The 56,131-nt window shown below is 69.7% G+C and carries 53 protein-coding genes and 2 pseudogenes (1 of these 55 cut by a window edge); 33 read left to right on the top strand and 22 right to left on the bottom strand.

Translation table 11 applies throughout. The annotated features are described in order from the left end of the window. From Q0568_RS06030 to Q0568_RS06020, 3 genes are all read right to left on the bottom strand, one after another. Window positions 1-384, bottom strand: partial view of a polymorphic toxin type 15 domain-containing protein gene (locus Q0568_RS06030; RefSeq protein WP_298863793.1) — the 5' portion only. 261 nt of this gene lie to the left of the window's left edge; 384 of the gene's 645 nt are visible here — the first part of the coding sequence; it begins with the start codon at window positions 382-384; the stop codon falls past the left edge of the window. Further along, window positions 384-986, bottom strand: a complete 603-nt coding sequence (locus Q0568_RS06025; RefSeq protein ID WP_298863790.1) for a hypothetical protein — start codon at window positions 984-986, stop codon at window positions 384-386. Before Q0568_RS06025 ends, Q0568_RS06030 begins: the two co-directional genes overlap by 1 nt. A 282-nt stretch (window positions 987-1,268) precedes the next feature. Further along, window positions 1,269-1,967 carry a Pr6Pr family membrane protein gene (locus Q0568_RS06020; protein ID WP_298863787.1) on the bottom strand — a complete coding sequence of 233 codons (699 nt, stop codon included), beginning with the start codon at window positions 1,965-1,967 and terminating at the stop codon, window positions 1,269-1,271. Window positions 1,968-2,090: 123 nt separating this feature from the next. On the opposite strand from Q0568_RS06020, the gene Q0568_RS06015 reads away from it, so the two are divergent. The 8 genes from Q0568_RS06015 (at window position 2,091) to Q0568_RS05980 (ending at window position 10,094) form a co-directional block, all read left to right on the top strand. Beyond that, window positions 2,091-3,377, top strand: a complete 1,287-nt coding sequence (locus Q0568_RS06015) for an adenylosuccinate synthase (RefSeq protein WP_298863784.1) — start codon at window positions 2,091-2,093, stop codon at window positions 3,375-3,377. A gap of 130 nt (window positions 3,378-3,507) precedes the next feature. Continuing rightward, window positions 3,508-4,683, top strand: a complete 1,176-nt coding sequence (locus Q0568_RS06010; protein WP_298863781.1) for a beta-propeller fold lactonase family protein — start codon at window positions 3,508-3,510, stop codon at window positions 4,681-4,683. Window positions 4,684-5,033: 350 nt separating this feature from the next. Further along, the gene (locus Q0568_RS06005) at window positions 5,034-6,431 is read left to right on the top strand and encodes an NAD(P)/FAD-dependent oxidoreductase (RefSeq protein WP_298863778.1); all 1,398 of its coding nucleotides are present in this window, start codon (window positions 5,034-5,036) and stop codon (window positions 6,429-6,431) included. Between the two features lie 76 nt (window positions 6,432-6,507). Continuing rightward, window positions 6,508-6,810, top strand: coding sequence for a DUF427 domain-containing protein (locus tag Q0568_RS06000; protein WP_298863775.1), 303 nt, complete (start codon window positions 6,508-6,510; stop codon window positions 6,808-6,810). A 6-nt stretch (window positions 6,811-6,816) separates the two neighbouring features. Further along, window positions 6,817-7,758 (top strand): ATP-binding cassette domain-containing protein, encoded by a 942-nt coding sequence (locus tag Q0568_RS05995; RefSeq protein WP_298863773.1) that lies wholly within the window; start codon window positions 6,817-6,819, stop codon window positions 7,756-7,758. Between the two features lies 1 nt (window position 7,759). Beyond that, complete coding sequence (locus Q0568_RS05990; RefSeq protein WP_298863771.1) at window positions 7,760-8,431, top strand: ABC transporter permease; 672 nt, start codon at window positions 7,760-7,762, stop codon at window positions 8,429-8,431. Then, a complete protein-coding gene (locus tag Q0568_RS05985; protein WP_298863768.1) occupies window positions 8,428-9,153 on the top strand; it encodes an ABC transporter permease in 726 nt (241 codons plus the stop codon). The genes Q0568_RS05990 and Q0568_RS05985 overlap by 4 nt, the downstream gene beginning before the upstream one ends. A 23-nt stretch (window positions 9,154-9,176) precedes the next feature. Further along, a complete protein-coding gene (locus Q0568_RS05980; RefSeq protein ID WP_298863766.1) occupies window positions 9,177-10,094 on the top strand; it encodes an ABC transporter substrate-binding protein in 918 nt (305 codons plus the stop codon). Between the two features lie 22 nt (window positions 10,095-10,116). Here the strand turns inward: Q0568_RS05980 and Q0568_RS05975 are convergent, their stop codons facing one another. Then, entirely contained in the window at window positions 10,117-11,307 is a 1,191-nt protein-coding gene (locus Q0568_RS05975) for an AI-2E family transporter (protein ID WP_298863763.1), read from the bottom strand. 140 nt (window positions 11,308-11,447) lie between these two features. Between Q0568_RS05975 and Q0568_RS05970 the strand changes: the two genes are divergently transcribed. The 7 genes and pseudogenes from Q0568_RS05970 (at window position 11,448) to Q0568_RS05940 (ending at window position 17,080) form a co-directional block, all read left to right on the top strand. Then, window positions 11,448-11,744: a chorismate mutase gene (locus Q0568_RS05970; protein ID WP_298863760.1), complete on the top strand. Its 297-nt coding sequence runs from the start codon at window positions 11,448-11,450 to the stop codon at window positions 11,742-11,744. 225 nt (window positions 11,745-11,969) lie between these two features. Further along, on the top strand, window positions 11,970-12,869 hold the full coding sequence (locus tag Q0568_RS05965; protein ID WP_298863757.1) for an SIS domain-containing protein: 900 nt from the start codon (window positions 11,970-11,972) through the stop codon (window positions 12,867-12,869). A 27-nt stretch (window positions 12,870-12,896) separates the two neighbouring features. Then, the gene (locus Q0568_RS05960; RefSeq protein ID WP_298863754.1) at window positions 12,897-13,880 is read left to right on the top strand and encodes an ROK family protein; all 984 of its coding nucleotides are present in this window, start codon (window positions 12,897-12,899) and stop codon (window positions 13,878-13,880) included. 118 nt (window positions 13,881-13,998) lie between these two features. Continuing rightward, window positions 13,999-14,865 (top strand): annotated as a pseudogene (locus Q0568_RS05955) (PfkB family carbohydrate kinase); the annotation flags it as partial. 207 nt (window positions 14,866-15,072) lie between these two features. Then, window positions 15,073-15,279 (top strand): annotated as a pseudogene (locus Q0568_RS05950) (1-phosphofructokinase family hexose kinase); the annotation flags it as partial. A 152-nt stretch (window positions 15,280-15,431) separates the two neighbouring features. After that, window positions 15,432-16,307, top strand: a complete 876-nt coding sequence (locus tag Q0568_RS05945; protein WP_298863751.1) for a class II fructose-bisphosphate aldolase — start codon at window positions 15,432-15,434, stop codon at window positions 16,305-16,307. Further along, window positions 16,304-17,080: a DeoR/GlpR family DNA-binding transcription regulator gene (locus Q0568_RS05940; RefSeq protein ID WP_298863748.1), complete on the top strand. Its 777-nt coding sequence runs from the start codon at window positions 16,304-16,306 to the stop codon at window positions 17,078-17,080. Before Q0568_RS05945 ends, Q0568_RS05940 begins: the two co-directional genes overlap by 4 nt. A gap of 135 nt (window positions 17,081-17,215) precedes the next feature. Here Q0568_RS05940 and Q0568_RS05935 read toward each other — a convergent pair whose 3' ends face one another. Beyond that, window positions 17,216-17,716, bottom strand: a complete 501-nt coding sequence (locus tag Q0568_RS05935; protein ID WP_298863745.1) for an Lrp/AsnC family transcriptional regulator — start codon at window positions 17,714-17,716, stop codon at window positions 17,216-17,218. Between the two features lie 150 nt (window positions 17,717-17,866). On the opposite strand from Q0568_RS05935, the gene Q0568_RS05930 reads away from it, so the two are divergent. After that, complete coding sequence (locus Q0568_RS05930) at window positions 17,867-19,090, top strand: FAD-binding oxidoreductase (protein ID WP_298863741.1); 1,224 nt, start codon at window positions 17,867-17,869, stop codon at window positions 19,088-19,090. 158 nt (window positions 19,091-19,248) lie between these two features. Here the strand turns inward: Q0568_RS05930 and Q0568_RS05925 are convergent, their stop codons facing one another. Beyond that, window positions 19,249-20,577, bottom strand: coding sequence for an MFS transporter (locus Q0568_RS05925; RefSeq protein WP_298863739.1), 1,329 nt, complete (start codon window positions 20,575-20,577; stop codon window positions 19,249-19,251). A gap of 73 nt (window positions 20,578-20,650) precedes the next feature. On the opposite strand from Q0568_RS05925, the gene Q0568_RS05920 reads away from it, so the two are divergent. Then, the gene (locus tag Q0568_RS05920) at window positions 20,651-21,265 is read left to right on the top strand and encodes a helix-turn-helix domain-containing protein (RefSeq protein WP_298863736.1); all 615 of its coding nucleotides are present in this window, start codon (window positions 20,651-20,653) and stop codon (window positions 21,263-21,265) included. A gap of 21 nt (window positions 21,266-21,286) precedes the next feature. Here Q0568_RS05920 and Q0568_RS05915 read toward each other — a convergent pair whose 3' ends face one another. Next, a complete protein-coding gene (locus Q0568_RS05915) occupies window positions 21,287-21,748 on the bottom strand; it encodes an SRPBCC domain-containing protein (RefSeq protein ID WP_298863733.1) in 462 nt (153 codons plus the stop codon). Window positions 21,749-21,764: 16 nt separating this feature from the next. Between Q0568_RS05915 and Q0568_RS05910 the strand changes: the two genes are divergently transcribed. From Q0568_RS05910 to Q0568_RS05890, 5 genes are all read left to right on the top strand, one after another. Next, entirely contained in the window at window positions 21,765-22,088 is a 324-nt protein-coding gene (locus tag Q0568_RS05910) for a metalloregulator ArsR/SmtB family transcription factor (RefSeq protein ID WP_298863730.1), read from the top strand. Between the two features lie 49 nt (window positions 22,089-22,137). Then, window positions 22,138-23,430, top strand: a complete 1,293-nt coding sequence (locus tag Q0568_RS05905; protein ID WP_298863728.1) for a methyltransferase — start codon at window positions 22,138-22,140, stop codon at window positions 23,428-23,430. Window positions 23,431-23,756: 326 nt separating this feature from the next. Then, window positions 23,757-25,019: a glycine betaine/L-proline ABC transporter ATP-binding protein gene (locus tag Q0568_RS05900; RefSeq protein ID WP_298863725.1), complete on the top strand. Its 1,263-nt coding sequence runs from the start codon at window positions 23,757-23,759 to the stop codon at window positions 25,017-25,019. Continuing rightward, on the top strand, window positions 25,019-25,969 hold the full coding sequence (locus Q0568_RS05895) for a proline/glycine betaine ABC transporter permease (RefSeq protein ID WP_298863722.1): 951 nt from the start codon (window positions 25,019-25,021) through the stop codon (window positions 25,967-25,969). The genes Q0568_RS05900 and Q0568_RS05895 overlap by 1 nt, the downstream gene beginning before the upstream one ends. A gap of 58 nt (window positions 25,970-26,027) precedes the next feature. After that, window positions 26,028-26,942, top strand: coding sequence for a glycine betaine ABC transporter substrate-binding protein (locus Q0568_RS05890; protein WP_298863719.1), 915 nt, complete (start codon window positions 26,028-26,030; stop codon window positions 26,940-26,942). Between the two features lie 114 nt (window positions 26,943-27,056). Here the strand turns inward: Q0568_RS05890 and Q0568_RS05885 are convergent, their stop codons facing one another. Both Q0568_RS05885 and Q0568_RS05880 read right to left on the bottom strand, forming a co-directional pair. Further along, window positions 27,057-27,464 (bottom strand): rhodanese-like domain-containing protein, encoded by a 408-nt coding sequence (locus Q0568_RS05885; RefSeq protein ID WP_298863716.1) that lies wholly within the window; start codon window positions 27,462-27,464, stop codon window positions 27,057-27,059. Further along, window positions 27,464-28,183 carry a transcriptional regulator gene (locus Q0568_RS05880; protein WP_298863713.1) on the bottom strand — a complete coding sequence of 240 codons (720 nt, stop codon included), beginning with the start codon at window positions 28,181-28,183 and terminating at the stop codon, window positions 27,464-27,466. The genes Q0568_RS05885 and Q0568_RS05880 overlap by 1 nt, the downstream gene beginning before the upstream one ends. A gap of 128 nt (window positions 28,184-28,311) precedes the next feature. Between Q0568_RS05880 and Q0568_RS05875 the strand changes: the two genes are divergently transcribed. Next, on the top strand, window positions 28,312-29,655 hold the full coding sequence (locus Q0568_RS05875) for an MFS transporter (protein WP_298863710.1): 1,344 nt from the start codon (window positions 28,312-28,314) through the stop codon (window positions 29,653-29,655). Between the two features lie 163 nt (window positions 29,656-29,818). Here the strand turns inward: Q0568_RS05875 and Q0568_RS05870 are convergent, their stop codons facing one another. Together Q0568_RS05870 and Q0568_RS05865 are read right to left on the bottom strand one after the other, a co-directional pair. Then, window positions 29,819-30,421 (bottom strand): bifunctional 4-hydroxy-2-oxoglutarate aldolase/2-dehydro-3-deoxy-phosphogluconate aldolase, encoded by a 603-nt coding sequence (locus Q0568_RS05870; RefSeq protein WP_298863707.1) that lies wholly within the window; start codon window positions 30,419-30,421, stop codon window positions 29,819-29,821. Between the two features lie 13 nt (window positions 30,422-30,434). Next, entirely contained in the window at window positions 30,435-31,343 is a 909-nt protein-coding gene (locus Q0568_RS05865) for a sugar kinase (RefSeq protein WP_298863699.1), read from the bottom strand. Window positions 31,344-31,420: 77 nt separating this feature from the next. Here Q0568_RS05865 and Q0568_RS05860 point away from each other — a divergent pair, with 77 nt between their 5' ends. From Q0568_RS05860 to Q0568_RS05845, 4 genes are read left to right on the top strand one after another with little or no spacing between them, the layout of a single operon-like run. After that, a complete protein-coding gene (locus Q0568_RS05860; RefSeq protein ID WP_298863695.1) occupies window positions 31,421-32,674 on the top strand; it encodes an alanine racemase in 1,254 nt (417 codons plus the stop codon). Between the two features lie 14 nt (window positions 32,675-32,688). Beyond that, entirely contained in the window at window positions 32,689-34,416 is a 1,728-nt protein-coding gene (locus Q0568_RS05855) for an amidohydrolase family protein (protein WP_298863692.1), read from the top strand. Between the two features lie 3 nt (window positions 34,417-34,419). Then, window positions 34,420-35,151 (top strand): IclR family transcriptional regulator, encoded by a 732-nt coding sequence (locus Q0568_RS05850; RefSeq protein WP_298863689.1) that lies wholly within the window; start codon window positions 34,420-34,422, stop codon window positions 35,149-35,151. Then, window positions 35,148-35,567, top strand: coding sequence for a RidA family protein (locus tag Q0568_RS05845; RefSeq protein ID WP_298863686.1), 420 nt, complete (start codon window positions 35,148-35,150; stop codon window positions 35,565-35,567). Before Q0568_RS05850 ends, Q0568_RS05845 begins: the two co-directional genes overlap by 4 nt. A 48-nt stretch (window positions 35,568-35,615) precedes the next feature. Here Q0568_RS05845 and Q0568_RS05840 read toward each other — a convergent pair whose 3' ends face one another. Then, complete coding sequence (locus Q0568_RS05840) at window positions 35,616-36,548, bottom strand: Gfo/Idh/MocA family oxidoreductase (RefSeq protein WP_298863680.1); 933 nt, start codon at window positions 36,546-36,548, stop codon at window positions 35,616-35,618. 169 nt (window positions 36,549-36,717) lie between these two features. Continuing rightward, window positions 36,718-37,458: a hypothetical protein gene (locus Q0568_RS05835; RefSeq protein ID WP_298863676.1), complete on the bottom strand. Its 741-nt coding sequence runs from the start codon at window positions 37,456-37,458 to the stop codon at window positions 36,718-36,720. A gap of 139 nt (window positions 37,459-37,597) precedes the next feature. On the opposite strand from Q0568_RS05835, the gene Q0568_RS05830 reads away from it, so the two are divergent. The 4 genes from Q0568_RS05830 to Q0568_RS05815 are packed head-to-tail and all read left to right on the top strand — an operon-like array spanning window position 37,598 to window position 43,388. Then, a complete protein-coding gene (locus tag Q0568_RS05830) occupies window positions 37,598-39,781 on the top strand; it encodes an MMPL family transporter (protein ID WP_298863673.1) in 2,184 nt (727 codons plus the stop codon). A 24-nt stretch (window positions 39,782-39,805) separates the two neighbouring features. Then, window positions 39,806-41,128: a sensor histidine kinase gene (locus Q0568_RS05825; protein WP_298863670.1), complete on the top strand. Its 1,323-nt coding sequence runs from the start codon at window positions 39,806-39,808 to the stop codon at window positions 41,126-41,128. Beyond that, on the top strand, window positions 41,125-41,742 hold the full coding sequence (locus tag Q0568_RS05820) for a response regulator transcription factor (RefSeq protein WP_298863666.1): 618 nt from the start codon (window positions 41,125-41,127) through the stop codon (window positions 41,740-41,742). The genes Q0568_RS05825 and Q0568_RS05820 overlap by 4 nt, the downstream gene beginning before the upstream one ends. 20 nt (window positions 41,743-41,762) lie before the next feature. Next, a complete protein-coding gene (locus Q0568_RS05815) occupies window positions 41,763-43,388 on the top strand; it encodes an MFS transporter (protein ID WP_298863663.1) in 1,626 nt (541 codons plus the stop codon). Window positions 43,389-43,460: 72 nt separating this feature from the next. On the opposite strand, the gene Q0568_RS05810 is transcribed toward Q0568_RS05815, so the two are convergent. The 4 genes from Q0568_RS05810 to uidB are packed head-to-tail and all read right to left on the bottom strand — an operon-like array spanning window position 43,461 to window position 47,479. Continuing rightward, window positions 43,461-44,165 (bottom strand): SGNH/GDSL hydrolase family protein, encoded by a 705-nt coding sequence (locus Q0568_RS05810; RefSeq protein ID WP_298863660.1) that lies wholly within the window; start codon window positions 44,163-44,165, stop codon window positions 43,461-43,463. Between the two features lie 29 nt (window positions 44,166-44,194). Further along, window positions 44,195-44,731 (bottom strand): gluconokinase, encoded by a 537-nt coding sequence (locus tag Q0568_RS05805; RefSeq protein WP_298863657.1) that lies wholly within the window; start codon window positions 44,729-44,731, stop codon window positions 44,195-44,197. After that, the gene (gene manD, locus Q0568_RS05800) at window positions 44,728-45,966 is read right to left on the bottom strand and encodes a D-mannonate dehydratase ManD (RefSeq protein WP_298863654.1); all 1,239 of its coding nucleotides are present in this window, start codon (window positions 45,964-45,966) and stop codon (window positions 44,728-44,730) included. The genes Q0568_RS05805 and manD overlap by 4 nt, the downstream gene beginning before the upstream one ends. A gap of 49 nt (window positions 45,967-46,015) precedes the next feature. Further along, window positions 46,016-47,479, bottom strand: coding sequence for a glucuronide transporter (gene uidB, locus Q0568_RS05795; protein WP_298863651.1), 1,464 nt, complete (start codon window positions 47,477-47,479; stop codon window positions 46,016-46,018). A gap of 245 nt (window positions 47,480-47,724) precedes the next feature. Here uidB and Q0568_RS05790 point away from each other — a divergent pair, with 245 nt between their 5' ends. Both Q0568_RS05790 and Q0568_RS05785 read left to right on the top strand, forming a co-directional pair. Further along, the gene (locus Q0568_RS05790) at window positions 47,725-48,585 is read left to right on the top strand and encodes a sugar phosphate isomerase/epimerase (RefSeq protein ID WP_298863648.1); all 861 of its coding nucleotides are present in this window, start codon (window positions 47,725-47,727) and stop codon (window positions 48,583-48,585) included. Window positions 48,586-48,639: 54 nt separating this feature from the next. After that, window positions 48,640-49,560 (top strand): AEC family transporter, encoded by a 921-nt coding sequence (locus tag Q0568_RS05785; RefSeq protein WP_298863644.1) that lies wholly within the window; start codon window positions 48,640-48,642, stop codon window positions 49,558-49,560. A 48-nt stretch (window positions 49,561-49,608) separates the two neighbouring features. Here Q0568_RS05785 and Q0568_RS05780 read toward each other — a convergent pair whose 3' ends face one another. From Q0568_RS05780 to Q0568_RS05760, 5 genes are all read right to left on the bottom strand, one after another. After that, the gene (locus Q0568_RS05780) at window positions 49,609-50,574 is read right to left on the bottom strand and encodes a LacI family DNA-binding transcriptional regulator (RefSeq protein WP_298863641.1); all 966 of its coding nucleotides are present in this window, start codon (window positions 50,572-50,574) and stop codon (window positions 49,609-49,611) included. A gap of 149 nt (window positions 50,575-50,723) precedes the next feature. Then, on the bottom strand, window positions 50,724-51,596 hold the full coding sequence (locus tag Q0568_RS05775; protein ID WP_298863638.1) for an ATP-binding cassette domain-containing protein: 873 nt from the start codon (window positions 51,594-51,596) through the stop codon (window positions 50,724-50,726). A 2-nt stretch (window positions 51,597-51,598) separates the two neighbouring features. Further along, window positions 51,599-53,380, bottom strand: a complete 1,782-nt coding sequence (locus Q0568_RS05770; protein WP_298863636.1) for a dipeptide/oligopeptide/nickel ABC transporter permease/ATP-binding protein — start codon at window positions 53,378-53,380, stop codon at window positions 51,599-51,601. Beyond that, the gene (locus Q0568_RS05765; protein WP_298863633.1) at window positions 53,377-54,318 is read right to left on the bottom strand and encodes an ABC transporter permease; all 942 of its coding nucleotides are present in this window, start codon (window positions 54,316-54,318) and stop codon (window positions 53,377-53,379) included. The genes Q0568_RS05770 and Q0568_RS05765 overlap by 4 nt, the downstream gene beginning before the upstream one ends. A gap of 65 nt (window positions 54,319-54,383) precedes the next feature. Then, window positions 54,384-55,916 carry an ABC transporter substrate-binding protein gene (locus Q0568_RS05760; RefSeq protein WP_298863630.1) on the bottom strand — a complete coding sequence of 511 codons (1,533 nt, stop codon included), beginning with the start codon at window positions 55,914-55,916 and terminating at the stop codon, window positions 54,384-54,386. Window positions 55,917-56,131: the final 215 nt, after the last annotated feature.

The raw sequence follows: 56,131 nt of genomic DNA, 5'->3' as shown, positions 1-56,131 counted from the left end.
CTCCAGCAGTTCGGCGAGCTTGTTCTGTTCCGCGATGTCGCGTGCGTCCCGCTGGGCTTTCAACGAGTCCGGCGTGCGACCGTTGTCCAGATACTCGACGCGGTTCTTGAGCCATTCGGACAGCGGCCTCTTCTGCAGCGTGTCCATCTGCTCGGTGTACTGGCGGTTGTACTCGGTGGAGTCGTGGTTCTTGTTCTTCTTGAACTTCTTCAGGCTGACGTCGACCTTGTCGTCGTACTTGTCCTTGTCCTTGACCTGCCGCATGACGTCGTCGAAGTGCCCGTCGAGGTTGTCCAGAAGCTGGCGCAGCCTGAGATGCAGATCACCGGCTGCCTTGACGCCTGCCTGTCTCAGTTCGCGGATGACCGGTTTGACGGTGCTCATCAGTCGCCTCCGAAGTTCAGGGCGGAGAACTCGGCGAAGAACGTGGAGGTCAGGGACTGGATGTCGGCGCCGTGGATCTGCATGGCTGTACGGGCATCCTCCAACGCCTCCAGATCGGCGTAGAACTCATCCGAGTCCCCGGCGGTGGCCTCGACCATCGGGGCGTCCAGGATCGCGTCGATCACCGCGGGCAGCTGCTCCGCCAACGGCTCGATCGCCATCGGCGCCAACTGGTTCAACAACTGCTCGACCACGATGTCCACCGCCGCGTTCAGCAGCTTCTTCTTCGCGATCAGCAGCAACGGGGCACCCCCGGCCGTGAACGGGTTCGTCAGCATCGGGATCAGCATCGCCAGCGTCGTGGTCACATCCGCGATCACCTTCACCTTCAACCCCAGAATCGCCCCCGCGCCGAGGCCCATCGCCGTCGCAGCGGGCGGCATGATGTCGATCAGCTTCTGCAGGTTCTGCGACCGGTTCGTGTTCCACGCCGACAACGTCGCCGGGCCCGCCTGCCCCCGCATCGCCGCACTGATGTCACCGTTCATCTTCCGATCGACGGACTGGATCACCCCCTCCAGATCGTTACCGAAATCACGCACCAGCGTCGCACCCTTACGGACCTCATCCTCATCGATGTCAGGCCACTCGAAACCCAGCTTCTCCATCACCCAGACAAGCTCATTCGGCAACATCATCCCCACGGCACACCTCCGCCACGACCCTAAACGAAGCGTCCCGCCGCCCGCGATGGGGAGAACTGCCCATGCCACCGGAGTGACCCACGCGCTCGGAGGGCGCGTCGTGGGCGGTGCCCGACCACGACCGCGGACGCTGACCTCATGACATCCGGTGGAACTGGGTGCGGCCGCACCGCTGGTGAGTCAGGCGGAGACGGATGCTGCGCGTCTGCGCGCGATCCAGACCACGCCGGTGCCGATCGCGATGATCGCCGCGGCGATCCCGACGATGTAGCCGGCCACGCCCAGGTAGCCGCCCGGCGTGATGTGCGGGTTCAGGAACGGGTACGGGTACCAGTGGTGGTCGCCCGTGGCCGGGGCGATGATCAGGTTCGCGCGCACCAGCGTGTAGACCGCCCACAGGATCGGGAACGCGGCGATGGTGCCCAGCGTGCCCCACGACAGCGCCCGGCGCTTCGGCGCGAACAGCACATCGATCAGCAGGAACAGCGGGATGACGACGTGCAGCACCTCGTTCGACCACGGCACCGTCGAGCCCTGCGGCAGCTCGATGCCGCGCAGCAGCAGGTTGTAGACGATGCCGGTCACGATCATGTACGTCGCCACACAGGCGATGAGCACGGCCAGCCAGCGCGGCTCGCGCACAGCATCCCGCCCCGCCGTCCACGCCCAGACCGCCGCGACCGCCAGCATCGCGGCCGCCCCCAGGTTGGAGAGGATCGTGAAGAAGCTGAAGAAGTTCGTCCCCACGGTCAGCAGGTGCGAGCCGTACGCCGTGGTGGCCTCCGTGGCGTTCGTCAGCGTCCGCACCAGCTGCGCGATGATCGCCGCGGAACCCAGCAGGGATGCGGCGATGCGGGCGTAGGGCCACCAGGTCGTCATCCGCTCACTGTAGCGATCGGATGCCCTGGAAACCCGCTCCGGTAGGATGGACACGCCCGTTCGGGCCAGCTCATCTGCCGGTGCAAACCCGGCGAACAGCGTGCAGTACCAGGGGGTACACCCATGCCAGGAATCGTGATCGTCGGCGTCCAGTGGGGCGACGAGGGCAAGGGCAAGGCGACAGACCTGCTCGGCGAGCGCACCGACTGGGTGGTGAAGTTCAACGGCGGCAACAACGCCGGGCACACCGTCGTCGTCGGCGACGAGAAGTACGCTCTGCACCTGCTGCCCTCCGGCATCCTGACCCCGGGCGTCACCCCGGTGATCGGCAACGGCGTGGTCATCGACCTGGAGGTGCTCTTCAGCGAGCTGGAGGCGCTGTCCGCGCGCGGCGTGGACGTCTCGCGGCTGAAGGTCAGCGCCAACGCGCACCTGATCACGCAGTACCACCGCACGCTTGACAAGGTCACCGAGCGGTTCCTCGGCAAGCGCAACATCGGCACCACCGGCCGCGGCATCGGCCCGGCCTACGCCGACAAGATCAACCGCGTGGGCCTGCGCGTGCAGGATCTGTTCGACGAGAACATCCTGCGGCAGAAGGTCGAGGGCGCGCTCGACCAGAAGAACCACCTGCTGGTGAAGGTCTTCAACCGCCGCGCCATCACCTGCGACGAGATCGTCGACGAGCTGCTCTCCTACGCAGAGCGGCTGCGGCCGATGGTCGCCGACACCGGCCACCTGGTGGCCGAGGCCCTGAAGCGCGGCGAGGTGGTCGTGTTCGAGGGCGGCCAGGCCACCATGCTCGACGTCGACCACGGCACCTACCCGTTCGTGACCTCGTCATCGGCCACCGCTGGGGGCGCCTCCACCGGCTCGGGCGTCGGCCCGGGCTCCCTGAACCGCATCGTCGGCATCGTGAAGGCGTACACCACGCGCGTGGGATCGGGGCCGTTCCCGACCGAGCTCAACGACGAGATGGGCGAGTGGCTGCGCAAGACCGGTTTCGAGTACGGCACCACCACCGGCCGCCTGCGCCGCACCGGCTGGTACGACGCCCCGATCACCCGTTACGCCACGCGGGTGAACGGCATCACCGACCTGGTGCTCACCAAGCTCGACGTGCTGACCGGACTGGAGCGGATCCCGGTGTGCGTGGCCTACGACGTCGACGGCGTGCGCTTCGACGACGTGCCGGTCAACCAGACCGACTTCCACCACGCCAAGCCCATCTACCAGGAGTTCCCCGGCTGGACCGAGGACATCTCCTCGGCTCGCAGCTTCGAGGACCTGCCGCAGAACGCGCAGGACTACGTGCTGGCGCTGGAGCAGATGAGCAACACGCGCATCTCGGTGATCGGCGTCGGCCCGGAGCGCGAGCAGGTCGTCGTGCGCCACGACCTGCTGGACTGACCCGCACACTTTCACCCCTTCTTGACAGTCGAGAGCACGGGACCTCGCCGAGAGCACGGGTTCTTCGCGCGAACAGGCCGTGCGCTCGGCGAGATGTCGTGCACTCGACGAACTGCAGAGAGGAACGAGCATGACGCGGTTCTGGGTCGGGGGCTACGGCTCCGACATGGAGGGGGATGCCGAGGGCATCGGCTTCCTCGCCGTGGACGAGGGTCGCGGGGCCTCGACGCTCGCCTACCGGGGCGTGGCGGCGCGAGTCGCCTCGCCATCGTGGCTGGCGCAGCATCCGAGGCTCGACGTGGTCTACGCGGCACTGGAGGGCGCCGCCCAGGTGCAGGCGTTCGCGCGCTCGGGCGAGGCGACGCTGCGGCCGCTCGGTCCCGCTCTGCCCGCGGGCGAGGCCGTCTGCCACGTCGCGGTGTCCCCGGACGGACGGATGCTCATCGCCAGCTGCTACGGCGACGGCCGGGTCATCCGGTACGGGATCTCCGCCGACGGCTCGCTGACCGCCCCGGTGCCCGACAAGGCGGCGGCGCTGCGCGCGGCGCTGTTCGGGGAGCCGGCTGCCGAAACTGGACGCTGCATTCCGGGGGCCGACACGCCAGATGTCGGACCGATTCGCGGGAAACGTCCGTCACCTGGCGTGTCGGCCCCCGATGTGGAACCGGCGCGGGACCCGTACCCGACGCCCGCCGGCGAGCAGCCTCGGGTCTCGCACGCGCACTCGGCCGTGTTCCTCTCCGACGGGCGCGTCGCGACCACCGACCTGGGCTTCGACCTGGTGCGGATCTGGCGTCCGTCCGGCACCGGCCTCACGATCGACCACGAGGTCGTGCTGCCGCGTGGCACGGGTCCTCGGCACATGGTCATGCACCCCAGCGGGCACCTGCACGTGGTGACCGAATACTCCTGCGAGGTCTTCACCCTGGCATCCGCCCCCGACGGCACCTGGGGACTGGCATCCGCGACCACCGTCGCACCCGTCGCGCAGGTGGGCTTCGACTTCCCCGCCGAGCTGGCTGTCTCGCGCGACGGGCACACGCTGTACACCGCGCTGCGCGGCAGCAACACGATCTCGGCGCTGCGCGTGCGCGGTGCGGGCGAGGTCGTCGAGCCGCTGGCGCTCGCCGACTCGGGCGTGGACTGGCCGCGCCACCACCTCGTGCACGAGGGTGTGCTGCTGGTCGCCGGACAGCGATCCAGCACCATCAGCGCCCTCGATCTCGACGAGCGCACCGGCGCCCCGCGCGACGTGCGCCACACCACCTCGGCCCCCGCGCCGACGGTGATCCTGCCGGTGAGCTGAGCCCGGCGCGGCTCCGGCACGGCCGCGACTCGTTCACAACTCCGGAGATCCGGGCCCTACAGGCTGGTTTCCGCGCGTTCAGGGGCCGGCGACGGGAAGTACTCCGGAGTTGTGAACACATATGGGCAGATGCGCTGATCCGGCAGGCCTGGGGCCCAGGATGCCGGGTCACGATATTCATGTCGGAGCAGTCGAGTGCCGAACCGCCGGACGCCGCTCCGGGCCAGTCAAGCCTGGCCGAAGAGAGGGCGCGCCCGGCTACTGCTGTGCATCGGCGCGACCGTGGTCATCGTCGTCGTACTCGTATCAACCCCGTGACACCTCCACGTCGCCGCGCAAGACTGGAACCCATGAGCGATGAATACGACCTGATCGTGCTGGGTGGCGGGCCGGTCGGCGAGAACGTGGCCGATCGCGCCGTGCAGGGCGGGCTGACCGCCGTGATCGTGGAGAGCGAGCTGGTCGGCGGCGAATGCTCGTACTGGGCGTGCATGCCGTCGAAGGCGCTGCTGCGGTCCGGCCAGGCGCTGCGCGCCGCACAGCACGTCCGCGGTGTGGAGGGCGGCGCCCTGAACCCCGACGAGGTGCTCGCGCGTCGCGACTCGTTCACCTCGCACTGGAAGGATGACGGCCAGGTGCAGTGGCTCGGGTCCGCGGGCATCGACCTGATCCGCGGCCACGGCCGTCTCACCGGAGAGCGCGAGGTCACGGTGGATGGGCGGGTTCTCCGAGCCCGCCACGCCGTGGCCGTCTGCACGGGAACGGATGCCGCGATCCCCGGTATCCCGGGACTGGCAGATGCCCGCCCCTGGACCAGCCGCGAGGCCACCAGCTCGGACCATGTGCCGGACTCGCTGGCGATCATCGGCGGTGGCGTGGTGGCCGTGGAGATGGCCACTGCCTACGCCCAGCTCGGCTCGAGAGTCACTGTCATCGCCCGGAGCGGGCTGTTGGCGAAGATGGAGCCGTTCGCCGGCGACCAGGTGGCGGCCGGACTGAAGGGCCTGGGCGTCGACGTGCGCCTGAACACCGAGACCACGTCCGTGCACCGCGACGGCGACCATGTGACCGTCACCACGGGCGAGGGGGAGCAGATCACGGCATCCGAGGTTCTGGCCGCCACCGGACGCACCCCGCGTACGCGCGACCTCGGGCTCGAGACCGTCGGCCTCGAACCGGGCCGGAGCATCGAGGTCGACGACACCATGCGCGTGCCGGGCAGCGACTGGCTGTACGCCGTCGGTGACGTGAACGGCCGCGTGCTGCTGACGCACCAGGGCAAGTACCAGGCGCGCGCCGCGGGCGACGTGATCGCCGCCCGTTCGCGCGGCGAAGTCGTCGCCGACCAGCCCTGGGGGCGTCACGTCGCCACCGCCGACCGCGCCGCGGTCCCGCAGGTGGTGTTCGCCGAGCCCGAGGTGGCATCCGTCGGGCTGACCGCGGATGCCGCTCGCGCGGCCGGCCACGAGATCCAGGTGGTCGACTACGACCTGGGCGGAGTCGCGGGCTCGAGCCTGCACGCCGACGGCTACCAGGGGCAGGCCCGCATGGTCGTCGACACCGAGCGGGAAGTGCTGCTGGGAGTCACGTTCGCAGGCGACGATGTGGCCGAGCTGCTGCAGGCCGCCACCATCGCCGTGACCGGCGAGGTTCCCCTCAGCCGACTGTGGCACGCGGTGCCGGCCTACCCCACCATGAGCGAGGTGTGGCTGCGCCTGCTGGAGCAGTACGGGCGGCAATCCGCCTGAACCGGGAATCTGCCGTGACCCGTGTCGGTTGTCAGAGGTGTCGCCTACGCTCGAAGAGATGCCAGGAGGTACGCACATGAAGGCAGTATTCGAAGGAGTCGTGATCGCCGAGGCGGATGCCGGTGACACGATCCTCATTGAAGGAAACCACTACTTCCCGGCGACCGCACTGCGCCGCGGCGAGCTCGTCGAGAGCCCCACGCCGTACACCTGCCCGTGGAAGGGCGTGTGCCAGTACTACTCGCTGGTGCTCGACGGCACGACTCACGCCGACCTGGTGTGGGCGTACCCGAAGCCCTACGCCACGGCCATCGAGAAGGTGGGGCGCGACTTCTCCGGGTACCTGGCGTTCGACCCGAGCGTGCAGGTCGGTCCGTAACCCCGGATGATCGAGTTCACTCACGTCACCAAGCGCTTCCCCGACGGCACCCTGGCCGTCGAGGACTTCAGTCTCGTGCTCCCCTCCCGCAAGACCACGGTCTTCGTCGGGCTGTCCGGCAGCGGCAAGACCACGCTGCTGCGCATGATCAACCGCATGGTCGAGCCCACATCGGGTGACGTGGCCATCGACGGCGAGAGCGTGCTGGGCCGCGATCCCGTGCAGCTGCGCCGTGGCATCGGCTACGTCATGCAGAACTCCGGCCTCCTGCCGCACTTCTCCGTGATCGACAACATCACCACGGTGCTGCGGCTGAACGGCATCCGCCGGGTCGAGGCCGAAGGCCGTGCGCTGGAGCTGATGGACACCGTCGGGCTGGAGCGCGATCTCGCGCGGCGCTACCCGAGCCAGCTCTCCGGCGGGCAGCAGCAGCGCGTGGGTGTCGCCCGCGGGCTGGCGGCCGACCCCAACATCCTGCTGATGGATGAGCCGTTCGGCGCCGTCGACCCCATCGTGCGCGCCGACCTGCAGCAGGAGCTGATCCGCCTGCAGCGCGACCTCGACAAGACGGTGGTCTTCGTCACGCACGACATCGACGAGGCGTTCCTGCTGGGCGACCAGGTGGTCATCCTCGACAAGGGCGCGCGCATCGTGCAGGTGGGCAGTCCCAGCCAGATCATGGAGGATCCGGCGGATGCCTTCGTCGAGGCGTTCATCGGCGCCGAGCGCGGCCGCCGTGCGCTGACCGTCAAGCAGACTCCCCGCGGCGCGGTCGTGGTGGACTCCGAGGGCCGCACCCAGGGCATCCTCCGGGATGCTCGGGACGAGTCCCCGAGCCGGGACGAGCCTCGGGGTCAGGGTGGGTCGCTGAGCCCGGATGGGTCAGGGGCCCAAGACCCTGGGTCGCTGAGCCCGTCGAAGCGTCGCAGCCTCGAGGACGGACGCTGACGTGAACTGGGTCGGCGACAACCTGGATCTGATCCTCACGCTCATGCTCACGCATCTGAAGCAGAGTGTGATCCCGATCGTGCTGGGCCTGATCCTGTCGATCCCGCTGGGCTGGGTGGCCTGGCGGTTCAAGCTCGTGCGCGGCCCGGTCATCGTGCTCACCGGCCTGCTGTACACGATCCCGTCGCTGGCGCTGCTGATCCTCATGCCGGCGGTGTTCGGCTATCAGGCCACCTCCGAGCCGAACCTGATCATCGCACTGACCATCTACGCCATCGCCATCCTGGTTCGGGCCGTCGCCGACGGGCTGGACTCCGTGGACGAGGACGTGCGCCAGGCCGCCACCTCCGTGGGCTACGGCGCTCCGCGCCGCTTCGCCACGGTCGAGCTGCCGCTGGCCGGCCCGGTGATCCTCGCGGGCCTGAGGGTGGCGGCCGTGAGCACCATCTCGCTGGCGACCGTCGGCATCCTGATCGGCGTCACCAACCTCGGCTACCTGTTCACGAACGGCCTGCAGCGCCGCATCATCGCCGAGGTCCTGGCGGGCGTCGTCGCGGTGGTGGTCATCGCGCTGGTCATCGACGGACTGCTGGTGCTGCTGGGGCGGCTGCTGATGCCGTGGATGTCTGCGACCTCGTCGAAGCCCCGCACCCCGCTGAGGTCGGCCGCATGAACCTCTTCACCGACGCCATCGCCTGGCTGACGGATCCCGCGCAGTGGCAGGGACAGTACGCGCTGCCCGTGCTGCTGGGCCAGCACCTGCTGTACACCGTGATCTCGGTGGCGGTCGCGGCCGCCATCGCACTGCCCGCGGGCTGGCTGATCGGGCACACGGGAAAGGGGCGCGAGATCGCCGTCGCGATCTCCGGCGCTGCGCGGGCCGTGCCGTCGTTCGGGCTGCTGATCCTGTTGGTGCTGGTGCTCGGGGTGCTGCAGACGCCGTTGGCTGCAATCATCACCTTCGTGCTGCTGGCCATCCCCTCGCTGCTGGCCGGCGCCTACACGGGCTTCGAGGCCATCGACCGTCACACCGTCGACGCCGCCCGCGCGGTCGGCATGACCGAGTGGCAGATCTTCACCAAGGTGGAGCTGCCGCTGGGCATGCCGCTGCTGGTCGGCGGCATCCGCTCCGCCCTGCTGCAGGTCATCGCCACCGTCACCATCGGTGCGTACGTCAACCTCGGCGGGCTGGGCTGGCCCATCATCCAGGGCATCCCGCTGCACCGCTTCGACCAGGTGCTGGCCGGCGCGCTGCTGGTAGCCGCGCTGGCGCTCATCGTCGATCTGCTGCTGGCAGGCCTGCAGCGGGCGGTCGTCCCCGCGGGCGTGCAGTCGCAGCACCCGGCATCCGATCACATCTCACGACGCAGCGCGAACCGCGCTGCCGTCGCCTGAACCGTTCCACAGAGAGGCACACCATGATCACCGCACGCAAGTCCCGACTCGTCCTCGCGGCGGGCGTCGCGCTGGCCGCGACCCTCGCGCTCGCCGGCTGCGGCAGCAGCAATCCGCTCGACAAGCCCGCCGAGAGCTCCGGCTCGAGCGGCGGCGACACGATCGTCGTCGGCTCGCAGGCCTACTACTCCAACGAGATCATCGCCGAGATCTACGCGCAGGCGCTGGAGGGCGACGGCTTCACAGTGCAGCGCAAGTTCAACATCGGCCAGCGCGACGCCTATATGCCCGATGTGGAATCCGGCAAGATCAACCTGTTCCCGGAGTACACCGGCAACCTGCTGGAGTACCTCGACAAGAACGCCACCGCCACCAGCCCCGACGACGTGTACGCCGCGCTGCAGAAGGCCCTGCCCGAAGGCCTGACCGCGCTGGACTATGCGAAGGCCAGCGACCAGGACACCTACACGGTCACGAAGAAGTTCGCGGCCGACAACGGGCTCGAGTCGATCGCCGACCTGTCCAAGCTGAAGACCAAGCCGGTCCTCGGCGGCGCGCCCGAGCTCGAGCAGCGGCCCTACGGACCCGCCGGCGCGAAGAAGTTCTACAACGTCGACCTGGGCTTCTCGGCCACGGCCGACAGCACGCTCGAGTCGCTGCTGGCCGGTCAGATCCAGGTGGCCGACATCTACACCGCCGACCCGTCGTTCCAGACCAAGGACATCGTGGCGCTGAAGGACCCGAAGAACATGATCCTGGCCTCGAACGTGGTACCGATCGCCTCCAGCGACATCGCCGACAAGATCAGCGGCGTGATCAACAAGGTCTCAGCGGCGCTCACCGCGGACGACCTGGTGGCCCTCAACGTGCAGTCCACGGTGGATCAGGCGTCCGCCCCCGACATCGCCAAGAAGTGGCTTGCCGACAAGGGCATCAAGTAATGCAGTCGCCCCGCCGGGATGCTCAGACCCGGGCATCCTGGCGGGGCAGCCACACCTGATTGATGATGATCAGGATGGATGCCGTGACCGGCACCGCCACGAGCGCGCCCAGCAGGCCCAGCAGCGTGCCGCCGGCCAGCGCGCCGATCACGACGAGGGCGCCGGGCACCGAGACGGCCTTGTTCATCACGCGCGGGGTGAGGAAGTACGCCTCCACCTGCATGTACACCAGGTAGATGATCGCGAAGAACAGCGCGTGCCAGGGGTCGGAGAACAGCGCGATCACCGAGCCGATCGCCCAGAACAGCACCGAGCCCACCAACGGGATCAGCGTGATCAGGAACGCCACCGCGGCCATCAGCGGCGGGAACGGCAGCTGCAGCACCAGGTAGAGGATCAGCGTGACGATGGCATTCGCGAACGCCAGGATCACCATGCCCTGCACGTAGCCGCCCACCGAGTCGGTGATCTGGTCGGTGATGCCGCGGGCGCTCTCGCGGTCGCGGGCCGGCGCGAAGCGCAGCAGCGCGGTCTTGATCGTGGGCAGTCCCGCGACGAAGTACAGCGTCAGCACCAGCACCACGATGAAGCCCGAGATACCGGTGGCGATCGAGCTGCCCACCTGCAGCGCTCCGCCGCCGACGGCCTGCCAGGTCTTGCCGTCGGTGAGGAACTTCTGCGCATCCTCGACCAGCTGCTGGAACTGGTCGCCGAACTGCTTCTCCAGGAACCCGTACACATCGCTGTGCATGAAGTCGGTGATGAGGTTCGGCACGGACTTGACGAACATCGTCACCTGCTCGACCACCACGGGGATGATCATCCACAGGATCAGCGCCAGCACGACGACCAGACCGAGGATGACGCTCAGCACGCTCACGCCGCGCGAGAGCCCGCGGCGCTCGAGGAACCGCACGGCGGGGTCCAGGCCGAGGGCGGCGAACATGGCGAAGGCCACGTAGATCAGCACCGTCGACAGGTTGGTGAGCGTGATGGCCAGCAGGATCGCCGCCAGGCCGCCCAGCGTGACGAGGAACCCGAACACGAACGGCTTGTCGATGCGCGTCCAGAACGAGCGGCTCGGCGCCGGCGGCTCCACGACCTTGCGGGCCGCCTTGCCCGCGGCCTTCGCCGGAGCGGATGCCGGGGAGTGCGCCCCCTCGGCGGCGTCCTCTGCTTCAGTCGCGGGTGTCGAGGATTCGTCGGCGCTCATGCCGAACACTCTATGTGCGCTCCGTGCTTCGAATCGTGTGAAGGGAGCGATTCGGGCAACGGGCGCTGCAATCCGCGTGATGCGGACGACGGATGCCGACTATCGTCGAACTGTCCGACCAGGCGGTTCGAGGAGGATCGATGAACGACGAGGAAGCCCGTGCCGAGCTGCTGCGCCTGCGCGCCAGCATCGACAACTTCGACGCGTCGCTGGTCTACATCCTCGCCGAGCGCTTCCGCGCCACGCAGCAGGTCGGTCATCTGAAGGCCGCGCACGCGATGCCGGCCTCCGACCCGCAGCGCGAGGAGCAGCAGGTCGCGCGGCTGCGCGCGCTGGCCGAGGACGCGCACCTCGACCCCGAGTTCGCCGAGAAGTGGTTCAACTTCGTCGTCGCCGAGGTCATCCGCCACCACACTGAGGCCGCCGAGGGCCGCTGAGCCGGCGTCCTGCCGTCCGGCCACCCCTCCCGGTCCCTCGTCCCCTCGGGTCATAACTCCGGAGATCCGTGGCATCTCGGACCCAGCAACCGCTTTCTGGTTCGATCCCCCTGTGGATCTCCGGAGTTATGAAATCCGAAGCTCGACACCCGCCGCCGCTGAATGTCATAATATGAGCGTTATTTGCATCAAGCGATCACAAACGTGCATCTAGGGGAGTCGGATATGACCAACGCCGCCGGCGCGCACATGCGCGCAGAGCTCACCTCACAGCCGCAGACCTGGGCGCGCGCCGCTGCCATGCGCACCGAGCAGGCACAGCTGCCGGCATCCGGCGCCCGGATCGCCGTTGTCGGATGCGGCACCTCGTGGTTCATGGCCCAGTCCTACGCCGCGCTGCGCGAGGGCGCCGGCCACGGCGAGACCGACGCGTTCACGGCATCCGAGTTCCCCTTCGGCCGCGACTACGACGCGGTCGTCGCGCTGACCCGCTCCGGCACCACCACCGAGGTGCTCGAGCTGACCGAGCGCCTGAAGGGCAGGACGCCCATCATCGCCGTGCTCGGCGACGACTCCTCGCCGCTGGTGGATCTGGCCGACACCGTCATCGCGCTGCCGTTCGCCGATGAGCAGTCCGTCGTGCAGACCCGCTTCGCCACCACGGCGCTCACGCTGTTCCGGGCTTCGCTCGGCGAGGACGTCACCGCGGCCATCGCCGACGCGCAGGCCGTGCTCGACGACCAGGCGTCCGACGACGTCTCGCTGACCGAGGCCGAGCAGTACAGCTTCCTGGGCATGGGGTGGACCTTCGGACTGGCCAACGAGGCCGCCCTGAAGATGCGCGAGTCGTCGCAGTCGTGGACCGAGTCGTACAGCTCGATGGAGTACCGTCACGGCCCCATCGCCATCGCCGCACCCGGCCGCATCACCTGGCAGTTCGGCACGGCGCCCGGCGGGCTGCAGGCGCAGGTCGAGGCCACCGGCGCCCGCTTCGTGCAGCATCCGATCGATCCTCTGGCGGAACTGGTACGCGTGCACCGCGTCGCCCTCGACCGCGCGGTCGCGCGCGGGCTCGACCCCGACCTGCCGCGCAACCTCACCCGCTCGGTCATCCTCGACGACTGAGAGTTTCACACCGAGAAGGTGGATGCCATGACCGAGCCCGACAGGATCCCGGACGTCGTCACCGACGAGGCAGGCGAACGGCTGGCACCGGCCGTCAGCATCGGCCCCGGCGCGCCCGTACTGGCGTTCGACGTGGGCGGCACCGACGTCAAGTCGGCGCTGTTCGACGCCTCGGGTGAGGCGGTCGGGCTGCGGCGCACGCCTACTCCGGTGGGCGACGGCGACGCGGCGGGATCGCTGATCGCGCGGCTGGCGGAGCTGGCGTCGGAGCTGCGGGAGCAGCATCCGGAGATCGTGCCGGAGGGCGTCGGGCTCGTCGTGCCCGGCATCGTGGACTCGGAGAACGGCGTCGGCGTGTTCAGCAGCAATCTCGGCTGGTGCAATGCGCCCATCCGGGACCTGATGCGCACGGAGCTCGGCCTGCCGGTCGCCTTCGATCATGACGTGCGCTCGGCCAGCTGGGCGGAGCGTGTACTCGGCGGCGCCCGCGACTACGCCAACGCGGTCGTGCTGGTGATCGGCACCGGCATCGCCGGCGCACTGCTGGTGGGCGGGCAGCCGTACACCGCCGGCGGCTATGCCGGCGAAATCGGCCACTCGCCGATCGGGGAGTGGCCGTGCCCGTGCGGGGCCCGCGGATGCCTGGAGGCGCGCGCCTCGGCCGGTGCGATCTCGCGCCGGTACACCGAGGCCACCGGCACCGCCGTCGACGGCGCGAAGGAGGTCATCGCCCGGGCATCCGCCGGTGACGAGATCGCGGCGCGCATCTGGGACGAGGCACTGGACGCTCTCGCCATGTCCATCGCGCAGCTGACCGCCGTGATGGCTCCGGACGCCGTGGTCATTGGCGGCGGGCTGTCGCGGGCAGGCGGCGCACTGTTCGACGACCTGCGCCGCCGCCTGACCGACCGGTTGAGCTTCCACCGCATCCCCGCGCTGGTCCCCGCCGAGCTGTCCGGCAACGCCGGCATCCTCGGGGCGGCGCTGCGGGCGAGGGAGGCGGTGGCATGACTTCTCTTGCATCAGACCCGGGTACGGATGCACGATCCGGGAACGCCTGCACGACCATCGCAGCAGATGCGTCGTGCATCCGCTCCCGCGTCCTGCAGGGGCGCCGGGCGGTGGTCGCATGATCGTCACCGTCACCGCGAACCCCGCCCTCGACCTGACCTGGCACGTCGCCTCGCTGACGCTGGGCGGCGTGCACAGAGCGGATGCCGGGCGAGCCCGCGCTGGGGGAAAGGGCCTGAATGTGGCCCGCGTCGCGCATGGGCAGGGCGCCGCGGTGGTGGCCGTCACGACCACCGGCGGCGAGACCGGCGCGGAGTTCGCCGCCGAGCTGGATGCCGCAGGCGTGCCGCACGTGCTGGTGCCGGTGTCCGCGGCCACTCGCCGCAGCATCGCGCTCGTCGATGAGGCCGAGGGCGACACCACCATCGTGAACGAGCGGGGCGTGGCCCCGGCAGCCGCGGAGTGGGGAGCGTTGAAGGATGCCGTCGCCTCCGCGCTCGCCGGGGCAGGTGCCGGTGCACGTGCTGGGGCGACTACCGGGGCGACTCCCGGGGGCAGGGACAGGGTCACTGGCCCGTCCTCCGCCGGCTACGAATCGGGGAGCGACACGCCAGATGTCGGACCGATTCGCGGGAAACGTCCTGATTCTGGCGTGTCGGCCCCCGGAGCGCAACGGACGGATGCCGTCACCGAGGCGCGCACAGGCACCGATGTGCTGGTGATCTCGGGCAGCTTCCCGCCCGACACCCCGGACGACCTGCTGCCGGCACTCATCCGGATCGGGCGCGATGCCGGCGCCACGGTCATCGTCGACACCTCGGGGCCGGCACTGCTGGTGGCGGCGGATGCCGGGGCATCCGTGCTCAAGCCCAACGAGCACGAGCTGCGTGACGCCACCGGGCTGGACGACCCGGTCGACGGAGCCCGTGAGTTGCTGCGCCGCGGCGCCGAGCTCGTGCTGCTCTCGCTCGGCAAGGACGGGATGCTGACCGTCTCGGCCGCCCCGGCGGACCGTGCCCCTGCCGGTTGCGAATCGGGGGCCGACACGCCAGATGTCGGACCGATTCGCGGGAAACGTCCGTCACCTGGCGTGTCGGCCCCCGAAGTGGAACGCCCGGAGGGGACGGATGCCGGAAACCGGACGGATGCCGGAAACCGGCCCGCCGCGGGGCCGGCCGTGGGCGTCCTGCATGCACGCCTCGACACCCCACTGGCCGGCAACCCGACCGGGGCCGGCGACGCCGGGGTGGCAGCGTGCGCCGTGCTGATGGATGCCGGCATCCGCGACCCCGAGCGCATCCTGCGCCGTGCCACCGCCTGGAGCGCCGCGGCCGTGCTCATGCCGCTCGCCGGAGACATCCACCCCAGTTGGCCCGCGCTGGAAGCAGCACTGACCGTCACTACTCGTCCCGCGGCATCGGCTCATCCCGCGGCGCCCGATGCCGCCACCTCCGCTGAGACTGTCCCTCCGGCACGAGACGGGGGTGCCGACGGCATGTCCGGTTCCAGAGCAGAGACCTCGTCCGCAGCATCCGACCCGAAGGAGTCCCGATGACCCTCGTCTCCGCACGCGAGCTCGTCCGCGCCGCAGCCTCCGCCAGCACCGGCATCGGCGCATTCAACGTGATCCATCTCGAGACCGCCGAGGCGCTGGTGCAGGCATCCGAGCGGGCGCAGCTGCCCGTGATCCTGCAGATCTCGCAGAACTGCGCCGACTACCACGGCGGCCTCGAGCCGATCGGCTGGGCGACGCTGGCCATCGCACGGCGGGCCACGACGCCCGTCGCCGTGCACCTGGACCACGCCGATCGCCCGGAGCTGGTCGACGAGGCCATCGAGCTGGGCTTCGGCTCGGTGATGTTCGACGGCGGCAGGCTGGACTACGAGGAGAACGTCGAGCTCACCGCCGACGTCGCCGCCCGCGCCCGCGCAGCCGGGGTCTTCATCGAGGCCGAGCTGGGCGAGGTCGGCGGCAAGGATGGCGCCCACGCGCCCGGCGTGCGCACCGACCCCGACGAGGCGCGCGCGTTCGTCGAGGCCACCGGGGTGGACTCGCTGGCGGTCGCGGTCGGCTCTTCGCACGCGATGCTGGACCGTTCGGCATCCCTCGACATCGCCCTGATCGCGCGGCTGAAGGACGCCCTGCGCGGCGTCGGACGCAGCGGCGGCGACGTGCCGCTGGTGCTGCACGGGTCCTCGGGTGTGGCCGATGACGTGATCGTGCAGGCCGTGCGCGCCGGCATGACCAAGGTCAACGTCTCCACCCACCTGAACGGGTTCTTCACGCGCGCCATCCGCGAGAAGCTCGCTTCCGACGGGACGCTCGTCGACTCCCGCAAGTACGTCGCCCCGGCGCGCGAGGCGGTCGCCGAGGAGGCGGCGCGGATGCTGCGCCTGTTCGCCCTGGTCTCGGGCGAGGCGCGATGAACCGCGCGGCGCGGATGACCGCCATCCTCGACCTGCTGGCCGATCAGGGCGAGGTGTCGGTGGAGCAGCTCGTCGAGCGCTTCGGCGCCTCGGCGGCGACCACCCGTCGTGACCTGGACAGCCTCGCCGAGCGCCGGCTGCTCACACGCACGCACGGCGGCGCGGTCGCTCAGTCCGTGGCCTACGAGCTGCCGATCAAATACCGCAGCCACCTCGGCGCCGGCGCCAAGGAGCAGATCGCCGCGGCGGCGGCATCCCTGGTCACCCCGGGTGACGTGGTCGGACTCTCCGGCGGTACCACCACGACCGCCATCGCCGCGGCGCTCGCCGCCCGCGACGACCTCGGCGCCGACGGGATCACCGTCGTGACCAATGCCGTGAACATCGCCGCGCAGCTGGCCATGCGCCCGGAGTTCAAGGTGGTCGTCACCGGGGGCGTGATCCACTCGCGCAGCTTCGAGCTGATCGGCCCGTTCGTGCAGCAGCTGCTGGCAGGCATCCGGTTGGACATCGCCTTCCTCGGCGTCAACGGACTCTCCGCGGACGACGGGGCCACCACGCACGACGAGGCGGAGGCCGAGGTGAACCGCCTGATGGCCCAGCGCGCGACGCGCGCCGTGATCGTCGCCGACGCGTCGAAGCTCGGGAAGGCGGCCTTCGCTCACGTCGGCGGGGCTGCGCTGTTCCCCGTCGTGATCACGGACGCCGGGGCGCCGGATGCCGAGCGCATCGCCCTGACGGATGCCGGGTTCGAGGTCCGCGTCGCGGAGTGAGAGGCGCTGCCCGTGATTCCCGCGGGGCCCGAATGGCTGCCTCCCGCCTGCTGAGTCGACCATCTGCGACCCGCGACGCGCCCGGGGTGGGATGCCGCGGATCCGGCGGGGCCCGAATGGCTGCCTCCGCGAGCCTCAGATCCCCCGCGACCCGGCGGCCTGGGCGAAGATCAGGCTGGTCGAAGTGGATGCCACCTCGGGGCGCAGGCTGAGGGTGTCGGACACCAGCTCGCGCAGCGCCGCAGCATCCGGAACAGCCACGTGCACCAGGAAATCTCGGTCGCCGGCGAGGAAGTACACCCGCTGCGTGGCGGGCAGATCCTCGACATAGGCCTGGAATCTGCGCAGGTCGCCGCGGGCGTGCGCGTGCAGCCGGATCGTGATCAGCGCCTCCAGGTGCAGGCCGATCGCGGCGGGGGAGATCTCGGCGTGGAAGCCCACGATCACCCCGTTCGCCTGCAGCGCCCGGACCCGCTTCAGACAGGTGGACTCGGCGATGCCGGCGCGCGCCGCGAGCTCGGTGTTGGAGAGCCTGCCGTTGCGGCTCAGCTCGGAGATGATGGTGCGATCCACAGCATCCAGTCCGGCATCCGCCATCGCCGCACGGCGCGAGGTCGAAGAATCGGATGCCGACATGCTCACCTTCCCGTTCCGACGAAAGAATCTGCGGTGCAGAAGGCCATCTTACGCAGGATCCTTCCAATCGATCCCAGTAGGCGCTTGAGATCTGCATAATCGGGAGTGAGCGGGGCTTTGTCATGCCCCGGTGTCTTTCAGGAGGACGCAATGACGCGCACGATCGTCGTCGGGGCTGGAATGGTCGGTCTCGCCACGGCATGGCACCTGCAGGAGCGCGGGGTCGAGGTGACGGTCATCGACAAGGTCGGCGTGGCCGCCGGATCGTCGTGGGGCAACGCGGGTTGGCTCACCCCGGGCCAGGCGATCCCGCTGGCCGACACAAGCCTGTGGACCTACGGGCCGAGCGCGCTGGTGGATCCGGATGCTGCGCTGCACGTGCCCTTCCGAGTGGACCCGGGCCTGTGGACCTTCCTGGCGCAGTTCGCCTCGCACGGCACGAACAGGGCTTGGGACCGCACCATGGCGTCCCTCACTCCCATCGACAAGATGGCGCTGGACTCCTACGACGAGCTGATCGACGGCGGCGTGAAGTCGTGGACCCGTGAGGGTCCGTTCGTGATCGGCTTCCAGAAGGAGGAGCACATCAAGGGCTTCCTGCACGAGGTCGAGGGCGTCGCCCGGCACGGGCAGGAGGTGCCGTTCGAACGCCTGGAGAACCCGCGCGAGCTGGCGCCGGTGCTCGCGGACTCGGTCGAGCATGTGTACCAGCTGAAGAACCAGCGCTTCTTCGAGCCCGCCCCGTTCGTCGAGGCGCTCGGCGAGGCCGTCGTCGAGCGCGGCGCCGAGCTGCTGACCGGGCTGGAGGTCACCGACGTGTCCTCCACCCGCCGCCCCGTCGTCACGCTGTCCAACGGCGAGCACCTGGTGGCCGACTCGGTGGTCATCGCCACCGGCGCCTGGCTGCCGAAGCTCGCCCGCAAGCTCGGCGTGCGCACCCGCGTGCAGGCCGGCCGCGGCTACTCTTTCACCGTCGCAACGCCCCAGCCGCAGGAGCACCCGGTGTACTTCCCCACCGAGCGCATCGCGTGCACCCCGTACCAGGGCCGCTTCCGCATCGCCGGCACCATGGAGTTCCGCGGACCCGACGAGCCGTTCCAGCCGCGCCGCATCCAGGCGATCATCGCGCAGGCGCGCCAGGTGTTCCAGGGCATCGACTTCGAGCAGCGCGAGGACGAGTGGATGGGCTCGCGCCCCGTCACGCCCGACGGCCTGCCGCTGGTCGGCGTGACCCGCGCCCCGAACGTGTACGTGGCCGGCGGTCACGGCATGTGGGGCATCGTGCTGGGCCCCGCCACCGGCAAGCTGCTGGCCGAGCAGATCACCACCGGCCGCATCGACCCCGCCATCAAGCCCTTCGACCCGCTGCGCTGAGTCCCGGGCGCCCTGTCACGGGCGCCCCGTCCCGGCCCCTATGGTTCGGACTGGATGAAAAACGCCGCTTCTCGGGCATCCGGGCCAGCGTTTTCCATCCGGCCTGATTCCGCCGAGGCGGATACGGCCCGGGCGCAGGCCCGCCGGCGACGCGCCGGTCAGGCCACCACGGCCGCCATGCGCTCGTCGTACTGGCGGGCGTGCTCGGCCCAGCCGGACTCGGCGGGGATCGAGCGCAGCGGCCGGCTGAGCAGCGCCATCACCAGCGCGATCGCGCAGAGCGCCAGGCAGAGCAGAAGGGTCGATGAGCGCCCCGCCCACGCCAGTCCGAACCCGGCCACCAGTGGCGCGAGGGGCATGGCGCCCATGCTCAGCACGTTGCCCACGCTGTTCACCCGCCCGATCAGCTCGGTGGGAGTCGCCACCATCGTGTAGCCGCTGAAGGCCGCATTCAGGGCAGGGAGCAGGAAGACCGCTCCGCTGACCAGCAGCGCGATGCCCCAGGGCGTCTCGACGAAAACGCCGCCGGCGGTGGCGGCCGTGCACGTGACGACGCCCAGGGCCATCAGCATCCCGGCTCCGATGCGCGGTACGAGAACCGGTGCCAGCAGGGCGCCGACGAGCATCGACGCACCGGAGGCGGCCATCATCCAGCCGATCGTCGCCTCGGAGTGCCCGGCCTGCAGAACGGCGTAGATCATCGTGGTGATCCCGGCATTCAGGCCGAGATTGATCACGGTCGCCACGACGGTTCCGGTGCTCAGGTCGGGCCGGCGGAACAGCCATCGCACGCCCTCCCGCAGTTCGCGGAGTGCGTTGGCGGGGGCGGCGGGAAGAGCGGATGCCGCGGGCTCAGCATCCGTCGCATCCGACGTCTCCCGGCGCGCGACCTCCGGGCGCCCCCAGCCGACGCGCCTGCCCAGGGCCCAGCCCGCAACGGCCGCGACCACGGAACCGATGAGCATCGCGGCGCCGATCAGCCATCCGCCGATCGCCAGCAGCACTCCGCCGATCGGGCCGCCGGCGAGCTGCAGGGCCGCATCCCGTCCCTGGTTCGCCGCCTGCGCGCGCCCCATCATGCTCTCCGGCAAGATGTCCTTCAACGCGGCCTCGCCCGCCGGGTTGAACAGGCCGCCCACCGCGGCGAGCAGCACCTCGAAGACCAGCAGCATCACGAAGTCGATCCGGCCCGCCAGGGCGACGGCAGTGAAGGTGCCCGCCGCGACAGCGCCGAGCGCGGCGCCGAACGTCATCATCACGATGCGACGGTGCCGGTCGGCGAGCACGCCGCCGGCCAGGGTCGTGAGCAGTCGGACGACGGTTCCGGCCGCCGCGATGATGCCGGCCTGTGCCGGGTCGCCCGTGACGACGAGCGCCAGGAGCGGAACCGCGAAGCTGAACAGCGTCGAAGCCAGGCCCTTCCCGGTGTCGGAGGTGAGCCACAGCAGGTAGGGAGCCTGGCGCCAGAGGCGGGGCGAGGATGTCATGCCGATCACGCTAATCGTTCAGGATTAATTGCGCAATAAGAATTGCGCAATTAAGTCTGAGTAGACTCTGGGCATGGCGGAGGAACAGGGCGCCGATGCGCCGTCGCAGCGGGAGTCGGAGCCGACGGTGGCCGCGACCACGACGATCCTCAAGGCGTTCACGCATCCGCTGCGCCGCCAGATCCTGCGGCTCTTCCCCAAGCATCGGTTCCTGCGTGCGGCCGACATCGCGCAGCTGCTGGACGTGCCGGCGAACAAGGTGAGCTTCCATCTGCGCGCGCTGGCCGATGCCGGCCTGATCGTCGAGGCGCCCGAGCACGCGCGGGACCGCCGCGATCGCGTGTGGCGGGGAAGCCGCGAGGCCGTGAACATCGGCGGACCCGAGCAGCCCATCGAGGATCCCGCGCTCGGCGACGCGGTGCTCAAGGTGCTGATCGACGAGCACTACGATGTCGTGCGCAGGATGCTGGCGTGGACGCCCGACTACATGGCGGGCAGGACGACCGAGGTCCACGCGGAGTTCTCACAGGGAACCGTCCGCCTGACGGAGGCGGAGTTCCTGGCGATGATGAAGCGGATGGCCGCGGTCTCGAAAGAGGCGGCGGAGGCGCACGACCGCGACAACCCCGACGACCTCGACACCCGCGTCTGGAACGTCGACATCATCGCGGCCGACGACACGATCTGACGCCGCCGTGCGCGGACGGACCTACTTGTAGAAGCCCTCGCGCAGGTTGATGCCGTGCTCGACCCACGCCTTCAGAGCCGCGAGCATCCCGGTCCAGCCCTCGCAGTTGCCGAAGGCGCTCTTCGCGCCGGCATCCGTCGCGCGCCACGAGTTCTCGGTGATCGTCACCAGGGTGCGCGCGCGGTCGTCGATCGGCGTGAACTCGAAGACGACGCGGGTGCGGTCGTCGACAGTCTCGCTGCCGTCCCACTCGATCACGATCCGCTTCGGGGCGTCGGCCTCGACGACCGTCACCGGGAAGCGGCCGGGGAAGTCCGCGAAGTCCCAGCTGACGTCGGCGTCGGGCTCGAGTCGACCCCGCGCGCCGCCGGTGGTGAAGTACTTCGACAGGATGCCGGGATCGGCGACCGCCTCGTAGACCTCCGCGACAGGGCGCGAGATGCGGCCCGACACGGTGAACGACAGTTCCGTGAGCTCTGACATGTTATAAGATTACAACATGTCATCGAGAGATCAAGACCCCGGTGATGACGACCTCGTCTTCAAGGCACTCGCCGCACCCGTCAGAAGGCGGATGCTGGACGCCCTCCGTCCCGCGGAACTGGCCACCGGCGAGCTGTGCGCCCGGTTCCCGGAATTGAACCGCACGACCGTCCTGCAGCACCTGCGCGTGCTCGAGCGTGCTGACCTGGTGATCGGCCGTCGCGTCGGGCGGGAACGGCGGCTGTCGCTCGCACCCCAGCCGATCAAGCGCATCTTCGATCGTTGGATCGGCGACTACGCGCGTGCCGCGGTGGAGCTGCTCGACGACCTGGACGGATGAGGCGCCACCCGCACCCGCATCAGTGTCCGCTGCCGGATACAGTGAGCGGGTGCCCTTCGACTTCAGCCGCCTGCGGCGGTTCCCCGACGTCGAGGCGCCGAACCTGCAGGCGTGGGATGCCACCGACGAGCTGCTGGTGCGGTGGGCGCTCGATGCCGGTATCCCGGGCGAGCAGATCGCGGTCATCGGCGACGAGTACGGCGCCATCACGCTGGCGCTGGCGGATGCCGGGCTGCGGGGCCTCCGCGTGCATCAGGACCTGGTGACCGGACGGCGCGCGCTGGCGAACAACGCGGCCGCGCTCGGGGTGGCGTATCGGATCACGGATGCTGCGGGGCCGGACCGGCGTGTCGACGCGGGACACGCCGTGGAATCAGGCGGGCATCCGGAATCCGGCACCGCGCTCAGGTCGCACGAGCTCGGCGAGACCCTGCTCCAGGGTGCCCGTCTGGTGCTTCTGCAGCTGCCGAAGGCGCTCGCGGAGCTGGAGGAGATCGCGGATGCCGTGGCGCGTTGGGCCGCTCCCGACGTGACCCTCATCGCGGGAGGGCGCGTCAAGCACATGACCCTCGCGCAGAACGAGGTGCTGGCGCGGTTCTTCGGCTCGGTGCAGCCGCAGCGCGCGGAGCGGAAGTCCCGGCTGATCAGGGCATCCGAACCTCATGCAGTCTCAGTAGAACCGCCGTTCCCGGTCAGTCAGACCCACGACGGCCTCATCCTCTGCGCCTTCGGCGGCGCGTTCGCGGGTGCCCGGCTGGACATCGGAACCCGGGTGCTGCGGGACGCGCTGCCGCAGCTCTCCGCCGGCTTCGGTTCACAACTCCGGAGATCCGGTGCGGAGAGGGCGGAAACGACCGCGAGCGAGCCAGTCGGCGGACAGTTCTCCGGAGTTGTGAACGGGTCGCGCCTCCGCGTCATCGACCTCGGCTGCGGCACCGGCGCGCTCGCCGTCGCCTTCGCCCTGCAGAACCCGCAGGCGCTGGTCACGGCCACCGACCGCTCCGCGTCGGCAGTCCGCTCCGCCCGCGCCACCATGGCGGCGAACGGCCTCGAGGGTCGGGTGCAGGTCACCCTCGACGACGCGGGCTCGGAGCTCCCCGCCGCGAGTGCCGACCTCATCCTGCTGAACCCGCCGTTCCACCTCGGCGCGAGCGTGCACGAGGGAGCCGGAAGGCGTCTCATCCAGGCCGTCGCGCGCCTGCTCAAACCCGGCGGCGAGGTGTGGACGGTGTTCAACTCCCACCTCGATCACCGGCGCATCCTGAGCCGCGATGTCGGCTCCACGGAGCAGGTCGTCCGCACTCCGAAATTCACCGTCACGCGCAGCATCCGTCGCGGCTGACCTGGGGATCGGCCCGATCCCGACACGCCCACAATCCCTGGTGAGAGGAAGATTCCAAGACAGCGATTTGCCACCGGATCAGCCATTCGTTAGCGTAGACGGGTGACCTGGGGGTCACAACACCAGTCCGCGGCCGCGTCCTTCTTTCGACCTGAGCTGTACACGAAGAGGCGCGGGCGTACGGTCGATGCTCTTTGCGGGGGTCCGAAATCCCCGTCCGCGCCGCCAGTACAGCGATTGTCGAAACGGCCCTGTGACCATCACCCGGGCGTTACCGAAGCAGACTCGCCACAACCCTGGAAGCGGGCGAGTCCGCCGGGGGAATCGTGTCCGAGATCGCTCTTGAAGCGCACCATCTCTACAAGGTCTTCGGTCGCAGTCCGCAGCATGCGGTCAAGCGTCTGAAGGCCGGTGAGACCCGAACCGATGTGCTGGATGCCGGCACAGCAGCCGTGATCGACGCGAGCTTCACCGTGAACCGCGGCGAGATCTTCGTGATCATGGGGCTGTCCGGATCGGGCAAGTCCACCATCATCCGCATGCTCAACGGCCTGCACGACATCACCGACGGCGAGGTCATCGTCGGCGGCGACGACATCGCCAAGGCGGCGCCCGCGGCGCTGCGGAAGATCCGTCGCGAGCGCATCTCGATGGTGTTCCAGCACTTCGCGCTGCTGCCGCACCGCACGGTGGCCGCCAACGTCGCCTACCCGCTCGAGCTGCAGGGCGTCGGAAAGGCCGAGCGCCTGGCCCGCGCCGAGGAGATCCTCTCCCTCGTGGGTCTGAGCGGCTGGGGCGACAAGCTGCCCAGCGAGCTCTCCGGCGGCATGCAGCAGCGCGTCGGCATCGCCCGCGCGCTGGCCGCCGACACCGAGATCCTGCTCATGGACGAGGCGTTCAGCGCCCTGGACCCGCTGATCCGCCGTGAGATGCAGGAGCAGCTGGTCGAACTGCAGTCCAAGCTGCAGAAGACCATCGTGTTCATCACGCACGACCTCAACGAGGCCATGTTCCTCGGCGACCGCATCGCCGTGATGCGCGACGGTCGCATCGTGCAGATCGGCACGCCCGAGGACATCCTCACCGACCCCGCCAACGACTACGTCGAGCAGTTCGTGCAGGACGTCGACCGCGCCCGCGTGCTCACCGCCGCCAACGTCATGGAGCCGGCCCGACCGGTCGTCCCCGACACCGCCGGCCCGCGTACCGCGCTGCGCCAGATGCGCGACGCCTACATGTCGGCCACCTACGTGGTCGGTCGCGACCGCAGGCTGGTCGGCATCGTCACCGACCGGGATGCCGTGAAGCTGGTCCGCAAGGGCGGCTCGTCGCTCTCCGGCATCCTCAAACCCGTGCCGCAGACGGTCGACGAGGACGAGGTGCTGATGAACCTGTTCATCCCCTCTGTCGAGTCGCCGCTGCCGCTGGCGGTGACGGATGCCGAGGGGCGCCTGGTCGGCGTGATCCCGCGCGTCACGCTGCTGGCAGCGCTCGGCCCCGGGCCGGGTGCCACGGGCGAGCTCACCATCCCGGTGCAGCCGATGCCCACCACGGAGATCGATCAGATTCTCGCAGAGGAGGTGCGCTGATGGAAGGATTCCGGATTCCGCTCGGAGAGTGGGTAGATGACGGACTGAACTGGCTGCTGGACAACCTGGAGTGGTTCTTCACATTCCTCTCCAACGTGATCGGCGCGCTGGTCGACGGACTGTCGACCGCGCTGATCCAGACCCCGATCCCGGTGATGATCATCGTGTTCGCGCTGATCGCGTGGTTGCTGCGCTCGTGGAAGCTGGCGCTGGGAACCGCCCTGTCGTTCATCCTCATCGTGGGGCTGGACCTGTGGACTCCCGCCATGCAGACCCTCGCGCTGGTGCTGGTCGCGGCCATCATCGCCGTGCTGATCGCCGTGCCGCTGGGCATCTGGTCGGCCCGCAACGACGCCGTGCGCGCAGCGCTGAAGCCGGTGCTCGACTTCATGCAGACCATGCCGGCGTTCGTCTACCTGATCCCCGCGATCATGTTCTTCGGCATCGGCGTGGTGCCCGGCATCTTCGCGACCGTGATCTTCGCGCTGCCCCCGGGCGTGCGGCTGACCGAGCTCGGCATCCGCGGCGTGGACGGCGAGACCGTCGAGGCCGCGCAGGCCTTCGGTGCCACGCCCTCGCAGATCCTGCGCGGCGTGCAGCTGCCGCTGGCGCTGCCGACCATCATGGCCGGCATCAACCAGCTGATCATGCTGGCGCTGTCGATGGCGGTGATCGCCGGCATGGCCGGCGCCGACGGTCTGGGCAAGATGGTCGTGCAGGGCATCTCGTCGATGGACGTGCCCATGGGCGTCGAGTCGGGTCTGGGCATCGTGCTCATCGCCGTGTTCCTCGACCGCTGCACGGCCGCCCTCGCCCAGCCCTCCCCGACCTCCCTGCTGGGCCTGCTGGAGCACGTCCGCCAGGAGAAGCGCAAGGCGGATGCCGAGGAAGCAGCATCCGAGGCATCCGAACTCGTCGTGGCGGGACCCCGCCGCGCTCCCATCGCCTGAATCAACCCACGCAATCACATACGGAACGCACGACGTCATGCATGACGGAAGGAAACTCATGAAGAAGCGACACCTCACCAGCGCCCTCACCCTCACCACCGTGGCGGCCCTCGCCCTGGTCGGCTGCGCGAGCGGCACCACCGGCACGAGCGACGCCTCCGGCGACAAGCCCGCCGGCGACAAGGGCACCATCACGCTGGGCTTCCTGCCCGGCTGGACCGACGGACTGAGCACCGCCTACCTGCTGCAGGACCAGCTGGAGAAGATGGGCTACACCGTCGAGATGGACACCCTCACCGACGCGGGCCCGCTGTACACGGGTCTCGCCAAGGGCGATGTGGACATCTACCCGTCGGCGTGGCCTGAGGTCACGCACAAGAAGTACATGGACAAGTTCGGCGACAAGATCGAGGACCTGGGCAAGTACTACGACAACGCCAAGCTCACGATCGCGGTGCCGGAATACACCAAGATCGACTCGATCGAGGACCTCAAGGGCAACGCCGACATGTTCGGCGGGAAGATCGTCGGCATCGAGCCCGGTGCGGGGCTGACCGAGCAGACCCAGAAGCACATGCTGCCCGAGTACGGTCTGACCGACGAGTACGAGCTTGTCACCTCGTCGACCGCCGCGATGCTGGCCGAGCTGAAGAAGGCGACCGACGCCAAGAAGGACATCGTCGTCACGCTGTGGCGTCCGTTCTGGGCCAACAGCGCCTTCCCCGTGAAGGACCTGAAGGATCCGAAGGGCGCGATGGGCGAGCCCGAGGGCCTGCACTTCCTCGGCACGAAGGGCTTCAGCGAGAAGAACGCCGACGCCGCCGCGTTCATCAAGAAGATCAAGCTGACCGACGAGCAGTACGGTGCGCTGGAGGGCCTGGTCACCTCCGACGAGTACAAGGACAAGTCCGCGGATGCCGTGGACAAGTGGATCTCCGAGTACGCCGACCAGCTCGACTGGCTGCAGAAGTAAGCAGCCGCACCTTCGCCGAGACCCCTCCTGGCCGCCGACACCCCTCGTGGGCGACGCGGCTCAGGAGGGGTCTCGGCGCTGGTGAGGGGTCTCGGCGAGGGGGGGCTCGAGCCGTCAGGCCTCGGCCGTGACCAGCGGATCCGGCGCCTGGCGGGTCACTGCGCCGCCCGACTCGGTCGGGAAGCCGTTGCGCACCCAGTACTCGTAGCCGCCGAGCAGCTCGCGGGTGTCCAGTCCCGCAGCCAGCAGGATGCGGGCGGTGGTGGTCGCGCCGTTGCATCCCGGGCCCCAGCCGTACACGATCAGCGTGCGGTCGCGGGGAAGGTCGTCGAGTCCGGTGGCGAGAGCGGATGCCGGAAGATGCAGCGCTCCGGCGATGTGCCCGTGGTCCCAGGACTCCTGCCGGCGCGTGTCGACGAGCACGGCGGAGCCCGCCGCGACCGCGCGCGATGCGGCCACCACGTCGATCTCGTAGGCCAGGCGCGCGTCGACGAACGCGAGCCGGGCGGCGATGCCGTCCATCAGCTCCTCGCCTCATCGAGGTAGGCGTACGCGGTCACCCGCGACACGTGCAGGCGCTTCGCGATGGTCTCGATGGATTTGCGCATCTGCGTCACTCCGCGCTTCTCGAGCTTCTCCAGCACGGCGATCCTGTCGTCGCGGGACATCTGCTCCACGGGCCGGCCGATCTCGGCGATGGCCTCGGAGATCATCTGATCCATCACCGAGAGCAGGTCGGAGCCGAAGTGCTCCTGCGGTGCCTCCTCGGCGCCTGTCGGCGATACCGGCAGCAGCGCCTCGATCATGTTGCGCGCCTGCTGCAGGGGGCTCAGGTCGACGTTGATGCACAGCGAGGCGATGATGTCGCCGGACGCGTTGTGGAAGTAGATCGACGAGCTGCGCAGTTCGCGCCCATCGCTGGTGACGGCGCGGTAGCCGAACGCGTCGTGGTTCCGCCGCCTGTCCTTGAGCACGTCCAGGCCGAGCGAGGTGGAGGGGCCGCCGACCGCGCGGCCGGTGACGTGGCCGTTCTCGATCGCCATGATCGTGTGGTCCAGGTCGACGTCGCTTCCGTCGAGGTTGTGCAGCACGACCTCGACGGACGGCCCGGCGGCCGTGGCGAGCGCGCGCATCACGGGTTGGTACAGCCGCAGCACCTCGTCGGCGGTCTCGTAGGTCTGCCGTGCGGCGGCGTCGGCGAGCGCGGATGCCGTGTCGTCGGTCGCTGTTCGTGTCGTCATCGTGCACCTGAGCTTTACAAGAATTATTCAACGTAGACAGAATGTCTGTCTACGGGATATCTTAGCGGCGACCCTACGTCACGTCGAGGGTGATCCCGACCGATCCCTCGCAGAGCAAGGAGGCTCCCATGTCCCAGGCCGTGGCCCCGAGAGGGCTGACCGCGCGCCAGCGCCGGATGATCGCCGGCGGCTCCATCGGCACCCTGATGGAGTACTACGACTACTACCTGTACGGCCTCGCCTCGGCGGCCGTCTTCCCCGCGGTGTTCTTCTCGACCGACGACCCGATCATGGCCCAGCTGTCGTCGTTCGCGACCTTCGCCGTCGGCTTCCTGCTGCGCCCGCTCGGCGGGATCATCTGGGGCATCGTCGGCGATCGGATGGGTCGGAAGCCCGTGCTGATGATCACCGTGGTCGGCATGGGCCTGGCCACCACCGGCATCGGGCTCATCCCGCCGGATCATCAGATCGGCGTGATCGCGCCGATCCTGCTGATCCTGTGCCGGATGTTCCAGGGCTTCTTCGTCGGCGGCGAGATGGGCGGCGCGGCGACGATGGTCGTCGAGAACGCCCCCACCGGCAAGCACGGCCTGTACGGCGCGTTCCTGATCTCGGGTGCGGGCATCGCCAACATGGTCTCGGGTGGTCTGATGGCCGCGCTCGGTCTGACCCCCGGCTCCTGGTTCATCGAGTGGGGCTGGCGCATCCCGTTCGTCTTCTCGATCGTGCTGGCGGCCATCGCCATCCTCCTGCGGCGCAAGCTCGAGGAGTCCGACGAGTTCGTCCAGACCCAGACGCTGCAGATCGCCGCGGCGGGCAAAAAGGCCAACCCGCTGGTCGAGGTGTTCCGTCACCCGAAGAACGCGATCATGGGCATCCTGATCGGACTTCCGCAGTCGATCGCCGGCTATGTCATCCTCACCTACGGCCTGGGCTTCATGGTGACGAACAAGCACCTGCCCGCGTGGATGGGCTTCGCCGGCACGATGATGGTCGGGCTGCTGCAGATCTTCGTCGCTCCGCTGTGGGGGCACATCTCCGACCGGATCGGCCGTCGCACGGTGTACATCATCGGATGCCTCGGCTTCGCCGCCATGGTCTATCCGGCGTTCGCGCTGTTCACCACCGGCAACATGTGGCTGATCTGGCTCGGCCAGATCCTCGGCTTCGTCGTGTTCGGCGTGGCCATGCAGGCCACCCTGTCGACCATGCTGGTGGAGATGTTCGACGCGGAGGCGCGTACCACCGGCGTCAACATCGGATACCAGTTCTCGAACACGCTGGGCGGCGGGTTCGCCCCGCTGATCTGCGCTGCCCTGGTGGCCGCCGCCGGCGGTGCCTTCTGGCCCGTGGTGGTCTACTCCGCGGTGATCGCCATCGTCGGCGTGATCGCCACCCTGGTGGCATCCATCCGCCCCGACGTGGAGGGCGCCGGCCGCCTGCACGAGCTGGCCGCCACCCGGGCCCTCTGACCCCGCCCCCACCCCTTATACGTACCCCGTCCCCACCCCTTATGCGTCGAGAGCACATGAAGTCGCCGAGTGCACGGCCTGTTCACGCGAACAGGCCGTGCACTCGGCGACGTGTCGTGCTCTCGACGGCGAGCCGTGCCGGGCGGGCGGGGCGTGCGGGGCGTCAGGACAGGAGACTCGCCAGGGCGGGGAGCTGGGACTCGTCCTCCAGGGCGGAGCCCACGGCTACCACGCGCACCCCGGCGGCCAGGAACTCCCGGGCGTTGGCGGAGCCCATGCCGCCGGTGGCGACGAACTTCGCCTGCGGGAACGGGCCGCGCATCGCGGGGAACCAGCCGGTGCCCAGCAGCGATGCGGGGAACGCCTTCATCCAGGTGAGCCCCTCGCGCAGCGCGTGCTGCACCTCGGTCGCCGTCGAGACGCCGGGCAGCGGCGGCATCCCCGCCTCGTGCGAAGCGCGCACGATCTCGAGGTCCAGGCCGGGACTCACGGTGAACGCGGCCCCCGCATCAGCCGCCTGCCGCACGTGCTCGGGCGAGATCACGGTGCCCGCGCCGACCACCAGGCCGCGCTCGCGCGCCGCTTCGGCCAGCACGCGCAGCGCCTCGACATCGGCGGGCGTCTGCACGGGCACCTCGACGACCGTGATGCCCAGATCCCAGGCGCGCGTGGCGGTGGCGAGCGTGCGCTCGACCCCCATGCCGCGCAGGATGGCCATCAGCGGCACCGCGCCGAACAGCTGGTCGAAAGCGGAGTTGTCAGTCATGGGCGGGGGCCTTTCAGTTGTCGAGCGGCGGAAGATCGTCGGTGGACTGCAGCACGAGATGCGCGCGGCGATGCCCTCCGGTGAGGCGGGTGACGGCATCGGCGCCCTGCAGGCGGGCGGCCAGGTAGCCGGCGGCGAACGCGTCGCCGGCGCCGACCGGCTCCACCACCTCGGTGCGGATCGCTGGCACGAAGGTGCGCAGGTCCTCTCCGGTGCGGCGGTCGAACTCGGTGGCGCCCACGTCGCCGTCCTTGACGACGACGACCGCCGGCTCGGGCACCAGGGCGCGCACGGCGTCGGCGTCGGCGGTGCCCCACAGTCCTTCGGCCTCGTCGAGTCCGACGAAGACGATGTCCGCCCGGCGCGCGAGCGTCAGCAGAGCGGATGCCGCGGTACCGGGCTTCCAGAGAGCCGCGCGGTGGTTCACGTCGAAGCTGAGGATGCCGCCGGCGGCGCCCACGCGCGCGAACACGCTCTCGATCAGCGCCGCGCAGCGGGGCGACAGGGCCGGAGTGATGCCGGATACGTGCACGATCTCGGCATCCTCCAACGGCGCGCCCGCGATGTCTTCCGGACCCAGCAGCGATGCGGCCGATCCGCGGCGGTAGTACAGCACGCCGCGGCCGGGATCCTTGAAGTAGACCCCGGTCGGAGCATCCGGATTGCGCGTGACGCCGCGCACGTCGACGCCGTGCCGGGCGACCTCGTCGAGCACGCGCATGCCGAGGGCGTCGTCGCCGAGGGCGCTGACCCAGGCGGTCGGGATGCCCAGCCGCACGGCGTGCACGGCCACGTTCGACTCGGCGCCGCCGATCAGCAGCCGCACATCCTGCGCGGTCGCGAGGGGCTCGGCGTGGGCCGGGGTGACGAGGGCCATCGTCTCGCCGATCGTGATGAGGCGTGGTGCGGGGGCAACGGGCATGAGTACCATGATGAGAGCGGCTGTGCAGGTGATGCAACGCACGTTGCAACAGTTGCACAGCAGGAGAGAGGATCGGAATGATCGACGCGACCGATGAGCTGCTCACCGCGCGGGACAAGGGCATCCCGACGCGCGCCGTCGGCATGACGGCATCCGCCTTCCTCGCGACCGCGCCGCGGCTGGACGAGTTCTGGACGCCGCTGGTCGTGCTGGACGACGCCGCGATGCGCGCGAACGTCGCGACCATGGCCGCCTGGTGCGCCGAGCGCGACCTGGAGATCATGCCGCATGGCAAGACCACGATGGCCCCCGCACTGTGGAAGCGGCAGACCGATGCCGGTGCGCTCGGCATCACCCTCGCCACCATGGGGCAGGTGCGCACCGGCCGCGACCTGGGCCTGGACTCGATCATGCTGGCCAACTCCGCCGTCGACCCGCGTTCGCTGACCTGGCTGGCCGGCGAGCTCGCCGACCCGGACTTCCGCTTCGTGTGCTGGGCCGACTCGATCGCCACGGTCGACGCCATGGAGCAGGCCCTGCACGGCGTCGACCTGCCCCGGCCGATCGATGTCTGCGTCGAACTGGGCGCCGCCGGCGGCCGCACCGGCGCCCGGTCGATCGAGGAGGCGGTCGCCGTGGCCAGTCGCCTGGCGGCATCCGATGCGCTGCGACTGGCGGGCGTGGCCGGCTACGAGGGCAGCCTGGCGCACGACCGCTCCCCGGAGGGGCTCGCCGCCGTGCGCGCCTACCTGCAGGCCCAGCTCGAGCTGCATCGGTCGCTCGCCGAGCTGTACGACGACGGCGAGCTGTACGTCACCGCAGGCGGCAGCGCGTACTTCGAGATCGTCGCCGACGTGTGGGCCGGCGCCGAGCGCGACGGCCGCACCCGCTTCACGCTGCGCTCCGGCGCGTACATCGTGCACGACGACGGCTTCTACCGCGGAATCTCGCCGTTCGACGAGGGCGGCACCGGGCAGGGCCCGCACTTCGTCAACGCCATGCACGGGATCGCACGGGTGGTGTCCAGCCCCGAGCCCGGGCTGGCGCTGGTGGATGCAGGCAAGCGCGACTTCCCCTACGACGAGGGGCTGCCCATCCCGCGTGCCGCCGCCGATGAGCTCGCCGGCTCGTGGCATCCGGTCGACGCCGTCGTCTCGGCGATGAACGATCAGCACTCCTACGTGCGTCCTGCCGAGCCGCTGGCGGTGGGCTCGGTCGTGCGCTTCGGGCTGTCGCACCCGTGCACGGCGTTCGACAAGTGGCGGGTGCTGCCGGTGGTGGACAGCGTCGAGTCCGGCGTCATCGTCGACCTGATCCGCACCTGGTTCTGAGGAGCGGCATCCTGATGAGCACTCGTACGGTCCTCCGCGGCGGATCGATCGTCGCCCCCGCCGGTCTCGAGCGCGCCGATGTCGCGTTCGAGGGCGCCGTGATCACCGCCGTCGGCGAGGTGCCGGCGCGTGACGGCGATGCGGTGGTCGACGCCGCCGGGCGCCTGATCCTGCCGGGATTCGTCGACGCGCACTCGCACGCCGACGGCCTGCTGCGCGATCCCGCCGTGACCGCATCGCTGCTGCGCCAGGGCGTGACGACGGTGATCGGCGGGCAGGACGGCGTCTCGTACGCGCCGGGCGACGGCCGCTACGCGACCGACTACTTCGCCGCGATCAACGGCCCGCACCCCGTGTACCGCGGCGGCGGTGTCGCCGCGCTGCTGGGTGCCGTCGACGACGCCTCGCCGATCAACGCCGGGTACCTCGTACCCGCCGGGACCGTGCGCTTCGAAGTGTGCGGCCGGCGGGAGGGCGCCGCCTCGGACGACGAGCGCGTGCGCATGGCGGCCCTCGTCGCACAGGGGATGGCGGAGGGCGCACTGGGCCTGTCGACCGGCCTGGACTACGTGCCTGGCATCTTCCAGGATGCGGCGGAGATCGCCCCGCTGTGCGTGCCAGTCGCGCGCGCCGGGGGCGTATACGTCAGCCACATGCGCGGCGGGTACGAGAACAACGCCGCCGCCGGCATCGACGAGATGCGCGAGATCTCGCAGCTCGCCTCGCGCGAGGCCGGGATGCCGCTGCCCGTGCACGTGTCGCACCTGCACGCCGACGCCGGGATCGTGCTCGCCCAGCTCGACGCGCTCGCCGCGGCCGGCATCGACGCCAGCTTCGACGCCTACCCTTACATCCGCGGCTGCACCCTGCTGGGCATGCCGCTGCTCCCGCCGGAGATCTCGGCGCTGCCGACCGGCGAGATCGTGGCGCGCTTCACTGACCCGACGACCAGGGACCGGCTGCGCGAGACGTGCGCGCAGCGGGCATCGCACAGCCCGAGCCTGGGGCCCGCGTGGCCGGACATGATCACGCTCGCGCACATCGCGGCATCCGACTTCGCCTGGGCGCACGGGCTCACCCTGCGCGAGGCCGCGGCGCGGTCCGACGCCGACCCGATGGATCTCGCCTTCGACCTGCTCGCCGCCTCTCGCATGGAGGTCAGCGCCGTCATGGCCGTGCACAACCCGCGCCCCGACACCGACCTCGCGCGCATCGTCGCGCACCCCGCGCACACCGGGGGATCCGACGGCATCTTCATCGGCGCGCATCCGCATCCGCGCGCGGCGGGGTCGTTCGCGCGCTACCTGCGTCTGTTCGTGCGCGAACTGGGCACCTGGTCGTGGGCGGATGCCGTGCACCACCTCTCCGCGCAGCCCGTCCGCAGGTTCGGCCTCGGGCGTCGTGGCGCGATCGAGGCGGGTGCGCTGGCCGATGTGCTGCTGGTGGATCCTATGGGCGTGGCTGACGGCGCCACCTACGAGCACCCGAACGAGCCCGCTGTCGGCATCGATGACGTGTTCGTGGCCGGTGTGCAGGTGCTCGCCGGCGGCGAGCTCACCGGCGCGCTGCCCGGGCGCGGCCTGCGACGGGAGGCAGCCGGCCTCCCTCCGCTGACACCCCCAGTTTCCGCCGACACCCCCATCTATGGACGTCCGCAGGTGGGGGTGTCGACGGCAGGCAGGGGTCTCGGCGACGAGGACGGCAGAATCGCAGACGTCGGCACTCCGGGAACCGGGGGCTGACCGATGTCGCAGAGTGTCGAGAGAGCAGCCGGTATCCTGAACGCCCTCGCTGCGGAGCCGGCGACCGTGATCGAACTCGCGGAGCGGTTCGGCATCCACCGCTCGACCATGTTCCGCGAGCTGCAGAGCCTGGAGCAGGTCGGATTCGTGCGTCGGCAGATCGACGGCACCTACGTCGTCGGCATCCGGCTCGCCGTACTCGGCGGCGCGGCGCTGGAGCAGCTGGATCTGCGCGGCGCGGCATATGCACACCTGCGCAGATTGCATCGCATCGTCGGCAACACCCTGCACCTCGGTGCGCTGATGGGCGACGAGATCGTCTATGTCGACAAGGTGGAGGACGCGTCGGGTGTGCGGATGTACTCACGTGTCGGCGCCGCCGTGCGGCCGCACTGCAGCGGCATCGGCAAGGCGGTGCTCGCGGAGCTGCCCGTCGACCGGCGCGACAGCCTGCTGGCCGGCTGCGACTGGCATCCGTATACCGCCAACACCCTCACCAGCCGCGCCGCCCTCGACGCCGACCTGGCAGCGACCGCCCGCCGGGGCTGGGCGTTCGACGACGCCGAGTTCGAGGACTTCGTGGGCTGCGTGGCCGTGCCCATCGTGACGGCCGCCGGAGTGGTGGGGGCCTTGTCCCTCACCGCGCTGCGCGTCGCCCAGAGCCGCCGGCAGCTCGAGCAGCGCGTGCCGATGCTGCGCGAGACCGCCGCCGAGATCTCCCACCAGCTGGGATGAACAGAACCGACAACGAGAAGGAAGAGCACACCATGCCCAAGACCGGTTTCCACGCCGAAGGCGCCCCCACCCCCGCAGGCCCGTACAGCCACGGGGTGGTCGCGAACGGATTCCTGTACACCGCCGGCTTCGGCCCGCAGGACGCCGCGAACGCCCATGCCGTCGCCGACAACGTGGGCGACCAGACCCGCCAGGTGCTGCGCAACATCGAGATGGTGCTGGCCGTGCACGATCTGACCATGGCCGACGTGGTCAAGACCACCGTGCACCTGGCCGATCTCGCCGACTTCGCCGAGTTCAACGAGGCGTACCGCGAGTTCTTCTCGGCGCCGTACCCGGTGCGCACCACCGTCGGCTCGCAGCTGGCGAACATCCTCGTCGAGATCGACGTGGTGGCCGCGCTGCCGCAGGACTGACGCGCGCACTCCGGTTGCATGCGTAACGCGCGAACCGCACCGCGGACTTCAGAGGACGACCGGATGCCCGGACGCGAGCGACGCGTAGGCGGCGTCCACCAGCACCACGGCCGCGACGCCGTCGGCGGGTGTGACCCGCGCGTCGCGTCCGGTGCGGATCGCGTCGAGGAAGTCCGCCAGCTGCTCGCGATACGGATCGGCAGCGGATGCCGGTGACGGGTGCTCCGTGTCGGTCGTCGACGTGTCGACGCTCAGCTCGCCCCTGTCGCCGGTGACCTCGAGCATTGAGCGGAACGGGGTGCCGGGCTCGGCCCAGTCCGCGCGCACGTGGCTGATGGCGCCGTTCGCGTGGGTGAGCGTGACGTGCGCGGACACCGGAGGCTGCACGACGCTGTCCACGGCCGGCGGATCCTGTGTGGCCGACACCTCGACCGCCGGGCCCGCCAGCCACAGGGCCTGGTCGAGGTCGTGGATCATCAGGTCGCGGATGATCCCGCCGCCGGCATCCTGCGAGAAGAACCAGGCGGATGCCGGGGCGGCCACCGTACGGCGTGCCGTGAGCTCGGTGATCGCGCCCACCGCGCCGATCCGTTCGTGCACCTGCTGGTACCCGGAGAAGTACCGGACGACGTGGGCGGGGAACAGGCGCACGCCCGCCGCAGCGGCGGCATCCGCCAGCTCCTGCGCTTCCGCGGCGGTGACGGCCAGCGGCTTCTCGCACACGACGTGCCGCCCGGCGGCGAACGCCGCGCGCGCGATGTCGAGGTGCGAGGATGTGGGGCTGACGACGTCCACGATCCCGGAGCCCTGGATGAGCTCCTCGAGCGTGTCGTGAAGGCGCAGACCGTAGCGGGCGGCCAGGGCATCCGCTCCCGTGCGACGCAGGATGCCGACCTCGGCGCCCAGCGCCAGCCACCCCTCGATGTGCGGCGGGGCGATGCCGCCCGCGCCCACGATCCCGACCCGCGGTGTGTCGTCCATGGCCCGAGCCTACGTTCTCCGCTCTCCCCGCCGACACCCGACCTCCTGAGCTGACACCCCTCCTGACCGCCGAGACCCCTCGCCAGCGACGTCGCTCACGAGGGGTTTCGACAGCAGTGAGGGGTATCGACGAAGTGGGCGGGGGCGATGGGGCGGGATCGAACGGGCGTCAGGAGGAGGCGGTCCCGCGCGGCAGCTCGCCGGCGACCTTGGTCTCCAGCACCTGCACGGCCTCATCGGACAGCAGGATGAGTCCCTCCAGCTCGTCGCGCACGCGCTTGTACGCCACCTGCCGCTCGGCCTGCGTGGCCGATTCGTCCAGCGCCACCTTCAGCAGGTGCTGCGCCCGATCCAGGCGCTTGCGCTCGTCCTCGGTGAACGTGGAGTCGCGGATGCGGCGGGCGTCGTGCTCGGCGACCTCGAAGGCCACGGCGTAGTTTCCGACCGCGTCGAGATAGTCCGTGACGCGCTGCTCGGTGACCTTCGCGTCGGCGGATGCCGGGCGCAGATTGTCTGCGGTCTTCTTGGCGCGCAGGAACGCGGCGGTCAGCGGCTGCCGGCCGTCGCTCATGGCAGGGAAGGCGATGAGCTTGGCGACGTCGAGCTCGTAGTCCAGCCAGCGCGCGGTGATCTCGTCATGCTCCTTGAACAGGCGCTCCAGCACGTCGTCGTGCGAGACGGATGCCGGTGCGGCGGCCCTCTTGGCGGTGCCCGAGCGCCCGGGTCCGGCGAGAGCCTTGGCCTGCAGCTCCGCGGTGCGCAACTCGCTCTTCAGACGCAGGGTCTCCAGCTTGCGCTGGTGACGCTCGCGGGACATGAGCTGCCACCGGCGTGCGGCGCCGCCGGCCACGCCCATGATGGGGAAGATCAGCCACCACATGTTGCCGGCGAAGCTCCAGAAGTCGTGCATGATGCCGACAGCCTAATCTCGCAGCCCAGGATCCGCTGTGACGGATGTCATGACCGGGCCTTCCTCATCCTTTCGATGGAGATCCGGTTCACTCCCGTTCGCGATGTGCCCGAGGCTCGCCGCTGGTGGACTCGATGTCATGGCACAACCTCGTCTGCGGCATCCGCTCTCCGACCGTCTCACCTCGCGCCGCGGCGCCTGGATATCGCTGGGCCTCGTGCTGCTGGTGATGTTCCTGCTGTTCGGTGCGTTCGGCTCCGCGAAGGCGCAGGCCGGCAACGCGCAGGCGCCGGCGGCATCCGAATCCGCCCGGGTGAGCGAACTGCTCTCGACGTTCCCGAACGCCGATCAGCAGTCGGTGCTGGTCGTCGCATCCCGCGGCGACGGCGGCAGGCTCTCCGCAGCGCAGCAGGACGGGCTGAAGGCGCTGCTGCCCGTGCTCGGCGAGCAGTCCGCGGCGGATCCCACGGGGCCGCTGGTCAGCGACGACGGGAAGGCCGCCGTGCTGATCACGCCGATCACGGTGGGCGCCACCAGCTCCGACACGGCCGCGGTCATCAAGACCCTGCGTGCCGACATCGACGGTCACGCCCCGGCGGGCGTCACCCTGCAGGTCACCGGCGGACCGGCCTTCGGCGCCGATGTGGCCTCGTCGTTCGAGGGCGCAGACTTCACGATGCTGCTGGTGACGATCCTCATCGTCGCGATCCTGCTGATCGTCACCTACCGCTCGCCCGTGCTGTGGCTGATCCCGCTGGTGGTCGTCGCGCTCGCCGACGGGCTGGCGGGGCGCTTGACCGCGGCGGCCGGATCGCTGTGGGGCCTGCAGTTCGACGCGGGCATCATCAGCGTGCTGGTCTTCGGCGCCGGCACGAACTACGCGCTGCTGCTCATCTCCCGCTACCGCGAGGAGCTGCACGCCACGCCCGATCACCGCAAGGCGCTCAGCACTGCCTGGCGCGCCACCGCGCCGGCCGTCCTCGCCTCGAACATCACCGTCGTGCTGGCGCTGCTCACCCTCGTGCTCGCCGTGATCCCCGGCACGCACGGCCTCGGCGTCTCCTCGGCGATCGGGCTGCTGATCGCGCTGGCCTCGGTGCTTCTCCTGCTGCCGCCGCTGCTGGCGGTGTGCGGGCGCCGGGTGTTCTGGCCGTTCGTCCCGCGGCCCGGTGAGGCCCCGCGGCAGGGCCGCGGCTGGCGTCGCGTGGCCTCCGGTGTCGTGCGGCGCCCGCTGCGCAGCCTGCTGGCCGGCGTCGTGCTGCTGGCCGTCATGGCTGCGGGCCTGATCGGCACCTCGGTCGGGCTCGACCAGGCGCAGAAGTTCCGGGTGCCGTCCGAGTCCGCCGCCGGCCTCGAGGTGCTGTCCGCGCACTTCCCTCCCGGTGAGGCGCAGCCCATCCTGATCGTGGCCGACAGCGCGGCATCCGACGCCGTCGTGGCCGCCACGGAGGACGTCGACGGCGTGGTGCGCGCGAACCCGGTCGGCACGACCGATGACGGCGCGCTGACCGAGATCATGGTGACCAGCGCGTACGCGCCCAGCACCGCGGAGAGCCTGAATCAGATCACCGCGCTGCGCGACGCCGTGCACGCGGTGCCGAACGCGGATGCCGTGGTCGGCGGCGCCGTCGCCACCGACCTGGACGCCAGGGCCGGCAACCAGCACGACCTGCTGCTGGTCGCCCCGCTGGTGCTGGCGGTCAGCCTGATCGTGCTGATCGTGCTGCTGCGCTCGCTGGTGGCGCCCGTGCTGCTGCTGGTGACCAACCTGGCCAGCGCGCTCGCCGCCATCGGCGCCGGCGCGTGGCTGAGCAGGGCGCTGTTCGTCCAGCACGCGCTGGACCTGCAGGTGCCGCTGCTGTCGTTCCTGTTCCTGGTGGCGCTCGGCATCGATTACACGATCTTCCTCGTGCACCGTGCCCGCACCGAGGCGGCCGCCCGCGGCACCAGGGCGGGCATGGTCGAGGCCGTCGCGCACACCGGCGGCGTGATCACCAGTGCCGGCATCGTACTGGCGGGCGTGTTCGCGGCCCTCGGCGTGCTGCCGCTGGTGACTCTCGGCCAGTTGGGCCTGATCGTCGGGGTCGGCGTGGTGGTGGACACCCTGGTGGTGCGCACGGTGATCGTCCCGGCGATCTTCGCCCTCGTCGGCGACCGGATCTGGTGGCCGGGACGACCGCACCAGAGCGCAGCGGATGCCGGTGAGCCGGCCCCGGGCGAGTCGACGCAGATCGTCGGCAGCCCTGTTCCGGCATCCATGTCCTCTGCAACCGCGTCCGGAGACCGGGTCTCGACCGACCCGAGCCGGGTACCGGTGCAATAGCCGGCGGACGGGGAGAATCAACACATGGACGTCGTGAACGCGCCACTGCTGCACGCTGATCGCAGCGCGTCTGGGCATGCTTCGCCGGTGGTGCGGGCGATGGAGTTCGGCCAGCACGCCATGGCGGCCGTGCTGACGGCGGTCGGCGTGGTCCGGGCGGTGGGCGACGGCACCCCGATCGCCGCAGCGGTGCTGGCAGGGCTCGCGATCCTCGCCGTGCACACGGCCGGCACGATCCTCCCCTCGCGCGGCTCCCGGCGGTTCGCCATCTGGTGGCTGGTCGCCCTGGCGGTGATCTGGATCGCGGCCGTGGCCGTCTCGCCGGAGTTCATCTGGATCGCGTTCCTGCTGTGGCTGCTGGCCGGCCACCTGCTGCCCGTGCCGTGGGGGCTGCTGTTCTCGGCGCTGGTCCTGGCCGTCGTGATCGTCGCGCCGATCCTGCACCACGGCTCGACCAGCTACGCCACGGTGTTCGGTCCGCTGATCGGCGGCGTCTTCGCCTTCGGGATCTCGCGCGGCTATCTGCAGCTGCTGCGGGATGCCGCCGAGCGCGAGCGGCTGGTCGCCTCGCTCACGCAGGCGCAGCACGAGATGGCTGATCTGCAGGACGAGCTCGCGCTCGCGCAGCGGGAGTCGGGCGCCGTCGCCGAGCGCACCCGCATCTCGCGCGACATCCACGACACCGTCGCGCAGGCGCTGTCCTCCATCCGCCTGCTCGCGCATGCGGGGGCCGACCGCAGCACGGATGCCGGTGCGGCTCGGGCCCTGCATCAGGTGGAGGCGCTCGCCGGCGGGAGCCTCGCCGACGTGCGCAGGATCGTGGCGGATCTCGCGCCCGCCGAGCTGGAGGACGGCCCGCTGGCCACGGCGCTGCGGGGCATGCTGGATCGCGCGCGGGACGAGGCGGGGCTCCAGGTCGAGCTGCATGTCGACGAGTCCCTGCCAGTGCTGCCCACCGAGGTGGAGGTCGCGCTGCTGCGCACCGCGCAGTCGGCGCTGGCCAACGTGCGCCTGCACGCCGCCGCGCACCGGGTCGTGATGAGCCTGATCGACGACGAGCGGAGCGTGCGGCTGGACATCATGGACGACGGCTCGGGCTTCGACGTCAGAGCCTGGGAGGCGGATGCCGGCAGTGCGTCGAGCTATGGGCTCCGGTTCATGCGGGCGCGGCTGCGAGAGCTCGGCGGCGGTCTGGACATCGAGAGCGCACCCGGCGAGGGGACGGCGATCTCCGTGCAGCTTCCGATCCGCCCGGAGCCGGTGCCACCGGCATCCGGTGCGGGATCCGCCCCGGTACGGGATCCGGGATACGCACCGCACTCGAGACCCGAGGAGAAGAGCGAATGACCATCACCGTGCTGCTGGTCGACGACCACCCCGTGGTGCGCAGCGGGCTGCGGGCCGTGCTCGACGCCGACGACGTGCAGGTGGTGGGCGAGGCCGCCACCGGCGAGGAGGCCATCGAGCTGGCGCAGCTGCTGCATCCGGATGTCGTGCTGTGCGACCTGCGCCTGGGAGAGGGGATCGACGGCATCCGCACCACCGCCGCGCTGCGCGCGCTCACCCCTGCACCGGCGGTGCTCATCCTCACCACCTTCGACAGGGATGCCGAGATCCGCGGCGCCATCGAGGCGGGGGCCGCCGGCTACCTTCTGAAGGAGGTCGCGCCGGAGCTCATCGTCGACGGCATCCGCAGGGCCGCCGCCGGCGGGATGGTGCTGGCACCCGAACTCGCCACGCGACTGCTGGAGGGGCTGCGCAGTCCGCTGCCCCGGCTGACCGATCGCGAGACCGAGGTGCTGCGGCTGCTGGCGACCGGCGCGGCGAACCGGGAGATCGCCCGCACGCTCTTCGTCACCGAGGCGACCGTCAAGAGCCACCTCGCCCACATCTTCACCAAGCTCGACGTCGACAGCCGCTCGCGCGCCATCCATGTCGCCCGCGAAGCCGGGCTGATCTGATGCCAGGAAGGACCGCTCGCATGACGAAGGACCGGGACGCGGAGATCGCGCCGACCAGGCGGGACTGGCTGGGCCTCGCCGTGCTGTCGATCGGACTGGGACTGATCGTGCTGGACGGCACCATCGTGGGCGTCGCGCTGCCGGTCATCATCGGCGAGCTGAAGCTGAACATCACCGACGCGCAGTGGGTCAACAGCCTGTACGCCGTGCTGCTGGCGGCGCTGCTGCTGTCCACCGGGAGCCTGGCCGATCGGTGGGGTCGCAAGCGGCTGCTCCTCGCCGGACTCGTGGTGTTCATGGGCGGCAGCCTGCTGGCGGCCATGTCGGCCACAGCCGGCGCGCTGATCGGGGCGCGAGCGGTGCAGGCCGTCGGCGCGGCGTTCATCATGCCGTCCACGCTGTCCACGGTCAACGCCGTGTTCCGCGGGCGGCACCGCGCCACGGCATTCGGCGTGTGGGGTGCGGTGATCTCCGGGGCGGCGGCCATCGGCCCGCTGGCCGGCGGGGCGCTGACGCAGTGGGCGTCGTGGCACTGGATCTTCCTGGTGAACCTGCCGTTGGGTGCGCTGGTGCTGATCGCCGCGCTGTTCACCGTGCGCGAGACCCGCGGCGAGAAGACCCGCCCCGGCATGGACGTCGACGGCGCCCTGCTCAGCGCCATCGGCTTCGGTGCGCTGGTGTTCGCCGTCATCGAGGGCCCCGATCTGGGCTGGTGGACGCCGAAGGCCGACCTGGTCGCGTTCGGCTGGACGTGGGGGAAGGATGCTCCGATCTCGGCCGTGCCCGCGGCCTTCGCCGTCGCCGCGGTGGCCCTGGTGCTCTTCGTGATCTGGGAGCGCCACCGTGAGAAGGTGCAGCGCCAGGCGCTGCTGGATCTCGGACTGTTCTCGCTGTCCACGTTCTCGTGGGGCAACCTCACGGCCGGGATGGTGGCCGTCGGCGAGTTCGCGCTGCTGTTCGTGCTGCCGCTGTACCTGGTCAACGCGCTGGGGCTGGACGTCATGGGCGCCGGACTCGTACTGGCAGGCATGGCGCTGGGCGCGTTCGTCTCCGGCGCGGGCGCTCGACACCTGGCGATGCGGTTCGGCGCCCCCGGAGCGGTGCTCATCGGCTTGGGGCTCGAGGTGGCCAGTGCGCTCGCGCTGACGTTCACGGTGCAGGGCGACACCTCGGGCTGGGTGATCGTCATCCCGCTGGTGTTCTACGGACTGGGCCTGGGGCTGGCATCCGCTCAGCTGACCGGCACCGTGCTGCGGGATGTGCCCGTGTCGATCTCCGGGCAGGGATCAGCCACGCAGAGCACCGTGCGGCAGGTCGGCTCCGCACTCGGCACGGCATTCGCGGGAGCCGCCCTCTCGGTGGCGCTGGCCGTCACGCTTCCCGCCGCGCTGTCGAATGCGGGCATCTCGGGTCCGAACGCCGACAGCATCGCCGACTCCACGCGGCTGTCCGCCGGGACCACCATCACCCAGCTGCGTGCACAGGGCGTGCACTCCCCGCTCGGCGATCACACGCAGGCCACCGTCGACGCGCTGTCGGCGGGTTTCGCGGATGCCACGCGCTGGTCGCTGCTGGTGGCGGTGGCGTTCCTGGCGCTGGGCCTGGTCAGCGCGATGCTGCTGAGGAGAAGCTCGCGGGAGGGCTGACGCGTGTCGGCCCCCGATCTGTAACGGGGAACGGCGAGCGCGCGACGTCGCGCGACGGCGCGCCGCGGAGGGTCAGCGGGCGGCGTGCACCAGCGTGCGCAGGAGGGGCAGCACGCGGTCGCGCTCGGGTCCTGCGGTCAGTTCCAGCGTCTCGGCGATGTCCAGTGCCAGCAGGGCGTGGCCGGCGGCGTTCGGGTGGAACGGGTCGTTCATCAGGCCCCACGGGATGCCGCCCTGGCGCCCCTCGCCGACGGCGGTGCACCTGGCGAACTGGTCGACGAGGATCACGTCCGCAGCGCTCGCGACGTCGCGGACGGCCTGCGCGAAGTCCGCGATGCGGGCGCGCTCCGGCGCGTTCGCGGCATCCACCGACGGCTGCGTCTGCAGCACGGGGATGGCGCCCAGCGCGCGCACGCGGGCGACGAACTCGGTGACGGATGCCGCGAACTCGACCGGCTCGATCACGGGGAACGCCCCGCCGGTGGAGCAGTCGTTGGTGCCGATCATGAGGGTGACCACGTGCGGATGCCAGTCGGCGACCCGCCGGTCGAAGTCCTCCAGCAGCTGCACGACGCGCCAGCCGCTGATCGCGGTGTTGATCACGACGTCCTGCACGCGCTCCAGGTCGCCGCGGATCAGTTCGTGCAGGTGGTCGACGTAATTGCGGGCGCCCAGTGTGTGGCTGAGCCCGTGCGTGATCGAGTCGCCCGTGCACACCCAGTTCAGCGCGGAGCCGGAGTCGAGAAGGTCGTGCAGGCGAGGCAGATCGGCGGTCACGCCACCATCCTGCCGCATCAGCGCGGGAGTCAGCGCGATGTCACCCACGAGACGATCCGCGACGCGATCGGCACCGGATCGTCGTCGACGAGGACGATCAGCCCCGGCTCGTCCGACTGCAGCGGCTCCAGTGCCCCGAGCTGCGACTGCAGCAGCGCCGGCGGCATGAAGTGGCCGGTACGCGCGGTCACCTGCGCGGTGATGCGCTCGGCATCGGCCGACAGCATCACGAAGGACGCTCGCGGGGCGTGCGTGAGCAGCACTTCGCGGTAAGCCCGCTTCAGCGCGGAGCAGGCCATCACCGGAGCGGCGCCGGCCGACAGCGCCTCGCCGACGCGGTGCAGCCAGGGCAGCCGGTCCTCATCGGTCAGCGGGATCCCTGCGCTCATCTTCGCGATGTTGGCCTCGCCGTGCAGGTCGTCGGCGTCGAGGTACGGCATCCCCAGCTGCTCGCCGATGAGGCGGGCGATGGTGCTCTTGCCGATGCCGGAGACGCCCATCACGACGATCGGGTCGTGCGCGTGGGCGGCTCCGGCTGTCGCGCCGGTCGTGGGCTGGGGGATCACCAGTCGTGGACCGTGCCGTCGTGCAGACGGTTGTACGGCAGGTAGGCGGTCTCGTACGGGTACTTGCCGGCCTCGTCCAGGTCGAGATCGACGCCGAGTCCCGGCTTGTTCCCGGGGTGCAGCAGGCCATTGCTCCACGTGAACGACTGCTGGAAGACCTGGTCGGTCTTCCAGCCGTGCTGCATGTACTCCTGGATGCCGAAGTTGTGGATCGCGAGACCCAGGTGCATCTGCGCGGCCATGCCGACGGGGGAGATGTCGGTGGGGCCGTGGAAGCCGGACTTGATCTGGTACATGGCGGCGTAGTCGACGGTCTTCTTCAGCGGGGTGATGCCGCCCATGTGGGTGACGGCGCCGCGCACGTAGTCGATGAGCTGGTCGCGGATCAGGTCCTTGAAGTCCCAGATGGTGTTGAAGATCTCGCCGATCGCCAGCGGCGTGGTGGTGTGCTGACGCACGAGCTTCAGCGCCTCCTGGTTCTCGGCGGGGGTGCAGTCCTCGAGCCAGAACAGGTCGTACGGCTCCAGCTCCTTGCCGAGCTTGGCGGCCTGCAGCGGGGTCATGCGGTGGTGACCGTCGTGCAGCAGCGGCATCTCGGGGCCGAACTCGTTGCGCACGGCCTCGAACACGCCGGGCAGGTGGCGCAGGTAGGCGCGCGTGTCCCAGTCCTCCTGCACGGGCTTTGCGCCGCGGCGGGCCGGCTCGTGGTCGTAGCGCGCCTCGCCGCCGCCGGTGTCGGCCGACTGCGACGCGATGCCGTAGATGGCCTTCAGGCCGGGCACGCCGGTCTGCACGCGGATCGCGCGGTAGCCCTGCTCCTGGTGCGAGCGGATGCTGTCGAACAGCTCGGGCAGCTCCTTGCCCGAGGCGTGACCGTAGGCCAGCAGGCCCTCGCGCGAAGCGCCGCCGAGCAGCTGGTACAGCGGCATGCCCGCAGCCTTGGCCTTGATGTCCCACAGCGCCATGTCCACGGCGGCGATCGCGGCCATCGTGACGGGGCCGCGGCGCCAGTACGCCGAGCGGTAGAGGAACTGCCAGGTGTCCTCGATCTTCGAGGCATCCGAGCCGATCAGCAGCGGCGCGACGTGCTCCTGCAGGTACGCCACGACGGCAAGCTCGCGCCCGTTCAGCGTGGCATCGCCGAGGCCGACCAGGCCGTCGTCGGTGGTCAGCTTGAGGGTGACGAAGTTCCGGTCGGGGCTGGTGACGATGACCTCAGCCTTTTCGATGTTCATGGCGCTCCTTGTCTGAAGAGATGTGATCCGGGAAAGATATGCGGTGCGGTCAGTCCACCGGCAGGTGGCCGCCCTGGGCGGTGCGGTGCGAGGCGAACGCCGCTGTGGACAGGTTGGGGGCGATCGGGTCTCCCGCAGCTGCCCGCTCCCTGCGGTCCGCGATCTCGGCGACGATCTCGCGGTGACGCTGGTCGGTGAGCGGGTAGAAGAACATCACGGCGATGGCGACGACCGAGCAGATCAGCGGGATCAGCCCTGCGCCGGCGCGGATGCCGAGCTCGGCGTGCGCGCTCTGCTGCGCGGCGCCCGCCGCGTACCCGCCCCAGGATAGCGCGAAGGCCGCCAGTGCACCGCCGATGGCCTGACCCGTCTTGCGGGTGAAGGAGAACAGCGCGTAGATGATGCCCTCGGAGCGCACGCCGGTGCGCCACTCGCCGTATTCGACGGTGTCGGCCTCCAGTGCCCACACGAGCATGTTCACCAGGATGAGTCCCAGCTGCGCCACCAGCAGACCGCTGAAGCCCAGCCACACGGTGTCCGCCGGGGAGAAGAACATCAGCGCTCCGCCCGCGGCCATGATCAGCCCGCCGGCGATGTAGGCGCTGCGCTTGCCCCAGGTGCGCACGGCCTTGGGCAGCACGGCGGCCAGGCCGAAGGTCAGCACGATCTGCGCGATCGAGACGGCCGCGTACAGCGGCAGCGCGTGCAGCACGTCGCGCAGGTAGTACAGCTGGATGGTGCTCAGCGCGAGCATGCCGGTCAGGAACACCAGCGAGCTCAGGCACAGCATCAGCAGCGGGCGATTGCCCTTCAGCGTGGCGATGCTCTGCTTGAGGGAGACGTGCTGCACGTCGCGGTTCACGCGCTCCTTGGCGGTGAACGCGGTGAACAGGTACAGGGCGGTGCCCACCACGACGAATCCGAGCGTCATGAACGTGAACAGCGTCTGCAGGTTCGCGCCAGGAACGATCAGCGGGGCGACGAACACGCCCAGGCCCGCGCCGACGACCATGCCGCCGATGGTGCGGGCGCTGGCGAGCTTGGCACGCTCACCGGCATCCTGCGTCATCGCGCCGGCCAGCGAGCCGTACGGGATGTTGACCAGGCTGTAGGCCAGGCCGAGCGCCGCGTAGGTGAGGTACGCGTACAGCAGCATCCCGCTCTCGCCGATCTGCGGCACCGAGAACACGGCGCACGAGAGCAGCAGCAGCGGCACGGAGCCGAACATGATGAACGGGCGGAACTTGCCGAGCCGCTTGTGGAACGTGCGGTCGACGATGCGACCGGCGAACACGTCCGCGAAGGCGTCGAAGATGCGCACCACCAGCAGCAGGGTGCCCGCCGCGGCGGCGGAGATGCCGGCGACGTCGGTGTAGTACACCAGCAGGAACATCGTGGCCGTGGTGAAGGCGAGGTTGTTGGCCGCGTCTCCGGCGCCGTAGCCGACGATGCTCAGCCTGCTCAGCCGAGCCGGCCCCTTGGCGGGGGCGACGGTGGTGTGTGAATGGGGCATGAGACCTTCCTTCGCTTCTTCGCGGGCTGCACCCTTGCGCATCTCAGTAGCCGGTGAACAAAGTAAAGCACGCTGATGGCCATTTGGCAAGCGATTGCCAACCTGTGAAAGTCCTGCAGACGGGGCTGTTGCTCACTTGGTTGCAACTTGCACGCAACCGATTGCCAATCGCTGTCGACCGTGCCACACTGAGGGTCACGCACCAGTTCGGCCGACAACGGCCGATTCCAACGAAGGAGGACAGGATGGCGAAGATCGGCGTCCAGGCGATGATGCTCAAGGACAGCTTCGGCGAGGTCGGTGCATTCCAGACTCTGAAGAGGATCACTGACATCGGCTACCACGCCGTCGAGGTGTCGCAGATCCCGATGACCACCGAGAACGTCGACCAGCTGGTCCGTGCGCGTGACGAGCTGGGCATGGACATCGCCTCCCTCTCGGCGGGTCTGCGCGGCAAGGCCGGCATCCCCATGGACACGCTCACGGACGACTACGACAAGATCGTCGCGGACTGCCGGCGCCTGGACACCACGATGGTGCGCATCGGGATGCTGCCGTTCGACGCGATGGCTTCGCTGGACCTTGTGCTCGAATTCGCAGATCAGACCAACGAGTACGCCGAGCGGCTCGCCGCAGACGGCATCCGGCTGTACTACCACAACCACCACATCGAGTTCGCGAAGTACGACGGCAAGCTGCTGCTGGACATCATCGCCGACCGCGCCCCCGCCATGGGCCTGGAGCTGGACGTGCACTGGGTCCAGCGCGGCGGCAAGGACCCGGTGGCCACCATCCACAAGTACAGCGACCGCGTCGCGATGATCCACCTCAAGGACTACCGCATCGGGCAGCTCCCCGCCGACGCGTTCACGGCGCTGGAGGCGGGTGACTTCAAGACGTTCATGGACGCGTTCACTGGTGTCGTGCAGTTCGCCGAGGTCGGCGAGGGCAACCTCGACTTCGCCGCGATCATCGCGGCGGCGGTGGACACCGACGCCGAGTACCTGCTGGTCGAGCAGGACCAGCTGTACGGGCGGGACGTGTTCGACTGCCTGCAGACCTCGTACGACAACCTGGTCGCGCTGGGGCACCGCGACCTCTTCTGACCACCGCAGCGGCTCATCGCCTGAGCGCCGCCCGACCATGACGGACCCCGACAGATGCTCGACGCGCTGACGGGGTTCGTCGTCGTCTCCGTCGCCATCCTGGTCGGCTGGGTCATCGGCCGGGTGCGGCTGCTCGGTCCGCATGCGCGGGACGTGCTGATGCGGCTGAGCTTCTTCGTGCTCTCGCCGTTCCTGCTGTTCGTCGTGCTCGCGCGCGCAGATGCCGGCATGCTGTTCTCCTCGCTGCTGCCGGTGTCGGCGATCGCTGCGGTGTCGGTGTTCGCGATCCACACGGTCGTGGCACGCCTGGTGTGGCGGCGTCCGGTCGGGATCACGACCATCGGCGCACTGTCGTCCGGGCACGTGAACGCCAACAACATCGGCCTGCCCCTCTCGCTGTACCTGCTGGGCAGCGCCGCCTACCCCGCGCCGGTCGTGCTCATGCAGCTGCTGGTGTTCACTCCGGTGTCGTTGACGATCCTGGATGCCGTCACGAGCGAGCGCACATCGCTGCGCCGCACCGTGGTGCGCACCGCCACCAACCCCATCATCATCGGGTCGCTCCTGGGCGCGATCGTCTCGGTGCTCGGCATCCCGGTGCCGGAGCTGGTGATGGAGCCGGTGCAGCTGATCGCGAATGCCGCGGTGCCGGTGCTGCTGATCAGCTACGGGATGTCGCTGCCCGGTCAGCGCGTGCTCGGCAGCCGTGGGCATCGCCGGGACATCGTGCTCGCCACGACGCTCAAGATCGTCGTGATGCCCGTGATCGCCTGGGCTGCGGCGGAGTTCCTGTTCCGGCTCCCGCCCGAGCAGGTGCTCATCGTCACGGTGCTCGCCGCGCTTCCCACCGCGCAGAACATCTTCAACTTCTCGCAGCGCTACGACATCGGCGAGGAGATCTCGCGGGATGCCGTGCTGCTGACCACGATCGGATGCCTGCCGGCCATGCTGTTGATCGTCACCCTGCTCGGGTGACGCCGCGCGCGAGAGTCAGGCGCGACGGGCGTCAGGAGCGACGGGCGGTCAGACGCTCCGCGCGGGGCCGGTGGAGCCGCGGATGATCAGCTCGGTCTCGAGCTCGTGGTCCACGGCGGCCGGCTCCCGGGACTCGATCAGATCCAGGGCCCGCAGCACCGCCCGCTCGCCGGCCTCCTCCAGGGGGGAGCGGACCGTCGTGAGCGGCGGCGTCGTGAAGTCCGAGCCGAAGCTGTCGTCGAAGCCGATGATGCTGAAGCGCTCGGGCACGGGGATGCCCTGCTCGGTCGCCGCGCGCAGCAGGCCGATCGCCATCAGGTCGTTGAAGGCGACCACGGCGGTGGTGTTCGAAGCGATCACCCGGGCGAGGGTCGCGTGCCCGCCATCCAGGGTCGGCTGGTTCGGGCCGATGGAGGTGACGGTCATGCCCCGGCGCTGCGCGCCGTCCTGCAGCGCCTCCCACCGTCGCCGCCCGATCCACGACCGCTCCGGGCCGTTCAGGAACAGCAGTGAGGTGTGTCCCAGCAGCTCCAGATGCGCGAGCGCCTGATCCACGCCGGGCTCGGCGTTCGGCGTGATGCACGCCACCCCCTCGATCCGGCGATTCAGCGCCACGAGCGGCTTGGTGCCGGCGAGCGTGACGATCTGCTCGTCGTCCAGTCGCGAGGTGCCCAGGATCAGCGCATCCACCGACGGCTGTATGCGTTGAGCCGAGGTGGCCTCGACCGTGCCCGACTCCTGAGACTCGCTGACCACCAGGGTGTAGCCGTGGGCGGTGGCGGCCTTCTCGGCGCCGCGGACGATCCCGAAGATCACCGGGTTCGTGATGTCCGCGATCAGCAGGCCGAGGGTGTTCGTGCGTCCGGTGGGCAGCGCGCGCGCCATCGGATTCAGGCGGTAGTTGAGCTCCTTGGCCGCGGCATGGATCTTCGCCTCGGTCTTGACGTTGATGCGGCCGGGCTGGCTCAGCGCGCGCGAGACCGTCGACGGGTTCACTCCCGCGAGCCGGGCCACGTCGTAGATCGTGGGCGCCGAACGAGCCCTGCGCCGAGTCGTAGGGCTCCCCGTGGGATCGGTCACCACCGTCGAGCTCCCTTCCACGAGCGCGCCGGATCGTGTGCGCTCGCCCAGTGACTACCGTAATGCATCGCCGCGCGCACCCCTCAGGCGTCCGCGGGGCTGAAATCGCCCTGCTGCGCCAGCTCCTCGGCCAGCCTGCGCCGCTCGTCGCGCCGCGCCTGCTGCCGGTCGGGGTCGGGGACGGGTGAGGCCAGCAGCAGCTTCTGGGTGTACGGATGCTGCGGACGCCGGGTGACCTGTCCGGCATCTCCCTGCTCCACGATCCGGCCGCGGTACATCACCGCCACCCTGTGGCTGATGTGATGGACCACGTCGAGGTCGTGGGAGATGAACAGGTACGACACCCCGGTGTCGCGCTGGATCTGCAGGAACAGGTCCAGCACCGTGGCCTGAGTGGTCAGGTCCAGGGCCGAGACGGGCTCGTCGCACACGATCAGCTTGGGCGACAGCGCCAGCGCCCTGGCGATCGCCACGCGCTGCCGCTGGCCACCGGAGAACTCCCGCGGCTGGCGGTGCACGGCGTCGCTGGGCAGGCTCACCTGGTCGAGCAGCTCCTTCACCCGCTTGCGGGAGTCCGCCGGGGACACCCCCTGGATGCCCAGAGGCTCGGCGAGGATGTCGCCGATCTCCATGGCCGGGTTCAGCGAGGTGTAGGGATCCTGGAACACCACCTGCAGATGGCGGCTGAGCTTCTGCCGCTGCCTGCGGGAGGCGTGGCCGATCTGCTGACCCTCGAATTCGATGCTCCCGCCGGTGACGGGGGCCAGGCCCAGCACGGCGCGGCCGAGCGTGGTCTTGCCCGAGCCGGACTCGCCCACCAGGCCCAGGGTCTCGCCCCGGCCGATCGCGATGGAGATGTCGGTCAGCGCGCGGAACGACTTGGCACGGAATCCCTTGCCGGGGTACTCGACGATCAGGTCCTCGACGTCGAGGAGAGTGCTGGCGGTGTCGGCCATGATCACCGACCTCCTTCCGGGGTAACGAGCATCGTCATGGGCTCCTTGCCCTCGAGCATCGAGGAGAGCAGGCGCACGGTGTACGGGTCCTGCGGGTCGCGCAGCACATCGCGCACGGTGCCGCCCTCGACCAGGCGGCCGTTCTGCATCACGACCACGCGGTCGCACAGGTCTGCCACAACGCCGAAGTTGTGCGTGACGAGGATCACGCCCACGCCGAGCCGCTTCTGCAGGTCGCGGATCAGGTCGAGCACATCGGCCTGCACTGTGACATCCAGCGCGGTGGTCGGCTCGTCGGCGATGATCAGATCGGGCTCGCAGCTGATGGCGCCGGCGATCAGCACGCGCTGCGCCATGCCGCCGGACACCTCGTGGGGGTAGGAGTCGAAGGTGCGCTGCGGATCGGCGATGCCGACGTCGGCGAGCACCTTCAGCGCCCGCTGCCGTGCTTCGGCACGGCTGATGCGCAGGATGCGGACCATCGGGGCGACCAGCTGGGAGCCGATCGTGTACGCCGGGTCGAGGTTGGACATCGGCTCCTGCGGGATGTACGAGATGCGCGTGCCGCGCAGCTTCGCCAGCCGCGACTGGCTGACGGTGTCCTCGCCGTCGGCCACGGTGTACTGGCCGTCGAACTCGATGGCCCCGCCGAGGATGCGCGCCTCCGGCGGCAGCAGTCCGAGGATGGAGAACGCGGTCTGCGACTTGCCCGAGCCGGACTCGCCGACGATGCCGAGCACCTCGCCGCGATCCAGCGAGAAGGAGACCCCGCGCACGACCTCCTTGAACCCGTCGGCCTGCGGGTAGCCGACCTTGAGGTTCGCCACGTCGAGCAGGTGGTCGTGCTCGCTCTTCGCCGCGATCGTGATGCGGCGGGTGGAGGTGAGGGTGTTCCGGCGGGTCTTCGGCGTCCTGACCTTCTCGCGGTCCTCAAGCGCGTCGCGCACGGCGTTGCCGAGCAGCACCAGGGCGCCGATCGTGACGCCGATCGCCAGTGCCGGCCACAGCAGCAGGATCGGGTTCAGGTACACGTTCTTGAAGCCCTCTGCGAGCATCACGCCCCACGTCGCGACGGCGGGGTCGCCGAGTCCGAGGAACTCCAGTCCGGACTGGATGCTGATCGCCACGCCGCAGACGATGGCCGTCTGGATGATGATCGGGGCGCGCACCACCGAGAAGATGTGCCGGGAGATGATGCGGGCGTCGCTCAGGCCCGAGACCCGGGCGGCGTCGACGTACAGCTCGTTGCGCACCGACTGCACCGCGGTGCGGGTCAGGCGGAAGTATCCGGGGCTGATCAGGATGCCGAACGCGATCATCGAGATCCACACCGACGGGCCGAAGGCCGCGCGGATGGTCAGCAGCAGGATGATGCCGGGGATGGCCATCAGCACGTTCACGACCCAGTTGGCGACCGAGTCGAACGCGCCGCTGAAGTATCCGGCGATCAGGCCGGAGGGGAGTCCGATCACGATCGCGACCGCCGCGCACAGCAGCGCTGAGAGCAGGGTGGCCTGCGCGCCCCAGACGAAGCGGCTGAACGTGTCGCGTCCGGCGCTGTCGGTGCCCAGCCAGTTGACGCCGTCGGAGCCGGCGAGCGTCTTGGAGATGTTGGCGAAGTTCGGATCGAACGGCGCGATCCATGGCGCCAGCACCGCCACGAGCAGCAGCACCACGAGGATGACCAGGGCGATCAGGCCCATCGGGTTGCGGAGGATCCGCTTGAACACGTGCGTGCGGGTGATGGTCGCCTGCGACGCGTCGATCTCGACCGGTTCGCTCATGAGACACGCACCTTGGGGTTGAGCCACCCGTTCGCGAGGTCCACGAGCAGGTTGACGATGATGACGATGATGACGGTGTAGAGCACCACGCCCATCACGAGCGGGGTGTCGCCGAGTGTGGTGGACTGCACGGCGAGAGCGCCCATGCCGGGCAGTGCGAAGATCTGCTCGATGATCACGACGCCGCCGAGCATGCCGATGAAGTTCAGGCTGAGCACGGTCAGGCCGGCCGGCGCGGCGCTGCGCAGCACGTGCTTGAAGAGGATGACGGGCTCGGGGGTGCCACGACTGCGGAGGGTGCGCACGTAGTCCTTCTCGAGCTGGCCGATCACGGCGCTGCGGATCTGCTGCGCGGCGCTGGTGAGGCCGTTCAGGATCAGTGCGAGAGCGGGCAGGGTGAGCGAGGCCACCCACGCCTCGGCGCCCGCTCCGGGGCCGATGCTGCTGGTGGCGGGGAACCAGCCTAGCTGGATGGCGAACAGGGTGACGAACACGACACCCAGCACGAAGCTGGGGATCGCCTCGCCGATCACCGCGGCGATCTGCACGACCCGGTCGATCCAGCCGCGCTTGACGGCGGCGGCGATGCCCAGCAGCGTCGCGCAGATGGCGATGCCGATGATGGCGACGACGACCAGGGTGAGCGTGACCGGAAGCCGGTTGAGCAGGGACTGCGCGACCGGCTCGCTGGTGAACCAGGACGCCCCGAGGTCTCCGGTCAGCGCCTGACCTGCCCAGCTGAAGAACCGGGTCATGATCGGCTGGTCGAGGCCGAGGTCGTGCTCCTTGGCGGCGACCTGCTCGGGAGTGGCGAACTCGCCCAGGATGTTGCGCGCGATGTTCGAGCTGGAGAAGTAGAGGAGGAAGAACGTCGCGACCGAGATCGCGACCAGCACGGTCACGCCCGCGAGCAGACGCTTGAGGATGAATGTCAGCATGGTGTCGATCCGTGATCTGCCGGATCAGGGGCGGGGGAGGACGCGTGCCCTCCCCCGCAGCCCGATCAGGACGCCGGGGAGTAGTTGTAGAGGTTCGGAACCGCCTGCTGCACCTGCGGCACGACCGTGACCTTCTTGGAGTTCGTGTAGAACAGCTGGTTCACGCGGTAGAACGGTGCGAACCAGGCCTGGTCGACCACGTACTGGTTGACCTTCTGGGCGAGCTCGCCGGCCTTGTCGCCGCCGGTCTGCACGGCGTCGATGTCGGCCTGCAGCTCGGGCGAGGTGGTCTTGAACGGGTTGTACGCCGCGTCGGTGGTGATCATCTGGCGGATCGCGACCCAGGGCTCTCCCTGGAAGATGCTGAACCACGCGACCGGGAACTTCGCAGAGATGATGTCGGTGACGTAGTTGGCCTGCGGAACCGATGCGAGGTTCACGGTGATGCCCACCTCGCCGAGCTGCTGCTTGACCATCGCCATGATGCTCTCGGTGGTGGGGAGCAGAGGCACGTTCAGGGTGAAGCCGTCGGCGTAGCCGGCCTCGGCCAGCAACGACTTCGCCTTGGCCTTGTCATAGGAGTAGGCGCTGTCGAGGTCGGCGATGTAGGCGTCGGTCGTCTTGCCGAAGACCTGGGCTGTGACCTCGCCCTCGCCCTTCATGAGCTCCTTGAGCATGGTCTTGCGATCCAGCGCGTAGTTGATCGCCTGGCGCACGCGCACGTCCTTGAGCTCCGGAGCGGAGGCGCCGCCGCGGTCGAACAGCAGCAGGCCCTGCCAGTCCACCGGGTAGCTGATCTTCTTCAGACCCGACTTGTCGGCCTGGGCCATGGTCGTCGGATCGAGGAGCACGGCGTCGACCTGTCCGGAGACGATCGCGTTCACGCGCGCGGTGGTGTCGGTGAGCACCTTGAAGGTGACCTTGTCGTACTTCTGCAGCGACTTGTTCCAGTACTTGGGGTTCTTGGTGAAGGTGAACTGCGAGCCGTTGACGCTGCCGGCCTTGTCCATGATGTACGGGCCGCTGCCGACCGGGTCGGTCTTGATCGCGTCGCTGCCCAGGGCCTTCGGGCTGCCCATGAAGCCGAGTGCCTGGCTGAGGTAGTAGGTGAAGGCGGGGTCGGCCGCGCTCAGCGTGATCTTGACGCTGTCGGCTCCGGCCACGTCGACGGAGGCGATGGACTTGGCCTGGTTGGCGTCGGGTCCGTTGGCCGTCTTGAAGTGGTCGAGGTTGGCCTTGGCCGCCTCGGCGTCGAACTTCGTTCCGTCGGAGAACGTGACGTCGCTGCGCAGAGTCAGGGTCAGCACCGTGTTGTCGGCGTTGTACTCCCACTTGGTGGCGAGCATCGGGGAGAGGGTGCCGTCCGGCTCGCGCAGGAGGAGCGTGTCGTACGCCGCCTGGTAGATCGGCATCTGGTGGCCGAGGTGCGCCTGGGCCGGGTCGAACGAGTTGATGTTGACCAGGCTGCCGACCGTCAGGCTGGCACCGGAGGCCGAGCCGCCGGGGTTGCCCGCATTGCCGGCGGAGCCGGAGCAGGCGGTCAGCGCGAGTGCGGCGGCGAGAACCGCTGCCGCGGCCGCGAAGGGGCGAAACTTCATTGTTCTTCTCCTTGGAGGGATGCTCTTCGATGAGGTGCAACCGGTTGCCAAAATAGGTTGCGAGCATCACGCTACGTCATATCATCAGAAACGGCAACCGATTGACAAATGTTTGTGACACCTCTGTTACCTGTCTGACATGACCGTCATCGACGACGGATGCGCAGAAGCCCCGTTCACGGTCCGAGGCGGGCTGTGAACGGGGCTTCCCTGAA

Source organism: uncultured Microbacterium sp. (genome assembly GCF_937927635.1).
Classification (GTDB): domain Bacteria; phylum Actinomycetota; class Actinomycetes; order Actinomycetales; family Microbacteriaceae; genus Microbacterium.
This window is presented reverse-complemented; position numbering and strand designations above follow the sequence as displayed.

Coding starts and splice junctions, on each gene's coding strand:
- Q0568_RS06020 (WP_298863787.1), bottom strand. CDS start 1,967: ATGACGACCTGGTGGCCCTACGCCCGCATCGCCGCATCCCTGCTGGGT.
- Q0568_RS06015 (WP_298863784.1), top strand. CDS start 2,091: ATGCCAGGAATCGTGATCGTCGGCGTCCAGTGGGGCGACGAGGGCAAG.
- Q0568_RS06010 (WP_298863781.1), top strand. CDS start 3,508: ATGACGCGGTTCTGGGTCGGGGGCTACGGCTCCGACATGGAGGGGGAT.
- Q0568_RS06005 (WP_298863778.1), top strand. CDS start 5,034: ATGAGCGATGAATACGACCTGATCGTGCTGGGTGGCGGGCCGGTCGGC.
- Q0568_RS06000 (WP_298863775.1), top strand. CDS start 6,508: ATGAAGGCAGTATTCGAAGGAGTCGTGATCGCCGAGGCGGATGCCGGT.
- Q0568_RS05995 (WP_298863773.1), top strand. CDS start 6,817: ATGATCGAGTTCACTCACGTCACCAAGCGCTTCCCCGACGGCACCCTG.
- Q0568_RS05985 (WP_298863768.1), top strand. CDS start 8,428: ATGAACCTCTTCACCGACGCCATCGCCTGGCTGACGGATCCCGCGCAG.
- Q0568_RS05980 (WP_298863766.1), top strand. CDS start 9,177: ATGATCACCGCACGCAAGTCCCGACTCGTCCTCGCGGCGGGCGTCGCG.
- Q0568_RS05975 (WP_298863763.1), bottom strand. CDS start 11,307: ATGAGCGCCGACGAATCCTCGACACCCGCGACTGAAGCAGAGGACGCC.
- Q0568_RS05970 (WP_298863760.1), top strand. CDS start 11,448: ATGAACGACGAGGAAGCCCGTGCCGAGCTGCTGCGCCTGCGCGCCAGC.
- Q0568_RS05965 (WP_298863757.1), top strand. CDS start 11,970: ATGACCAACGCCGCCGGCGCGCACATGCGCGCAGAGCTCACCTCACAG.
- Q0568_RS05960 (WP_298863754.1), top strand. CDS start 12,897: ATGACCGAGCCCGACAGGATCCCGGACGTCGTCACCGACGAGGCAGGC.
- Q0568_RS05945 (WP_298863751.1), top strand. CDS start 15,432: ATGACCCTCGTCTCCGCACGCGAGCTCGTCCGCGCCGCAGCCTCCGCC.
- Q0568_RS05940 (WP_298863748.1), top strand. CDS start 16,304: ATGAACCGCGCGGCGCGGATGACCGCCATCCTCGACCTGCTGGCCGAT.
- Q0568_RS05935 (WP_298863745.1), bottom strand. CDS start 17,716: ATGTCGGCATCCGATTCTTCGACCTCGCGCCGTGCGGCGATGGCGGAT.
- Q0568_RS05930 (WP_298863741.1), top strand. CDS start 17,867: ATGACGCGCACGATCGTCGTCGGGGCTGGAATGGTCGGTCTCGCCACG.
- Q0568_RS05925 (WP_298863739.1), bottom strand. CDS start 20,577: ATGACATCCTCGCCCCGCCTCTGGCGCCAGGCTCCCTACCTGCTGTGG.
- Q0568_RS05920 (WP_298863736.1), top strand. CDS start 20,651: ATGGCGGAGGAACAGGGCGCCGATGCGCCGTCGCAGCGGGAGTCGGAG.
- Q0568_RS05915 (WP_298863733.1), bottom strand. CDS start 21,748: ATGTCAGAGCTCACGGAACTGTCGTTCACCGTGTCGGGCCGCATCTCG.
- Q0568_RS05910 (WP_298863730.1), top strand. CDS start 21,765: ATGTCATCGAGAGATCAAGACCCCGGTGATGACGACCTCGTCTTCAAG.
- Q0568_RS05895 (WP_298863722.1), top strand. CDS start 25,019: ATGGAAGGATTCCGGATTCCGCTCGGAGAGTGGGTAGATGACGGACTG.
- Q0568_RS05890 (WP_298863719.1), top strand. CDS start 26,028: ATGAAGAAGCGACACCTCACCAGCGCCCTCACCCTCACCACCGTGGCG.
- Q0568_RS05885 (WP_298863716.1), bottom strand. CDS start 27,464: ATGGACGGCATCGCCGCCCGGCTCGCGTTCGTCGACGCGCGCCTGGCC.
- Q0568_RS05880 (WP_298863713.1), bottom strand. CDS start 28,183: ATGACGACACGAACAGCGACCGACGACACGGCATCCGCGCTCGCCGAC.
- Q0568_RS05875 (WP_298863710.1), top strand. CDS start 28,312: ATGTCCCAGGCCGTGGCCCCGAGAGGGCTGACCGCGCGCCAGCGCCGG.
- Q0568_RS05870 (WP_298863707.1), bottom strand. CDS start 30,421: ATGACTGACAACTCCGCTTTCGACCAGCTGTTCGGCGCGGTGCCGCTG.
- Q0568_RS05865 (WP_298863699.1), bottom strand. CDS start 31,343: ATGCCCGTTGCCCCCGCACCACGCCTCATCACGATCGGCGAGACGATG.
- Q0568_RS05860 (WP_298863695.1), top strand. CDS start 31,421: ATGATCGACGCGACCGATGAGCTGCTCACCGCGCGGGACAAGGGCATC.
- Q0568_RS05855 (WP_298863692.1), top strand. CDS start 32,689: ATGAGCACTCGTACGGTCCTCCGCGGCGGATCGATCGTCGCCCCCGCC.
- Q0568_RS05850 (WP_298863689.1), top strand. CDS start 34,420: ATGTCGCAGAGTGTCGAGAGAGCAGCCGGTATCCTGAACGCCCTCGCT.
- Q0568_RS05845 (WP_298863686.1), top strand. CDS start 35,148: ATGAACAGAACCGACAACGAGAAGGAAGAGCACACCATGCCCAAGACC.
- Q0568_RS05840 (WP_298863680.1), bottom strand. CDS start 36,548: ATGGACGACACACCGCGGGTCGGGATCGTGGGCGCGGGCGGCATCGCC.
- Q0568_RS05835 (WP_298863676.1), bottom strand. CDS start 37,458: ATGCACGACTTCTGGAGCTTCGCCGGCAACATGTGGTGGCTGATCTTC.
- Q0568_RS05830 (WP_298863673.1), top strand. CDS start 37,598: ATGGCACAACCTCGTCTGCGGCATCCGCTCTCCGACCGTCTCACCTCG.
- Q0568_RS05825 (WP_298863670.1), top strand. CDS start 39,806: ATGGACGTCGTGAACGCGCCACTGCTGCACGCTGATCGCAGCGCGTCT.
- Q0568_RS05820 (WP_298863666.1), top strand. CDS start 41,125: ATGACCATCACCGTGCTGCTGGTCGACGACCACCCCGTGGTGCGCAGC.
- Q0568_RS05815 (WP_298863663.1), top strand. CDS start 41,763: ATGACGAAGGACCGGGACGCGGAGATCGCGCCGACCAGGCGGGACTGG.
- manD (WP_298863654.1), bottom strand. CDS start 45,966: ATGAACATCGAAAAGGCTGAGGTCATCGTCACCAGCCCCGACCGGAAC.
- uidB (WP_298863651.1), bottom strand. CDS start 47,479: ATGCCCCATTCACACACCACCGTCGCCCCCGCCAAGGGGCCGGCTCGG.
- Q0568_RS05790 (WP_298863648.1), top strand. CDS start 47,725: ATGGCGAAGATCGGCGTCCAGGCGATGATGCTCAAGGACAGCTTCGGC.
- Q0568_RS05785 (WP_298863644.1), top strand. CDS start 48,640: ATGCTCGACGCGCTGACGGGGTTCGTCGTCGTCTCCGTCGCCATCCTG.
- Q0568_RS05775 (WP_298863638.1), bottom strand. CDS start 51,596: ATGGCCGACACCGCCAGCACTCTCCTCGACGTCGAGGACCTGATCGTC.
- Q0568_RS05770 (WP_298863636.1), bottom strand. CDS start 53,380: ATGAGCGAACCGGTCGAGATCGACGCGTCGCAGGCGACCATCACCCGC.
- Q0568_RS05765 (WP_298863633.1), bottom strand. CDS start 54,318: ATGCTGACATTCATCCTCAAGCGTCTGCTCGCGGGCGTGACCGTGCTG.
- Q0568_RS05760 (WP_298863630.1), bottom strand. CDS start 55,916: ATGAAGTTTCGCCCCTTCGCGGCCGCGGCAGCGGTTCTCGCCGCCGCA.